The organism is Rheinheimera sediminis (genome assembly GCF_004005375.1).
Lineage (GTDB): Bacteria > Pseudomonadota > Gammaproteobacteria > Enterobacterales > Alteromonadaceae > Pararheinheimera.
On the sequence record NZ_RZUF01000026.1, the window covers coordinates 1 to 52,005 of the forward strand.

Here is a 52,005-nt window from a genome sequence, read left to right on the forward strand (position 1 = left end):
AAACGGGCGCCCACAAGGGACGCCCCTACAGACGGTTTGTCTAATACCCAACCCCAAAACACCCCCATTAACCGCATCCCTCTGGTAATACAGCTCGAACTAAACCTAGTATCTGCTCAACCCATAATTAGAATTACGAGGTCTAGGTGCATTTACTTATCAAAACAGCTGTTTTTACGGCGATTTCAGGTCTTAGTCTGACAGCAGTTGCAACACAGCAGCCACTGCAGTACGAAGATGTATTCCAGTTGGAGTTTGTGTCAGAGCCTCAGATCAGCAGTGATGGCGATCAGGTCGTTTTTGTGCGTAACCGCTTTGATCAGGTGCTGGATAAACGTATTGGCTCTTTATGGCTCAGTGAGACGAAAACTGGTCAGTTGCGGCCTTTAGTGTCAGAACAAGCGGATATCAGCTCGCCTTTATGGTCAGAAGATGGCAAAAAGCTGGCTTTTATTTCATCAGCTTCTGGTAAGCCACAAATCCATATTCGTTGGATGGACAATGGTCAAAGCGGTCAGGTCAGTCATTTACCAGCAACTCCTTCAGGCTTAAGCTGGTCACCAGATGGGAAGTGGCTGGCTTTTTCCATGTTTACGCCGAAAAAAGTCGCTAATCCCGTCACTTTACCTGGTAAGCCTGAACAAAATGACTGGGCTAAAGCTCCTGTCTATATAGACACTATGCAATACAGAGCCGATGGCAGGGGGTATTTACCTGCAGGCTATCGACACATTTATTTGATGGCTGCTGATGGTGGTACTCCCATACAGCTAACCAGCGGTGATTTTGATCATGGTGGTGAAATTAGCTGGCAAAACGACAGCAAAGCCTTTTATTTTTCAGCCAATCGTCAATCGGATAAAAGAGCTCAGGCTCAGAATAGTGAAGTCTATAAGTTAACTATTGCAGATAAAAGCCTGACTCAGGTAACAGACCGGTTTGGGCCTGATCACTCGCCCGCTTTATCCTCCGACGGCAAATGGCTGGCTTATTTGGGCTATGACGATAAAAAGCTGGCTCATCAGGCCAATCAGCTTTATGTCAAAAATCTGCAATCTGGTGAGATTAAAGCTCTTACGGCAGATTTAGATCGAGCTATCGATAGCTTTAGTTGGGATGGTGACAGCGACGCGCTTTATATTCAGTACGACGATCAGGCTCAGGGAAAAATTGCGGTACAACCTCTGAACGGTAAACGCAAAGTGCTGGTCGATCAGGTCGGTGGCAGCTCGTACAGCCGTCCTTATACAGGCGGCAGTTTTACAGTGTCAGAGGATGGTGACATAGCCTATACCCAGATGTCGACTCAGGCTCCGGCTGAACTTGGCTTATGGCAAGACGGTAAAAAGAAGCAACTGACCGAACTGAACAAAGATTTGCAGCTATCCCGTGATATAGGCGAAGTCGAAGAGTTTTGGGTAACGTCTTCGGTCGACCAGCGTAAGTTACAAAGCTGGCTGATTTTGCCGCCAAACTTCGATAAAACCAAAAAGTACCCACTGATACTGGAAATCCACGGTGGCCCACATACCGCTTATGGTCCTGTCTTTGCGATGGAATTACAGTTGATGGCGGCTCAGGGTTATGTGGTGTTGTATACCAACCCTCGTGGCAGCACTAGCTACGGTATGGAATTCGCCAATTTAATTCACCATAAGTTTCCAAGTGAAGATTATAACGATCTGATGGATGTAGTGGATGCCACTGTTGCTAAGGGTTTTATCAATCCGGAGCAGTTATTTGTAACGGGAGGCAGTGGAGGTGGCTTATTAACCAGCTGGATAGTAGGTCATACCGACAGATTTAAAGCTGCAGTGGCGGTAAATCCTGTGATTAACTGGTTTAGTTTTGTGCTGAATGCCGATATGTACAATTACTTCAGCCAGTACTGGTTCCCTGGCATGCCATGGGAAAAACCAGAGCATTATCTGAAGCATTCGCCTATCAGTTACGTCGGCAATGTCAAAACTCCGACTATGTTAATGACTGGAGAATCAGACCACAGAACGCCCATTTCTGAGACTGAGCAGTTTTATCAGGCGCTACAATTGCGGGGCGTTGAAACCGCTATGGTGCGGATCCCTGGCGCTTCGCATGGTATCCATATCAGACCCAGTAATTTGATGGCTAAGCCTGCCTATATCACCTACTGGTTTAATAAATACAAAAAATAGAGTCTTGTTGTCATAAATAAAAAGGGCTGCCTTTCACAAAGCTGCCCTTCTGTTTTTTATCAGAGGTTTACTTGATATAAGCAAAAGCATCAGCAAACATCTGCTCTCGTTTAGCACCTTGCTCCAGAAATGCGTCTCTTACAACTCCTACCATAGGGAAAGGACCTGCTATATAGATATCATAGGCTTCCAACGAGACAAAATCTTCCAGTACGGCTTGGTGCACTAAGCCTGAACGGCCTTGCCAGATATCGGATGGACTTTGTACTACTGGCACCAGTTTAAAGTCATGATGAGCAGAGGCCCACTGTTGCAGTTCAGGCATATGGTACAAGGATTCTTCGTGACGTACACCCCAGTATAAAAATACTGGTCTTTTTACGCCTGCAGCTGCTATCGCCTGTGCAATGCTGTACACATAAGAAAATCCGGTACCACCGGCCAGTAACAAAATAGGATTATGGCTGTCCTCGCGCCAGAACGCCTGACCTAAACCTACCTCTACTGTCACTTGATCATTACTTTGTAGGTGTGTCAGCGCCTGACCTGAATACTGGTCTGCTACTGCACCGCCAATTTGCAACTCCAGCTGTGCCTGTCCGGGAATAGACGCGACAGAAAAAGGCCGCTTGTCTTGCTCTGTTAAGCACAATTGCAAATATTGGCCTGGTTTAAACTCCACTTTTTGTTGTGGTGTCAGCAGAACCTGATGTACTCCAGAGGTTAACGGCTGAATTTTATCGACGGTACAAATCACTTTGGTCATGAATAATCCTGCGGCCTAGCCACGAATAAAAGGGTGGTGTAAGGTCAAATCTGACTCGGCATAAGCCAGACAACAATAAGTAAAGTTTTGCGCTTTATCCAGATCAGACAAAGGTTCTGGTGGCAGATAGGACACAGTACCAGAGCGCAGACGACAAACACAGGAGGTGCACACGCCCTGTTTGCAACGAAACGGAAAGTCGATGCCATGGCGCAGCGCTGCATCGAGTATTGTTTCATTAGTCTCTACCTGAAAGCTCAGGCCACTGGGTAATACTGTTACCTGATGACTCATTTTTGGCCCGGTACTTTTAATGTGGGAACCGTTTTGTCTGCCGGTAATATACCCAGTTCGGCCCAGATATTATCTACTTTAGCTTTGACTGCCGGATCCATCAGTATGGGTTCGCCCCATTCGCGAGTCGTTTCGCCTGGCCATTTATTCGTAGCATCTAAGCCCATTTTGGAGCCAAGCCCCGATACAGGCGAAGCAAAGTCCAGATAATCAATGGGTGTATTTTCTATCAAGGTCGTATCACGCGCCGGGTCCATTCGGGTGGTGATAGCCCAAATCACATCCTGCCAGTCGCGGGCATTGATATCGTCATCGCAGACAATAACGAATTTGGTGTACATAAACTGCCGCAGGAAAGACCAGACGCCCATCATCACGCGTTTAGCATGGCCAGGATATTGTTTCTTCATAGTGACTACGGCCATACGGTAGGAGCAGCCTTCAGGCGGTAAATAAAAATCGACAATTTCCGGAAATTGTTTTTGCAAAATAGGCACAAAAACTTCGTTTAATGCCACACCTAAAATCGCTGGTTCATCAGGTGGACGGCCAGTGTACGTACTATGATAAATCGGATTTTCTCTGTGGGTGATATGAGTCACAGTAAATACCGGAAAGGAATCCACTTCGTTGTAATAACCCGTGTGATCACCATAAGGACCTTCAGGCGCCATTTCGCCTGCTTCTATGTAACCTTCCAACACATACTCAGCGCTGGCTGGTACTTGTAAATCGTTGCTGATACAACGGGTTACTTCGGTATTGTCACCCCGCAATAAACCAGCAAAAGCGTATTCAGACAAGGTATCTGGCACAGGAGTGACTGCGCCTAAAATCGTGGCAGGGTCGGCGCCTAAGGCGACTGAGACCGGAAAACGCTGGCCTGGATTGGCTTTTTGCCATTCTAAAAAGTCCAAGGCGCCACCACGATGGGATAACCAGCGCATAATAACTTTATTTTTACCCAATACTTGCTGACGATAAATACCCAGATTTTGCCGCTCTTTATGTGGGCCTCGGGTTACTGTTAAACCCCAGGTAATCAAAGGCGCTGCATCGCCTGGCCAACAGGTCATCACAGGTATTTTGCTTAAATCAACTTTATCGCCAGAAAGTACTACTTGCTGACAAGGAGCTCGCTTCACTTCTTTGGCTGGCATATTCAGTACTTGTTTGAAAATAGAGAACTTGCTGAACGCGTCTTTTAAACCTTTTGGTGGTTCAGGCTCTTTCAAAAAAGCCAGCAACTTACCCACTTCACGTAAGGCGGCTACGTCAGTTTGACCCATGCCCAGAGCAACGCGCTCTGGGGTGCCGAATAAGTTAGCAAGCACCGGAACATCAAAACCTTTTGGCTTTTCAAATAACAAAGCAGGACCGCCAGCACGTAAAGTGCGGTCAGCTATTTCGGTCATTTCCAGATAAGGGTCGATTTCCATCGAAATTCGTTTGAGCAATCCACGTTGCTCAAGCTGACTGATAAAGTCACGCAGGTCTTTGTATTTCATAAGGCTCTGGCTCTGCTTAGTGTTGGGCTATTATACATGGCTGACTTAGGCAAGCCAGCCTGTCCGGCAAGACCATTACGGACTAAAAGGCAGATAAGACCAATAGGTATCGTCACGAGTCCTGTTCATCTGAACGCAGCTGACTTGCGTTTTACGCTCTACGTCATCTACTGTGGTACATAAAATAGGTTGCGGAGTAACTCTTATGGAATTTCCTGAACAAATTAAGCAACAAAGCTGCATGGACTGCTTAAGTGGTCAATCGCTTGGTTTTGAGATCCGTATGGCGTTTCAACCTATTATCGACTGGTCTTTACAAGACATTATCGGCTATGAAGCTTTAGTGCGTGGGCCAGAAGGCCAAGGTGCTGGTTGGGTCTTTGAGCAAATTAATGATAGCAATAAATACTATTTTGATCAGGCATGTCGGGTTAAAGCCATTGAGACAGCCTCTAAACTGGGTTTAAAGAAACTATTGAGTATCAACTTTTTGCCCAATGCTGTTTATAACCCAGAGACTTGTATCCGCGCCACTATTGAAGCCGGCGACTTGTTTGGTTTCGATATTACTCAAATTATGTTTGAAGTGACCGAAGGTGAGCAGATCACTGATCAGATTAAGTTAAAACGTATCTTCGAAAGTTACGCCAAGCGTGGTTTTATTACAGCCATCGATGACTTTGGTTCAGGCTATGCGGGCCTAGCCTGGTTGACGTCGCTAAGACCTGCGGTATTAAAGTTGGATATGGGGTTAATCCGGGATATTGATAAAGATTCAGTGAAACAGGCTGTATTGAAGGGGATTTTAACAGTCTGTTGTGAGCTTGGAACTAAAGTACTGGCTGAGGGCGTGGAAAGTAAGGCTGAATTGGATTATCTGGTTGCGTCAGGGATCCATTGGTATCAGGGCTATTATTTTGCTAAACCCCAACTAGAGAAACTATTGATTCACTCTGAAATCAATGGCTGGCGCTGAGCAAAAAAAAACTGTAGATTATCAGACATCTGGATGTCTAAGGTGTTCTTCATGAAAAAAGCAACTCAACTAATCCATGCCGGCCGTGGTAAAGAGTGGACGGGCTCAGCAGTTAATCCTCCTGTAGTGCGGGCCTCTACCATTGTGTTCGATACTATGGCTGAAATGAAATACGCTACGGCTCATCGTGGCGACCGAGTGCCTTATTATGGCCGTCGGGGCACCGCTACTCATTTTGCGTTGCAGGATGCTATTTGCGATCTTGAGGGTTCTGCTGGCTGTGCTTTATATCCTTGCGGTGCTGCAGCTATTAACGCTGCATTGTTAAGCTTCTTAAAACAAGGTGATCACCTTTTAATGGTGGATACGGCCTATGAACCAACCCGGGCTATTTGCGATAAGTTACTGGCTGGCTTAGGCATAGAAACAACCTATTACGATCCTTTAATTGGTGCTGGCATCAGTGCGTTAATTAAAGCCAATACCAAAGTGATTTTTCTGGAATCCCCAGGTTCGCTGACGATGGAACTGCAGGACATTCCTGCTATTAGCGCCATAGCCAAAGCACATCACATAGTGTTGATGCTGGACAATACCTGGGGCACTCCAGTGCTGCTGGATGCTTATGCGCTGGGTGTGGATATTTGTATCCAGTCAGCGACCAAATACATAGTAGGCCACTCCGATGCCATGTTAGGTATTGCTACTGCGAATGAAGAGTATTGGCCGCAACTACGAGAGTATAGTTACTTAATGGGCTATTGTGCTTCTGCGGACGATGCTTATCTGGCCAGCCGTGGTTTGAGAACCTTAAAAGTGCGTTTAGCTCAGCATGAAACCAATGCATTAAAAGTCGCGAAATGGCTGCAGCAACGACCTGAAGTAGAAACCGTACGTCACCCGGCGCTGCCTGAAAATCCGGGCCACGACATTTTCCAGCGAGACTTTTCCGGTAGTAATGGCTTGTTTTCTTTTGTGTTAAAACAAGGAGACGCCAAAGCTGTGGCGGCTTTTATTGAAGGCATGCAACATTTTAAAATGGGTTTTTCCTGGGGCGGCTACGAGAGTCTTATTATTCCAAACTTAAGTGTGCAGAAGCTCAGAACAGCGAGCAGTTGGCCGTACAGCGGGCCTTTAATTCGTTTGCATATTGGTTTGGAAGATACAGAGGATTTAATTGCCGATTTAGCTGCGGCCTTTGAGCGTTTTCATCAGGCGCAGTAATCACAGCACCTGATATGTTTATTTATACCCAAGTAACTTGAAGTTGCGGGGAGGCGACAAGCCAGTCAGACCCCGGGAGCATAGTAAACCTATGTGACCGGGGCGAAATGGCGCAGTCAACAAAGCTGCAGCTTTATGTACGAAGGGTATATTACTGTCGTAAAAAAGACTCGAGGCTTTCGCCTGTCACTTTGCCTATCTGGCTAAACAGGTAAAAAATCGCCACCATCAGCACTACAGTGACAGGCAATACAATCACCGGATAACTCATAGCCGTCATTTGCGCCAGTTCTTCATTAAACGCTGGAGTTCCCGGTGCGCTCACCAGCAAATATTTAGCCAGGCCATAGTTCAGTACCGACGACAAGGTAAAAGCGCCGGCGACCAAATAAGCACAGTTTTGCAGTTTAGCTGCAAACAATTGTTCTGCGCTGTTAGCCTTCAGGCATGCATCCAGTTTGGCCAAATCCAGCAACTCGTCATTCAGCAAAATTTTCTTCACTAATGGGTATTTACTGCGCTGACTCACCAGCACAATCACAGCAATAAGACCTGGCACAGCGGCTTCTTTAATAGCGATATAAGCCGGGTCCAACTGCAATAAGCTCATACCACCAGTCAGTAAGACACTGATCACCCCAAGCACAGATAAAAAATTAACTTTTTTACTTTGCTGCAATTCCCACAAGCCAAAACCCACAGGAAAAGCCAGGGCCGCCACTAAAGCCCAAACAGGCCCGAGCTGATGTTCTTCGCTGAGTTTACTTAAAATCAGCGTAGGGATAACAATATTAAAAAGCAGGTTGACTAAAAACCCGGATGACTTTTTCTTTTCTGTCTGACTCATAAATGCTACCGATGCTGCCTGTATTACTAAAACCGCTGCTGACTGTAGCCCGAGTATATCTGATTTAACCGCTGTTACGCAGTATCACGCTGAACAGCGCTGCAGGCTCGATAGAAAGGCTGGCGCAGTAGGCTACATTAGCAAAAGATCTAAACTACTGATTTGCTGAACATTGTAAAAACTTAGCAAGAACTCTGGCACTAAAGCGAAGCATTCTCAATGGCATATCATTGATTTTATTGGTTTTTTCTTGATTTAGTTGGCTTTTTGACTAGAATAAGCACAGTTTTTGAATTTGCAGGTATCCGCTATGAAAGGCCAACCCTTAGTGCTCGCTAAACTGAACGAGGTGCTGACCTCTGAGTTAACGTCCATTAACCAGTATTTTTTACATGCCCGTATCTATAAAAACTGGGGTTTGGCTCAGCTCAATTCGGTTTGTTACAAGAAATCGATCAAAGATATGAAGCAGGCAGACGAGCTGATTGAGCGTATTTTATTTCTGGAAGGCCTGCCCAACCTGCAAGCTTTAGGCAAACTACGTATTGGCGAAGACACTGAAGAGATGCTGCAGTGTGATTTGGATTTCCAGTACGATCAGCTGCCTTTGTTACGTGACGCTATCAAATTATGTGAACAGCACCAGGATTATGTCAGCCGCGAGTTGCTGCAGGATATTCTGGAGCACGAAGAAGAGCATGTCGACTGGATTGACACTCAGCAGCAACAAATTACTTTGATAGGTTTGGAAAATTACCTGCAAAGCCAAATGGGTTCTGGAGACTAATAATGAAAGGTAATACACAAGTTATAGCGGCTTTAAATGAGCTGCTGTCGAATGAACTCAGCGCCATGGATCAGTATTTTATCCATGCCCGCATGTACCATGACTGGGGTTTAAGCAAACTCTTTGAGCGCATTGATCACGAAGTGACAGACGAAAAAGCTCATGCGGCGGCGCTGATAGAACGTATTTTGTTTTTAGAGGGTACTCCGGATTTATCTAAACGTGATCCGCTGCAGGTCGGTACTGATGTGCCTTCCATGTTGCAAAACGATTTAAATGTGGAGTATTTAGTTGGCGCTTTACTGAAAAAGACCATAGCTCTGTGTGAATCTGTACAGGACTACGTTACCCGGGATTTGCTGATGACTTTGCTGGATGATACGGAGAACGATCATGCCCATTGGCTGGAACAACAGCTGCGCCTGATCAAGCTGATTGGTTTGCCCAACTATATTCAGTCGCAAATCTAAGGCTATTGTCTGTTGAAAAAAGCACCTTCGGGTGCTTTTTCTGTTTAAAGCGGCCTGAAGCTGGAGCGGGTGGCGGGAATCGAACCCGTATCTAAAGCTTGGGAAGCTTTCATTCTGCCATTGAACTACACCCGCATGCGGCTTAAAGTACAAAGCCCAATGGACGCTGTCAACAAAGCTTGAAGGATATACCGCGTGACTCCAGAACAAATTCAACACTCTGCGGCCTGGCTGGCGGATTATCGCCGCCGTGGTGAAGCCGCGCCTTTATTGCCGGCAGAATTGCGTCCTACGTCATTGGCTGAAGCTTTTGCTATACAGCAGTGGTTGTTTATTGAATTAGACTTGCCTGTTCTGGGTTGGAAAGCAGGATTGCCCGGGCCTGATAAATGGGTGTTGGCACCTATAGCTAGTGTGCAGCAGGGTGAACTTTGTCTGTTTGAGCAAAAGTCAGAGCAGTACAGTATTGAGCCTGAACTGGCATTTTTGCTGTCGACCGATTTACCTGCCCGCGCTGAAGCTTATAGCGAAGCTGAGATCAAAGCGGCCATTGCTGTTACCCATTTAGCACTGGAGTTAATAATCCGGCCTTATAGCGCTGATGCTGGCGCAGAATTTTTAGATCAGCTGGCGGCCGGTTTATTTAATCAGGGTTTATATATTGGCCCTGCGCTACCCTCCCAGTATTTTCCGCAAGATTTTGAGCTGGTGCTGGAATATTCCGGTCAGCAACAGAAGTTTGCTGCTAAACACCCCAACGATGATCCGCTATTGCCTTTGTATTGGCTGGTGAACCATTTAAGTCAGCAGGGTATTGGTTTACAACAAGGCCAATGGGTGATCACGGGGTCTTATGCTGGCGTGCTACAGGTACCAACTGATGCCTTAGTCAAACTGGAGTTTGGAACTCTTGGCCAAATCAATACTCAATGTAGTCACAATGCTGTGATAAGCTAATCGGCTGATTTGGTTTTTAATTTTGTCATGGAGAGTGATGGATGGAGTTTTTACCGGCTTGGCCACTGACTATTACGCCCTTGTCTTCTTTTGGCTTGCTGCTGTTGATTGGCAGTTTAGGTGGCTATCTGGCACATCGCATCTCCTGGCTGCCTAGCATCACAGGTTTTATGCTGGTAGGGTTTTTAGTGGGCCCCAGCGGTTTAGGCCTATTGACTGAATCAGTGTTAAAAGACTCTCGTATCCTGATTGATATTACGTTAGCGTTAATTTTGTATCGGCTGGGTTCCTCACTGGATTTGCGATTTTTACGCCAATCACCTCGCTTGGTGGTGATTGCTTTGGTGGAAAGCAGTCTAACTTTCAGTGCTGTGTTTACCGTATTGTGGCTATTCCAAATTCCATTGGCGTTGGCTGCTTTGATTGCCGCAATTTTAGTCTCGTCCTCCCCTGCAGTTTTATTGCATGTTGCTCATGAGGTTGGCGCTAAAGGACCTGTCACTGAATCTGCTAAGTCTCTCGTTGCACTCAACAATCTGCTCTCTTTCCTTGCCTTTGCCTTTGTAATACCTGTGTTATTAGTTGAGCAGGAGGCCCGCTGGCAGCAAGTCTTATTACAGCCTATGTATTTATTATTAGGTTCAGCTTTATTGGGCGGAATCATAGCTTACGGCTTGCATTTTTTAACCAGCAGAACTCAGACTGCAGCACAATACAAAATGGCTTTAGTGGTTGGTGCGCTCATGCTCTGTTTGGGCTTGGCTCAACAATTAAAACTATCTGCACTCTTTGCACCTCTGGTTGTTGGCATAGTAGTTCGCAGCATGGAACGTGAAGAAGTTGTTTCCGCGTTGGAATTTGGCAGCGCTTTTGAGTTGTTTTTTATCGTTTTGTTTGTGTTTGCTGGTGCTAATTTGCATTTTGCCGAGTTGGTTGCTTTTGCCCCTGTTATTATGGTGTTGGTGATTGCGCGTAGTATGGCCAAATGGTTTGGAGTCAGTGTCAGTTCTGTACTTTTAGGTCAAACAGTGCGAACAGGAGCGGCTTCAGGTCTGTTACTTATTCCGATGGCTGGCCTTGCCATAGGATTAGTACAAAGCTCCAGTCAGTTGGTGCCTGAGCATGCAGCAGTGATCAGCGCCATAGTGTTGGGAGCTGTGACAGTGTTTGAGACTATAGGACCACCTATTGCCTCTTATGCCTTCAGGTTAGCCGGGGAAACTGCAGTTCAGGCGTCAGCAATGAACAATACAGATAATAAACCTCAATACCCTTGGCAAGCGGATGGTACTGTGGAAGTGGATCTTTCGGCTTTGCACGCTCCTGAACCTGTAGATGCCGTAGCTCTGCAACAGGCCGAACCTAAGAGATTTAAATTCTGGCGCTGGTGATCACCAGTGCCAGCGGCCGCTTTGCATCAAGCCATAGATCAAACCAAATAAACCTGCACTAAAACCTGCAGTCATACCCAGTACACACCAGAGCGCATTTTTCCGCTTTATTCTGGCAAACTCTGTTTTATCAGGATACTGCCGTTGCAGGCGTGGACTGATGATTTGTTGTAACCGCAGCTGGCTATAGATCAGTCCTGCGAGCAAGAGTACAAAAGCTGCTACCGGCGCCCAGGCGCCGCTAGTCAGCTCGTAAGCTGCTGTTAAGAGCAACCCTGATAACAAGACCCAGAGAATAGTTTTGTTGCGTAAGGCTCTTAACGCGGTTTTTTCATCTTCACTCTCGGCCTTTTTTAGTACAGCTCGCATGCCGAAGACCACTCCGGCCACAGCGGCCAAAGCTCCTATCATGGCACCACCCAGCAGCACTGCAACTTTCGCTAGCCAGCCACTTTGTTGTGCAGCGACAGAAACTGAAGTCGCAGCTGCCACAGGAGGTGCGACGCTGGTCAGTGCAGCTGCTATCACAGTGCTGAAGCCCAAACCTGGTGCAGTACTTAGTACCAGCTGACCGTAACGTGCCAGTAAGCTATCTTTTAATTGCTCACGCACTCTGGATAGTTTTTTCCGTACATTCGCATCGCTTAACCCTAATAAATCCGCCACTTGCTGACTGGATTGCTCTTCACGGTAGTAAAGCAAGACGATTTCTCTGCTGTCTTCCGGTAACTGGCTGATAAAGTCCTGCATAATAATTTGCTGCTGTTCACGCTCAAGCAGCTCTTGCATTGAAGCTGCCGGGTCGGCGAAGTTTTCCAACAGGCTTTCCGCTTCTTCACCTAACACTTTTTGTTTTATTTTGTTATCCCGCAGGTAGTTATAACTGCGATGCCTGGTCATTTGCCGGACCCAGGGTAAAAAGCTGGCGGGTTCACGCAGCGTTGCTAACTGGTGCCAGATATAAATAAACACTTCTTGCGCTACTTCTTCGCTGGCATCTAAATCTTTCACTATCGCCAAAGCTATGCCTGTGACCGTATGACGACATTGACTAATCAGCCGTTCAAAGGCGATGTGATCGCCTGCTGTGGCTGCAATCACATCAGGTAATAATTTCTGTTCCACTGTAGTTAACATTTTTTATTATTCCTTTATAAAATCAGTGATTTGCGCTAACAGCCACTCCGGCTGATCCCACATGATAAAATGCCGTGCCTGCCAATTAAAGTCCAGCTTCGCCTGAGGAATAGTATTAATTTGTTGTTGATATAAAGCCTGAACCGCAGGACGCATAGCTTCCGAAGGTAAAGCTCCACCAGCTCCTAACAGCAACACAGGTTGTTGAATTTTATGCACTTCGCTGCGCAAGTCTGTGGTGAGTAGTTCAGCTATGACTGCACCTACTGTAGTTGGATCGGACTGCCTTGCCATTTCTGTGATGAGTGCGGCATGTTCTGCACTGCTGACCTGAACTGCTATGCCTTGTTTGGTGCTTTCAGCCAATTGCCCCGCTGTCATTTGCTGATAATACTGCTGCATCATTTTCGCCTGTGGCAGCATTTGCGCCACGCTGGTGTTGCTATCGCGGCTAAAAACCGGGGCCAGATAAGGTAAGCCATCTACAGCTATAATTTCTCCTGTTAGTTGCGGGTGAGAACTGGCGAGCTGAAATGCCAAGAAAGCTCCCATGCTATGGCCAATCAATACAGGTTTTTGTAACTGATGCTGCTGAATGTAAGCCGCCAGTTGCTGAGTGACTTGTGTTAGTTTCAGGGGGCTGGTCAAGGCCTTGGTTCCGGCAAAACCTGCGAGGTTGATTTGATGTAACTGGTGATCCGCTTTTAGCTCTGTAACCAGTTGCTGCCATACCCGCTGATCAGACATCAGGCCTGGGATCAAAATAATAGCCTTACCCTGGCCTTCCACCTGCACCTGAAAGCTTGGCTCAGGAATTTCATCTGCTTTAAGGTGTTGACTAGTGGTTATAAATGCTGCGGAACACAGCAGAATAAGTAGGTACTTTTTAAACATAAGGTCACTCCTGAAGTTTAGTGAAGTTGCGTATTTGTGCAGCACTTCTACCAAGTACCTTGAGCTTTGTAGTCTGTGACAGAGTTTTGTACAAATATTTTTAGACTTCTAAACTTCTGGCTTTCTGTTTTGTTGATCGTTTTGTAATCTGTCAGGCTTGAGCACCAAACAAATACCCGTTAGGGTGGATCAGAAGACTACATATATGGCCAAAGTAATTGGAGTTGCACAGAGGCGACAAGTGCGTGAGATCCCAGGAGCATAGTTAACCTATGTGACTGGGACGAGAGCATGCAGTCAACACAGCTGAAGCTTCAAGTACTAAGGGTATAGAAAGTGCAGAACAAACTGCAGGCAGTGCAACGAGGAGAGTGGGACATGTCGCAATATGCTGCCTTGAGGGCAAATGTCGGATTGCTGGGCACCCAGTTGGGTGACACCATACGCAATCAATTAGGTGACGCCGTATTAGAACGTATTGAACAAATTCGTGCTTTAGCCAAAGAAGCAAGGCAGGGGACAGAGCTGCAGGACCAACAACTGAAGCAAGTACTAGCCAGCTTAACGGATCAGGAAATTCTGCCTGTGGCCCGTGCTTTTGCCCAGTTTTTAAATCTGGCCAACTTAGCAGAACAGCACCATACCATCAGTAAAGCTGGCCGCGCTTCTATTGAAAAGCCAGAGCCAGTGGCCGAATTACTGCAACTGTTGCAGGATAAAGAGATCAGTAAAAACCGGATTGAACAGGCAGTTGCTGATCTGTCGATTGAGCTGGTGCTGACTGCACACCCGACTGAAGTGACCCGTCGTACTCTTATTCACAAGTTGACTGAAATTGCAGCCTGCTTGGCAGAGCTGGAGCAGGATTTAGCCCCTGTACAGCAGAAAAAAGTAGAAAACCGCTTGTATCAGCTGATCACTCAAGCCTGGCATACCAATGAAATCCGCGAACAGCGGCCAACTCCTGTCGATGAAGCCAAGTCGGGTTTTGCTGTGATTGAAACTTCATTATGGGAAGCAATTCCTGAGTTTATTCGTGAACTGGACACTGCCTTATTGCCTGTTTTGGGTCATGGTCTGGCCTTAGATGCAGCGCCTATCCGTTTTTCATCCTGGATGGGTGGCGACAGAGATGGCAATCCTTTTGTGACGGCTAAAGTCACACGCCAGGTACTGCTGTTAAGCCGTTGGAAGGCCGCTGACTTATTTAGCCGGGATTTAGATGTGCTGGCCAATGAGCTGTCGATGAATCAGGTCAACGATGCATTACGTGCTGTGGTAGGCGATGTGTCAGAACCTTATCGCAAGCTGCTAAAAGATTTCCGTTCTCAGCTGCTGCACACCAGAGACTGGCTGACTGAAGCCTTAAAACACGACAGATTACAACGGCCAGATGACTTAATTTGGCATAACCAGCAATTGCTGGAGCCTTTGCTGCTTTGTTACCAGTCGTTGCTTGATTGCAAAATGGAAGTGGTGGCTGAAGGTTTATTAAAAGATACTATCCGCCGTGCTTATGCTTTTGGTTTAACCTTGCTGAAGCTGGACGTCAGGCAGGAATCCGGTCGTCACACTGCAGTGTTTAGCGAGTTTACCCGTTATTTGGGTATTGGCGACTATGCCGAGTGGGATGAGGCTGCGCGTCAGGCATTTTTATTAAATGAGCTCAATAGCAAGCGACCTTTATTCCCCCGCAACTGGACTCCAAGCCCTGAAGTCAAAGAAGTTCTGGATACCTGTGACATAGTGGCCCGGCATGGTTCAGAAGCTTTATCTACATACGTGATATCTATGGCAGGTAAGCCCTCAGATGTGCTGGCTGTGCAGTTATTGCTCAAAGACGCTGGTATTACTTTCCCGATGCGGGTGGCTCCTTTGTTTGAAACCCTGGCGGATTTAACTAATGCACCGGAATGTATTAGCAAGTTGTTGGCCATTGACTGGTACAGAGGTTATATCAACGGTCGTCAGGAAGTGATGATTGGTTATTCAGACTCTGCCAAAGATGCTGGTGCTTTTGCCGCGGCCTGGGCTCAGTACAGTGCACAGGAAGCTTTAGTGGCTATCTGTAAGCAGGCGAAAGTACAACTGACTTTATTCCATGGCCGTGGCGGTACTATAGGTCGGGGCGGCGGTCCGGCTCATGCGGCTATTTTATCTCAGCCGCCAGGATCACTGGCTGGTGGTTTACGGGTGACTGAACAAGGCGAGATGATCCGCTTTAAATTTGGTTTAAACGGCTTGGCACAACGCAGCCTTGCCTTGTATGCCAGTGCTGTACTGGAAGGCGTGTTGTTGCCTCCGCCAGTGCCGGAGCAAAGCTGGCGTGAGCTGATGCAGCAACTGGCCACAGTGTCCTGTGAAGCTTATCGTGCTGTAGTGCGGCATCACCCGGACTTTGTGCCTTATTTCCGCGCTGCTACGCCAGAGCTGGAGTTGGGTCAGTTACCACTTGGTAGTCGCCCGCCGAAACGGAATCCTAATGGTGGTGTAGAGAGCTTGCGTGCTATTCCATGGATTTTTGCCTGGTCGCAAAACCGCCTGATGTTGCCGGCCTGGTTAGGTGCTGGCAGCGCGCTGGCTGTGGTGGTCGAGCAGGGTAAAACCGAACTTCTGACACAAATGCGCGCGCAGTGGCCGTTTTTCGCCACCCGCTTGTCTATGCTGGAAATGGTGTACTTAAAAGCAGATGCGGAAATAGCAGCTTATTACGATGAAAAACTGGTGCCAGCGCCTTTGTTGCCTTTGGGACAACAACTGCGTCAGCAACTGGCTGCAGATACAGCCTTGCTGTTACAGCTGATCCAAAGCGATACCCTGATGGCGAAAGAAGCCTGGATCCGCGAGTCGATTATGTTGCGTAACACCTACGTCGATCCGCTACATATTTTGCAAGTGGAGCTATTAAACAGAGTAAGGCACGCGCCTGAAACGGTTAACGACAGTATTAAAAGGGCTTTGATGGTAACTATTGCTGGTATTGCCGCCGGTATGCGTAACTCGGGTTAAGTCGCTTATCTGACGTGGACAAAAAAGAGGGCTCAAAGTAATGAGCCCTCTTTTTTCGAGAGTTAAAACTTAGAAAAAGTTCTTTTTAAACTCAACACCAATAATACGAGGTTCGTTAACGAAACCCGTCAGGTTGTTGAAATCGATAGCGCCTTTCAGATTATCTTCGTCTGTGATATTACGGCCAAATAAAGCCACTTCGTAGTCGTTATCGAAGTTCAGATAACCAATACGTAAGCCTGCTTCGAAGTTGCCGTTCGTGCGGTACTCCATAGACTCATAAAGGAACAGGTTGGTCTCACCCTGACGGGCTACGTCACCATACACATAAATCTCACCTGTGCTGACTGGAATATCGTAACGGGCATTGACCGTTAAAATAGTTTCAGGAGCTTGTGGGAAAGGGTTGCCATCAATAAATACCAAGCCGGCCCCGTTAGATGGGTCTGTTGGAGTACAGGCGCCCGAACCACAAGGAGCAACCAGTAAGTTTTTATCCTTGAGTTCAGTGTTGTTGTAGCTAAAACCACCACCTAACACCAGGCTCTTAGTCGCACGCCATTCAGCGTCCACTTCGAAACCATAACCTACACCTTTATCGGCATTGATTAACTGGTTACCCTGCGTTTCACCGCCTATGGCTGATAATTGAATATCGTCAATGGTGTAATAAAACAAAGCACCGTTCAGACGCAGTGAATCGTCCAGTAAATCTGATTTAGCACCCACTTCAACCGAAGTAATAGTTTCTGATTCGGCTACTGACGGCGCCTTTTCAAAAGCTACGTCACGACCCTGAATGGACTGGGCACGGAAACCGCTGGCAACACGACCAAAAACACTGGTTTTGTCGGTCAGGCGATAGTTGCTGCTTAATTCCCAGCTGACCTGGCCATCATCGACTTTGAGAGGATCGTAATCCTGGATGCTGGCTGAAGGGTTACCATTTGCATCAGGCACAACCAAAGCAACGCCGCCTACGTTTTGCTGTCCGACAGAGAACGTTTTTTCATCGTAGGTATATCGAATACCGCCTGTGATATCCAAGCGATCCGTCAGGTTGTAAGTCGATTGACCAAAAACAGCCCAGCTTTTATTGCCGTGGTAGACAGTCGTTGCGCCAAAGAAGCCGTCAATACTGGTTACACCAAAAGAAGAATCAAAATAGAAGGCTCCAACCTGCCATTCTAAGGCTTCAGTGGTATCGCTGGCTAAACGTATTTCCTGAGTAAACTGTTCCAGATCATTTAACTGATCTTCAGTAACAGCACCAAAAGGAATAAAACCTGGCCCCATCTGTTCAGGTACGTTGTCAAAATTTGCATCTATACGGTAACCGCCGTCTATATCTCCTTTACCTTTACCGTCTGCATTTTCCTGCGCTGTGATAGAAGTCAAAGTCATGCCGTTGATATCAAACTCAAGTGTCAGAGAGGCACCGAAGTTATCGTATTTCTGGAAGTTACCTTCACCGTCATCGTAATACACTGTCTCGCGGTCGTAATTTTCATTCAGTTCGTTACTGCCCGGAGTTAAGACGTTTGCTCTGAATAAAGAGGACGTACCATCCAGTTTGCGGCCATGTACGTTGAACAAGGCTGAGAAACTGTCAGTGTCATACAAGAATTGCAGACGTCCTGCTTTTTCGTCATGACCACCGGTAAAGTCTTTTTCGCCAGTAAAACCGTTATCCACATAATCGTCACGGTTCTGGTTCATCAAGGAGATGCGGGCTGATAATTCATCAGTTAACCCACCACCTGCCGCACCTTCCACGTTAATAGTACCGAAGCTGCCTACCGTTGCTTTGGTATAAGCTTCAAAGTCCTGAGTTGGCTTCACAGAGGTAAATTTAACTATACCAGCTGTGGTATTACGGCCGAACAAAGTACCTTGAGCGCCACGGATGACTTCAGCCTGAGCCATGTCAAATAACGGGAAGCTTTTAAGGATCACGTTTTCCATCACCACGTCATCCATCACCACAGAAACTGGCTGAGAAGCTGCCAGGTCAAAATCTGTGTTGCCTAAACCACGAATATAAAAACGTGGTGCAGCACGGCCGTTTGATGATTCAGCGTATAAACCCGGAATTTTTCCGGATAAAGCCTGAATGTCCTCGCCACCTGCAAACAAAGCGTCAAATTTTTCACCGCTTAAGGTTGCAACAGAGATAGGAACTTCCTGGGTGCTTTGCACGCGTTTTTGCGCAGTCACCATAATGCGTTCCAATTTTGTCTCTTCTGCAGCTTGGTCTTTGTCACTTTCCTGCGCTAATAAAGCAGGAGAAAGACCCATAGCTGCTGCGAGAAGACTGGCCTGAATACTCAATGCCAGAACAGACTTTTTGCATGTTTTCATCAATGTTTTACCTTAATTTTTAGGCTGTTATATATTCTGGTGCGTCCTGCAGATCTGTTATCACAGCGAACCCTACAAACTCTGGAGTGACCACAGTGTTTGCCCTGATAACTTATGGCTACTATAGCATTTTGCAGCTACTTTTGCCGATCATGCTGATAAAATGGCTAAAAAGTATCAGCTTGGCGAATTTTTATTGTGCAACATCTATTTAAGCAAAATCAGATTTACATGCTTCTAACTTTCGCCTATTTTTCTGCTAATTGTACCAGTGCTGTATAAATTGAGCAGTGTCCCTGATGTGAGGAGTAGTAGCTGATAAGTAAGCTGTTTTGTCGCAATACCATACCTGCATAACTACAGTCTCCGGCTGAGGGCAAGGTCAGTAATTCTGTCAGCAGGCCTGTATCTTGGTTGATACCAACCAGACTGGTGCGTACTTTTGTATCATAGAGTCTGACCACTGCCAGCATTTGGCCTGAGGGTGCAAATATGGCTTGTGGGCCTCCTATGCGACAGCCAATATCTAGCCAATTCCAATGATGGTAAGGAGCAAAGGCGTAACCTAGCTGACCATGGTCCGGATCTTTGCGCAACAGACACCAGGCGGTATCTTTATGATCAAACAATAAAGCGGCCTCATTGGCATAACCGTCCGAATATATGCGTGGAGCTACAACCTCAAACTGGCCCGCAGTATTTTGCTGATACAAACGGATATGTCGATCAGGCCCGCATTTATAAGCAACAGCATAAGCCAGATTGCGTAACCAGCTTAAACGCCATAACCAATAATCAGCTTCACCTACAGCCTGAGGTTCAGACCAGTTTTTCCCATCCGCTGAGAACCAGAGATAGGATTGATAGGCCTGATTCGTTTTGTCGTGAAAGGCTGCCGCTGCTAGTAATTGTAGCTTTGCACAGGGGGTCACACTGAGCTTACCGTCTCTCAAATCAGCAGCTGGGTTGCGCAGTACAGCCAGAGTGCGCCACTTTTTGCCTTGCACTGAACTCATAATCCGCAGCACACCGTCAGTAGAGTGGTGGGTGGATGCTTGCCGGAAAACCAGATAATAACGCTGGTTAAAATAACATAAGTCTGTAAAAGCATTATGCTTTCCAGCCTTCCATACTCGCTGCGACCAAAGCAGTTTTATAGCTGTTGTATTTTGTTCTGCTACGGGGTTAGACACATAGGAGGTCCTGCCTACGCTTTTTTGTTAATTATTTGTAATTAATTTGATCTTTGCTACACTTGTTTTTCAACCAGCAGCCCTTGTTTTTTATAGTGTCGGGTTTATGCCTGTCGACACAAGTAGAAAGTCTTTTCGCAGTCTACAAAACTGCATGGAGTTTCACTGTGACGACAGAGCAAAGTTTATTTAGAACCAAAGCATTGCAAGCGCAACAGCGACGCCTGGAAGGTCAGGTGAGTATTATTCAGCCGGTCAGCGGTTCAGTATTGTGTTTTTGTCTGGTTTTCATTCTGCTCAGTCTACTGGTGTTTCTGCATCAGGCTAGTTTTTCCCGCAAAGAAACAGTTTTTGGCTACCTGAAGCCGTCCAGTGGCATTGTTCGTATTCAGAGCCAGCGCCCGGCTGTACTGCAGCAATTGTATGTTCAGGATGGCACTCTGGTTCAGGCTGGGCAAAAACTAGCCTTGCTGAGCAGTGACGAATATCTGGCTGTCGGAGAAAGTCTGACCGATCACCTGCAAACCAGCCTGACACTTCAATTGGCAATAAACACTCAGAAACAACAAGAACTTGGGCAGAGTTTTGAACAGCAGCGTGAACAATTATCAGCACAAATTGATAACGTTAAACAGCAACTGACTGAGAATAAGCGCCAGCAGCATCTCATGTCTCAACGCATAGATCTGCAGAGTCAACGATTGTTATCTCAACACGAATTGGCGTTGAAAGGACATGTACCCAAGCAGCAACTGGAGCAGCAACAAGATCAGCATCTGATGTTACAACAGCAACTGGCGGAGGTACAAACTCTGGCTCAATCCATAGTGCAACAACAAATCCAGCGGGAAAATCAACTTCAGGCTTTGCCGCTTGAACTGCAGCGGCAATTGCAGCAGTTACAAGCGGAGCGGCTTAGTATTGAACAGCAAAAAACTGAACTTCTAGCTCGTAAAGAGGTAGTTGTCACAGCTCCTGTAGCGGGCAGAGTAACTAATTTAGTTGTGAACAAAGGCCAGTATTTACAGGGCAGTCAGGTTTTGATGCAATTAGTACCTGAATCAGGATTTTTATACGCTCAATTACTAGTGCCGACCAGAGCTTTTGGTTTCATTCAGCCAGGCCAGACCACCTGGCTGCGTTTTGATGCTTTTCCTTACCAGCGTTTTGGTTCATATCAAGGGGAAATCCTTCAACTTTCAAAAGCGATATTAATGGCGCAAGACCCCGACAGTCCAGTGCAAATTCAGGAACCCGTTTATCAAGTACAAGTTGAGCTAAATCAGCAGTTTATCGATGCCTATGGCGAAAAAATACCACTGCAGGCCGGTATGTTACTAAGTGCGGACATAGTACTGGAGCAGAGGTCAGTGCTGAACTGGCTGCTGGAACCATTGCTTAGTTTAAAAGGACGATTTCAGATTTAAATCAGGCTGTGTAGCTGCAAAGACACAGAATGATAGCTCAGGTGATGCTTGAGTTTAATCTAAGAGAGGAACTCGAAAAATGAGAGCCTTGACGGTTGAGCAAGTAAGTGTGGTGAGTGGTGCTGGTTGGGGCGCTGTTGCATCCTGCTTTGTTATAGGACGATTCGGATTCAAAGTTGGATCTGCATTTGGGCCCTGGGGCGCTGTTGGTGGTGCAGTGGGTGGATGCATGGCTGGTGTAGGACTGTACTATCTCCCTTGATATCCCGATACAAAGGTAGGGGTTGCTTCCCCTACCTTTAATTAAATGGAGCTGATTATGAAGGCGTCAAATAATGATTGTTTGCACGAAGCTAAGAGTCTTTCTGTTTGGCAGTTTACTTTCAAACATGGGGTGTTAAGACTTGGCAGCGAGGCTGTTGTGGCTATTTGGCTAATTTTGGCTTTACGCAAAGTCGATCTTAGCCTGTGGGAGTTTGTTATCCCTTTGGTGGTTTGTCCGTTGATATGTTTTTTATACGCAGCTGCGCTTTGGAGGTTTCAGCACAGTAAGAATGGAGATCTGGGCGTATGAAAAGAATTCGCGGGTCGTATGGGCTGAGTATGTTGTGTTGCGCTCCATGCTTGGCCTTGTGGATCAATTTTGATTGATCAATCTGCGCAATGTTCTGTCTGAACCTAAGCGCTGATATTTTTTACCTGAGTTTTTTTCACAGTGATTTGATGCCAACACCTGCGTGGTCAGATAGAGAGTCACCAGGACTCAGGCTTGAATTGGATGTTAATTATACCGAATGGCCATGGTTTCGAGATTCGCTGCAGATCAGAAGGCTGTTGGGTTTGATTTATTTTGTGTAAGCGAGAATGCTTTGATGCAAACCATCTATCAATCCGAAGCCGCTGAATGCGGACTTGCTTGTCTGGCCATGGTGGCTGGTGCTTATGGCTATAAAACTGATATGGCCAGTTTACGCCAACGCTATCCTTTGTCGCTGACAGGCTTAACTTTACAGCACCTGATGCAATTGGCTGACAATTTGGGCTTGGCTGGCCGTGCTTTACGGCTGGAGCTTGCAGAGTTAGGGCAACTGAAGTTGCCCTGCATTTTACATTGGCAAATGAATCATTTTGTCGTACTGGTCAAAGTAAAAAGGCAAAAGATTCAGATCCATGACCCTGCATTTGGCAAAAGAGAGCTTTGTTTTGTTGAGGTTGATCAGTGTTTCACTGGTATTGCTCTTGAGCTGGCCCCAACCTCAGAATTTAAACCACAGGATCAACGACAAAAGCTGAGTTTACGGCAGTTTTGGTCTTCGGCTTCAGGCTTGTGGTCTGCATTGTTCAGAATACTGTTGATGTCTCTGGTATTACAGTTTTTCTTACTGGTGGCGCCTTATTACATGCAGCTGGTCGTCGATGAGGTAGTGCTGAGTCGAGATCTGGCTTTATTGGATGTACTGGCAATAGGGTTTGCTTTGCTGCTGTTGATGCAAATTCTGACCAATATTCTAAGAAGCTGGTTAGTGCTGCATTTGGGGGCTGTCTTAAATCTTCAGTTGGCAACTAATCTGTTTCGGCATTTGCTGCATTTACCGATCAGTTTTTTTGAGAAACGCCATATGGGAGACATAGTGTCTCGTTTTGGCTCTTTACAGCAGTTGCGCGATTTATTGACCAATAGTCTGATTGAGGCGCTGATCGATGGCCTGATGGCGTGCACTGTAGTGGTGTTACTTTTTGTTTATCATCCTGTTTTAGCTAGCGTTGTGTTGGTTGCTGTATTAGCTTATGCCTTGTTACGGTGTCTTTTTTACTCAGCACTGAAACAATGTACCGAACAAGGCATAGTAGCTGAGGCTAAAGAACAATCTGGTTTTATGGAAAGCGTTCGGGCCATTCAGTGTTTGCAACTGTTTTCAAAGCAGAGCCAAAGACTAAGTTTGTGGCAGAATCAGTACTCGGATGCCGTGGACCAGCAATTCAGACTGGGCCGATGGCACTTATCTTTGCAGGCTATGCATCAGTTGTTATTTGGTATTGAACACATAGTGGTGGTTTATCTGGCGGCTTTGGCTGTGATAGATAATTCGTTTAGTGTTGGAATGTTATTTGCGTTCGCCAGCTACAAAAGTCAGTTCACCCAAAGAGCTGCAGCTTTTATTGACCGCTGGATCGAATTCCGCATGCTGGAGTTGCACTTGCAAAGGTTGGCAGATATTGCTCTGACAGATACAGAGAGTTTAGGAGAAAGCCAGATTTTTTTACCTTTGCAAGGTCATATTGAATTACGTGATTTGAGTTTTCAGCAGACAGCTCAGGATCCTTGGCTGTTTCATCAACTGAACTTCAAGTTATCTCCTGGTGAGAGTGTAGCTATTATTGGGCCATCCGGCTGTGGTAAAACCACGCTGTTAAAAATTATGCTCGGAATGAAAATGGTACAGCAAGGTAAAGTTTTGGTGGATGGCATGGAACTCAGCAGTTTTGGTGTACAACATTACCGGAGTCAAATTGCTGCTGTGATGCAGAATGATCAGCTTTTATCAGGTTCTGTGATGGACAATATCAGCTTTTTTAGCCCTAAACCTGATGTGCAGTATGTGATGCATTGTGCAGAACTTGCAGCTATCCATCAGGACATTATTGCTTTGCCAATGGGTTACAATACCTTAATTGGAGATATGGGATCAGCGTTATCCGGCGGCCAAAAGCAACGTGTACTGCTCGCCAGAGCTCTGTACCACAAGCCCAGAGTATTGCTGTTGGATGAAGCGACCAGTCATCTGGATGTGGCGCTTGAGGCACGAGTGAATCGGTCGATTCGTCAGCTACAGATCGCTCGCATTATAGTGGCGCACAGACCTGATAGTATTTTAACTGCAGATCGGATCCTGCTGCTGCAGCAAGGCCTTCTCACCGATATCACCACAGAATTCCGTTCCTTGAATCATTCGGCTTAGCCTTTGTACAACTCGAGAGCTGTAGAGCAAAGCAACAGGCTTTGCACCTGTTGCATTGTAGACTAACACTTTTATGCTGCGGCACAGCGTGCCAATAAATCCTGCAAGCTGATGCGCGTTCGGCTTTCGATGAGATAGCGACCTAAAGTTAGCAACCTTTGCTGAGTCTGCTGTTTAAAGTCGTCGTCTTTTAGCTGCTTAAATTTATCTGCGGGTGCCCAGCCTATAGTGCGGCGGATAAGCTCACAGCCTGCGTAACCCAGAGTATCTTGCCACACTTGCTGCAGGTACCATTCTTGGTATATGGCATTCTGAAAGCTCTGATCTGTGGTTTGTTTTTGCATCAGCTGGCTGAATACGGCTGAGAACTCTTGCCAAAACAGCTCAATTTGATCTGACAAATAGTCATGCAAGGCACGTGTTTCTGCATCTTCCTGAGTCAGCACATTTAAAATAAGACTGGCAAGAAAAGTTCCTGCATCAAAACCTATCGGACCATAACAGCTAAATTCTGCTCCTAGTATTTTGTGCTGTAGATGATTCAGCAGTATATTGCTGCACTGCAAATCGCCATGCAGCAAAGCCTGAGGTTTGGCGAGAAAACCAGCTTTTAGCTTAGCTACTTCAGCCTGTAGTGTTTCATTAAGCCATAACTCTTGAACTTGTGGCAGTTGCGCTAAACTCAGGCTATTACGCTCATGGTTGCAGTAGGGGTCAGTAAATACCAAATCCTCAATGACTAAACTGAGTTCTGGATTATTAAATTGCAGCTGTTTAGCTTTTTTAACCGGGCCGGCTAAAACAAAATCACTACTGTAAAAGCTAGTGGTAGCAAGATAGCGCGCCAGATGGATCGCTGTCTCCTTCACTAAAAGCCCAGTCGCGATAGCTGTTTGCAATGTCACGCAATCTGATAAGTCTTCCAGTAACAGTGCACACAAATCGGCATCATAAAACAGCACTTCAACCAGATAATCCGGGCATAGTTTGGCATGGTGTTTTAAGAAATCAGCCTCAACTTTTGCTCTGTTTAAGCTGATAGGCCAGTGCTGGCTATAAGCTGAGGACTCAGGTAAAGCCTGTTTCACAATAAGGCTGGTCCCCCTGTTATTTTTTACACGCACTACTTGATTCAAGCCATCGCTTTTCAATAGATCTGTGCTTAATTGGCTGTGGTCGCCAAATAAATCGCTGTGCTTGTCTGCAAATAATGCGGCTTCTTTTAGGCTTAATACTTGGTATGGCATCAGAAAACTGTTCCATAAAAAACAAAAGGTCATCATCGCAAACCACTTTAGGTCGCACAATCGTCTTTTTGTACTGTTGCAACGCCGTTTTGCGTTAAGGCTGCAGTTGTTTTGAGGTAAAACGTGCTAAAGCAGCTGTACGGGCTTTATAAAACGCCAAACCTGAGTCATTCAGAGTGTAATTGTCTATTCCATGAATTGTGCTGAGGAATTGTTCTTCCACAGAAGTATGCAGACAGGCTTTTGCTGTAGTCGCCAAGGGTTTGAAGCGCAAGCGCAAGCCCTCGGCCTCATAAGCACCGGTAAAGTGGTTACAGCCGGTAAAACCATCGACTCTATTGTCGATACTAAACTCCAGATAGGGAGTCGAATCAGGTTCTGTCGTTAGAACTTTTTGTCCCATCAACTCACTGAGCGTCCAGCGTACTCCGGTCAGCCTGGCTTGTGGTGGTTGATTTTGCTTTATCAGTTTGTAGTTGTCCGATAAATCACCAGTGATAATTTCACCTGCGATATCTAGTTGGAACAGCTGGTTTTCTCCCACCTTATACAAAGCCGCGCCATCTTTTAGGTGCAACAATTGAACGACTGAACCCGTATTATCCCATTCGAAGCTACCTTGTTGCTGGATCGTATCAGTCTCTTTGCCCAAATATGTGATACTGAGCAGGTAACTATTGTCCATGTTCAGTGTCAACAGAGTATCTATACCTTCACAGTCGGCACAAGGCAGCACGCCTCTGTAGGTCCCCGCCCAGTCCAGAGAGTTTTGGCTGTTGTGTTGCTCAACGACAGTTTCGACCTTTGTCGTCTCAGTGAAAACTGTTGCAGGTGGCTCAGCAGGCACTGGTTCACAAGCGGCTAAAACCAACCAGGCGGTCAGACTAAAGATCAGCGGTTTAGACATAAAAATCTCCTTGTTTCTGGTTCTGGAGAACATGAAGTTGCATTATAAAGCTACTGCGCTGTACCAGAACTGAATTGGGCGAGCAAAGTGAACTGCTAATGATCGGATTTTTTGGTGATTCAAAGCTTGAGTGCATTTTTGCCTGAATAGCCAGTATGAAAAGACCAGCAGGCTCTGAGAATAGAACTGCCGAACAGCGTCGATTGACCTGAGATATAGCTATTGCCTGACAGGATATAAGCTTTCGCAAGCCTGAAGCTATTTCAGCAAATGGCTAAGGCGACTTGCTGGTCGCAGCGTCTTGCCATGCCTCAGTTCCCCATAGGGGCACGCTTGTGAGCGAATGTTTGTAGCTGCCGGTACTTTCTTTGGTGGAATACGACAAGTACAACAAAGTTTGACTGCTGCTGTCCAAAATTCGGCGAATTTTTAAATTCTTAAATAAGATGCTCTTAGAGGTGCTAAAAATCACTTCGCCGTTTTTAGAACGATCAATATCTTTTAACATGGCTGCTGTGATTTGACCTGTTTGGCGACAGGCAATGGACATGTCGGATGGGTCAGCAAAATCCAGATTAGCTTCAACATGACTAATGTGGCATGTAACTCCTGGAATTTTCGGGTCATCAAAGGTCTGAATTTTAATGTCTTTGGTGGTGAATAAACCTAAGCTGACAGCTGCTACTTCTTTATCAGAGCAGGCCGCGAGCCCAAGAACTGTAAACACCAAAAGCCATTTTTTCATAGTTCAATCTCCCTTATTAGCTCAGTTCAGCAGAAAAAACGGAGCTATCGAGCCCCGTTTCTTTCTCAGCATTAATGTCCTGCGTGTCCATCTAAACCATGTACATGGCCATGTGCCAGTTCTTCGTCTGTGGCATCGCGGACTAAAATCACTTCCACGTCGAAGGTCAGGTCAATACCTGACAGTGGGTGATTACCGTCTACCACAACTTCGTCTTCTGTAACATCTAACACAATGACAGACTGCTCACGGCCGTCCGGACCTGCAGCGCGAAAACGCATGCCAACCTGCACGTCCATGCCTTCAAATAAGTTACGTGGTACGGCTTGAGTTAACTCATCATGGCGCTCGCCATAAGCTTCTGCGGCTGGTACTTCGGCTGTGAATTTATCGCCTACAGTTTTACCTAATAAAGCCTGTTCTAAACCGTGAATTAAAGCGCCTGTGCCAAAAATAAACACCAGCGGTTCTCCGCCAGCTGAACTATCTAATTCGTTGCCTGCTTTGTCTGCCACAGTGTAATGAATGGCGACTACTTTTTCTGCTTGTATGCTCATGCAAACCTCAGTTACGCGAGTGAATAGGGCAAAGGTGATATCACTAAAACCGATGCATCCGAAGTTGCTAATCGCAGTGGATCAGCTGGGTTAATATCGTTCGGTAATACCGCTAACACCCAAAGTTGCCCCTGAATATTCACCGCATTAATGACCTGGCCAACCCGACGCCAGTTTTCCGACCATTGTACTTCAATATCTGTACCACTGGCCGGAGTTTCCTCAGTTTGTCCTTTGAGGATATAAGCTGCCCTTTTATTTTTACCCAGATATTTCATTCGGGCTACAGTTTCCTGCCCAATGTAACAACCTTTGGTAAAACTAATGGCGTTGATACTTTGCAAATTCAGCATCTGTGGTACGTATTCGCCAATCACAGCTTGTTCTAAATAGGAAAACCCTTGTTGGATATGCTGAGCTAACCACAAGGTTGGAGCCGCAAGACTGCTGGATTGTTCCGCTAATAATTGCCTTGCATGGGCAAAATCTAACACTAGCAAATAATGCTCGTCAGCTAAACGCAGCAATTTACCGCCAGCAACAGAGCTTAATTGGCCGACAGCTGCAGGCTTGGTGTAACCCAATTTCTCCAGTAAAATCGCCGTGCCTGCACCACTGATACCTAAAATAGCCAGGCTGTCGTGGCCTGATTCAAAGCTGACTTTGGAAAACACACCAAACTTTTTCAACTGAGTGGCTGAGGCCTGCAGTTCGTCACGAAAGCCGATGTACCACAAGGCGTCGCCTTCGGCACATAAATGAAACTGGCCCCACATTTTGCCTTTGGCATCGCAGTGCGCGCCACGCAGGAAGTTGTCCGCGGTGAGTGTATTCAGGTCTGCAGTGACCTGCCCCTGCAGGTATTTGCGGCTGTCAGGCCCTGCAATAATCAGGCTTTCGAAGCCAGGTAAAGGACTGATGAAGGCGCCTTGCACCGAAGTTGATAAAGAAGCGAGTTGTTCTGCACTGATCCAGGATGCTTGCATAAGGGTAAGTCTCTTAGAATACTAAGTCGATCATTGGGGGATTGAGCCAAAAGCTCAACCCCTATGAGGTTTTTTTGTTAGAATCCGATCAATGCCAACAAAAGGAAAGCTGTAGATGAAAGAATTAATGGGTAAACCCCGCCTGCGTTGGGCCTGCCGTCGTGGCATGCTGGAGCTGGACGTTTTATTGGCACCTTTTGTTGAAGAAGGTTACGATGCTTTGACTGATGAACAAAAATATACTTTTGAGGCTTTGTTAGCCTGTGATGACCCGGATTTGTTCGCCTGGTTTATGGGCCATGGAAAATCCGCAGATCCAGAGCTGCAAGCTATGGTGAATATCATTGTTAACAGAGTACGAGTATAGCCTGGCTTTTGTTCCATCTCGTATGCGCCGGATTGTTTATCTGGCGCAATCTGTAGTGATCTTACTTATCTTTTTATTCCAGCCTTTTATTGCGTTGTGGTGGTTAGTACTCTGGCCTTGGCTATTTTTCTGCTTTTACCAGCTGATTTGGCAATGGCTGCAGCCCGTCAAAGCCCGGCTATTGTTCTTAAGCGAAAAAGGTCGGCTCAGGTGGTGGCAAGATGAATTGCCCGCAGGACAGTTATCTGCAGACGCTCTGGTGTCGCAGTTGGGCATTTTGTTGCGTTGGCAGGATTCCGAGCTGCAACATCATCAGCTCTGGGTTTACAGAGACAATGTATCCGAAGAGCATTTTCGAAGTCTGGCACGGGTGTGCCAGACGGTGAGATGGCAGCAACAAAGCAGCTTAACGGACCGGAGATAAAATAGTGGGAGTAGGTTGGGCTAATTGATCCGGATAATCTAGGTTGTAATGCAGACCACGACTTTCTTTTCGCGCTATGGCGCTGCGTATAATCAGCTCTGCCACCATAGTTAAGTTACGCAGTTCGAGCAGATTGTTACTGACACGAAAATTGCGGTAATACTCCTGAATTTCTCGCTGTAATAATTCCACTCTGTGCAAGGCCCGTTCTAAGCGTTTTTCAGTACGAACTATGCCAACATAATCCCACATAAACAGACGCAGCTCATGCCAATTGTGAGTAATCACTACCTCTTCATCCGAGTCAATAACACGGCTTTCGTCCCAGCACGGTAATTCTGTAATTAATCGGGTCGCGCCTAACTCTTGCTTTATATGCCGTGCTGCAGCCTGCGCAAAAACTATACATTCCAGCAAAGAATTGCTGGCCATGCGGTTCGCGCCGTGCAGGCCTGTGTAGGCTACTTCACCTACAGCATAGAGATTGTCAATATCAGTTTGACCATTCAGATTCGTCATCACACCGCCACAGGTATAATGCGCTGCCGGCACTACTGGTATAGGTTGTTTAGTGATGTCTATTCCTACACTTAAGCATTTGGCATATATAGTAGGGAAATGCTCAATAATAAAATCTTTTGGTTTGTGACTGATATCCAGATAGACACAATGAGCCCCTAACTTTTTCATTTCATAGTCGATGGCGCGGGCCACGATATCGCGTGGCGCTAATTCAGCTCTTTCATCAAAATCAGGCATAAAACGGCTGCCATCAGGCCGCTTTAAATAAGCGCCTTCACCACGCATAGCTTCAGTGATCAGATAATTTTGCGCTTCAGGATGGTACAAACTGGTCGGATGGAACTGATTAAATTCCATATTGGCTACGCTACAACCGGCTCGCCAGGCCATAGCTATACCATCACCGCTGGCCACATCAGGATTACTGGTGTACAGATAGACTTTGCTGGCACCGCCTGTCGCCAGCGCTACACATTTAGCGCCTATCACTTCGACATGTTCTTCATCTCGGTTCCAGACATAAGCGCCATGGCACTTTTGTTCTGCTAAACCTAACTTGCTGGAGGTGATTAAATCGATGGCGTTGTAGTTTTCCAACAACTGAATATTCGGATGACCTTTGACTTGCTCAACCAGGGTGATTTGCACTGCTCTGCCCGTCGCATCAGCGGCGTGCAAAATACGTCTATGACTATGGCCGCCTTCACGGGTCAGGTGGTATTTCAGTACGCCGTCTTCGTCTTTGTACTGATCAAAAGGCACGCCCTGAGCTATTAACCATTCCATTGCGTCTTTGGCATGCTCAGCAGTAAATTGCACCGCAGCTGCCTCACACAAACCAGCGCCTGCTATCAGGGTGTCATCAACATGAGAAGCAATACTGTCATTTTCATCAAAAACAGCTGCTATGCCGCCCTGAGCATACAAGGTTGAGCCTTCACGCAACGGGCCCTTACTCAGCACTATCACTTTGGCACTGTCGGCCAGATGCAAAGCCAGCGATAAACCCGCAGCGCCACTGCCGATAATTAATACGTCACAAAGATGTTTTTTTTGTTGTTGCATGGGATACACTTATTCAGTCAAAAGCACATAAATGTCTGTAATTTGGGTCTTTATACGCTACTTTCCGGCAACTGGCCGTGCGATCTGCGGCAAATCGTAAATTTTTTTACTTATTCGCAGAACTATTCATATAGCTTCCAGTCATAAGGGTACGCTTGACGAGCGCCAGTTGCAAAAAGAAAGTAGTATTTAGCATTAGGGGAAAGGCTCGGATGAGCGAGCAAGAATTGGATTGGCAGATTGTCCAGCGGGTACAACAAGGGGATAAGGCAGCCTTTAATGTGTTGGTAAAAAAATACCAGCACAGGATTGCGAACTTAATCTCACGTTATGTCTCTAACCATGGCGATGTAGCAGACGTGGCTCAGGAAGCATTTATTAAAGCTTACCGTGCTATTCCTGGTTTTCGTGGCGAGAGTGCATTTTACACCTGGTTGTACCGGATAGCTGTGAACAGTGCTAAAAATTACCTGGTAGCGACAGGACGCAAACCACCATCTACCGACGTAGATGCGGACGATGCCGAGTTTTATGACGGCAGCGATGCGTTAAAAGAGCAGGATTCGCCGGAAAAACTTTTGTTATCCGATGAAATCCGTAATGTTGTGTTCGGTACCATAGAAAAGTTGCCAGACGAATTACGCACAGCTATAACTTTGCGTGAACTGGATGGCTTAAGTTACGAAGAGATAGCGGAAGTGATGGGTTGTCCTATCGGGACAGTCAGAAGCCGGATTTTCCGTGCACGTGAAGCTATAGATGCGCAGTTAAAACCGCTCATTAGTTGAACCTCCATTAAACAGGAATCGGTATGTCGTCAGAAAAATCAGATTGGCTCTCGGCTGCTAGTGATAACCAAGCTATTAGCCCGGAACAATTAGACAGATTGCTGCAAGATGCTGAATTACAGCAAAGTTTTGGCCGTTATCATTTGATTGGCGCTGCCATTCGTAATGAGTTGCCTGCTCAGTTGGATATGCAATTTGCGGATAATTTTGCCAACCTGTTGGAACAGGAGCCTGTTTACCAGTTAGATGCCAGCTCTGTATCACACCAGCAAACGGCGACAGTGTCGTTTTGGAAAAAACTGGGTGAGGCTGCGAACACTGGCTGGTTTAAAACCGGCTTCCAGGGCGCTGTTGCTGCCAGCGTGGCACTCGTTGCTGTGTTAGGTGTGCAGCAGTTTCAGGGAGCTGGTCAGGATGCAGATTTGAACTCACCATTGCCAGTGTTGCAAACTCAGCCTGTAGCTGGCTTCGCCACTCCGGTTAGCTTGAGTCAGACTTCTGTCAATTCCCGTTTTGAACAAGAACAGCGTCAGGCTTTGCTTGAACAGCAACAACGCTTACAGCAATTGCTGCAAGCTCATCGTCAGCAAATTCGGGTCATGGACACTGCGCAGCAGAACACTCCGGAAACCCAGGCTGAGAAACCAAGACAAGAGCAATAAATATGGGTTGGAAAGGCTTAAGCAGTGCCTTGATCATCTTATGTTACTCCCACCTGAGCTTCGCTGAAGTCTCAGGGTGGGAATGGTTTGAACGAAGCCAGAGTTCAATCCGCCAATATAATTTTGAAGCTTCTTTTGTTGTGATAAAACCTAATCAGGTGGACAGCTACCGCTGGATCCATGGTGTTCATAGGGATTCAGAGATAGAACAACTGATGCCACTTGAGCAAAGCGGGGTTGAAATTCTGCGCCGCGATCAAATGGTCTATTACATTGCGCCAGAAAAAACACCGCTTGCAACAAAAAGTAGCACTATAAAAGAGCTACCTGCCTTGTTGTACCGCAATATTGAATCCATTAAAGCTCTTTATGATGCAGTGCCTGGTGGTGTGACTCAGTTATCGGGGCGTTCGGCCCAGCTACTAAGGTTAACACCGCTGCACAATGGCAGACCTGGCTACTGGATGTGGCTAGACAGCCAAACCGGTTTTCCGCTGAAAATAGATACCTTAACTGTTCAAAACGAAGTACTTGAACGCTGGGTCGTTACCCACATTTTACCTCATGCCACATTGCCTGAAACTTTAAGTATCGCAGCGGATGCTGAGTTACCCCTTGCCGCTGAGGCACTGCCAGCATCCGATTTGCCTGAAAGTCCGTTGGAACTGTCCTGGCTGCCAGAAGGTTACCAGCAAATTCCAGTGACCTCGGCTATGGTGCCAGCTCAGGTCCTTGAACAGTGGCTGTTGTCTGATGGTTTGCATCAGGTTTCAGTTTTTGTACAGCATAGTGCCAGCTTGCCGGCTCAGGCTTTCCGTGATGGCGCCACCACTATTTTTGTTATGCCAAAAAGTCAGTTTGACGTCACTGTGATAGGCCCTGTTTCTATTGAAACAGCCCGACAAATTGCCGAGGCTGTGCGTTAAATGCTGGAAGAAATTGCCACTGTAATGAAAAGCCAGAAGGATGGTGTTTGGCTGAAAACTCAAAGTGTCAGTAGCTGTAATGCCTGTCAGGCGAATAATGATTGTGGCACTGGTGTAGTGGCTAAGGCGTTAACCCCTCGCGAAAATTTGTTTTTTGTCAAAAGTCAGTTGCAGTTGCTGGAAGGACAAAAAGTGAAAATTGCCGTCAGCGAACAACACCTGTTGTCTGCTGCGGCTTTGTTGTATTTACTGCCTTTGTTTTGTCTGATCGCCGTCTCTGCTTTGTTGAGTCGCTTGCAACTGGCCGAAACGACCATAGTGCTGGGGTCTTTGGCCGCATTAGTGGCTGGTTTTGGTGTGGCACGATTATTCAGTGGCCCTTCAACTGAACAAGAGCAAATAGAAATCCTCGCAGTATTACCAGAATTGGCTGTGCAACATATCCGTATCACAGATTAATACTCTGCTGAAATCCGCCGTAACATCTGAACACATAGCAACCAATGCCGAGATCGAGTACAATTCGCGGCAAATTTATCTGAATCAACTTTGGTGTTCGTCCTGTCTTGCCCATAAGGGGCAAACTAGGCTCACCTGATAGCAGCTTTAGCGGAAAAAATGCCAAAAATTACTCATATTCGTAACTTTTCAGTCATAGCCCACATAGACCACGGCAAATCTACGTTGTCCGATCGTCTGATCCAACACTGTGGCGGTTTAACCGATCGTGAGATGCAGGCACAGGTTTTAGATTCGATGGATCTGGAACGTGAGCGTGGTATCACCATTAAAGCGCAAAGTGTGACTTTGCATTACAAAGCCAAAGACGGTGAGACTTATCAACTGAACTTTATTGATACACCAGGCCACGTTGACTTTACCTATGAGGTCAGTCGATCTCTTGCGGCCTGTGAAGGTGCTTTATTGGTAGTTGATGCGGGTCAGGGTGTAGAGGCTCAGACCGTAGCCAACTGTTATACAGCCTTGGAAATGAACCTCGAAGTCTTACCAATTCTGAATAAAATTGACTTACCACAAGCCGACCCGGACCGCGTTGCCGAAGAGATCGAAGACATTATTGGTATCGAAGCCATAGGTGCAGTGCAGTGTTCTGCTAAAACAGGTTTAGGTATTGAAGATGTATTGGAGACTATAGTCGCCAATATTCCTTGCCCTGAAGGCGATGTCGATGGACCTACTCAGGCGCTGATTATCGATTCCTGGTTTGATCCCTACCAGGGCGTCGTGTCACTGGTGCGTGTAAAACACGGCAAAATCCAGTTAAAAGACAAAATCAAAGTCATGTCGACTGGCATGGTCTATGAAGTGGATAAAGTCGGTGTATTTACCCCTAAAGCCAATAACACAGGTATTTTAAGTACAGGCGAAGTAGGTTTTGTCATCTGCGGTATTAAAGAAATTAAAGGCGCGCCAGTGGGCGATACTCTCACTCTGGCCAAAAACTCAGCCACTGAGCCTTTGCCTGGCTTTAAGCGTATTAAGCCACAGGTGTATGCGGGTGTATTCCCTGTTTCTTCAGACGATTACGAAGATTTCCGCGATGCATTGGAAAAACTTAGCTTAAACGACTCTTCACTGTTCTATGAACCAGAAAGCTCAGGCGCTCTGGGTTTTGGCTTCCGTATTGGTTTCCTGGGTATGTTACATATGGAAATCATTCAGGAACGTTTAGAGCGTGAATACGATCTGGATTTAATCACTACAGCTCCTACTGTAGTGTACGAAGTCATCACCAAAAATGGTGAAACTGTGATGGTGGATAACCCCAGTGCCTTACCGCCAGTGGGTAACATTGATGAAATACGTGAGCCTATAGTGGAAGCTCATATTCTGGTACCACAGGAATACTTAGGTAACGTGATTAACCTTTGTATTGAAAAACGTGGTGTGCAGATGAATATGACCTACCACGGCCGTCAGGTTGCAGTGGTGTACGAACTGCCTATGGCGGAAGTGGTGATGGATTTCTTCGACCGCTTAAAGTCGACCAGCCGTGGTTATGCCTCGCTGGACTACGCATTTAAACGTTTCCAGACCTCAGATATGTCAAGGGTTGATATTCTGATTAACGGTGAACGTGTTGATGCTCTGGCTATTATCAGTCATAAAGACTTTGCTCAGGGCCGTGGTCGTGAGCTGGCTGAAAAACTGAAAGAGCTGATCCCGCGTCAGATGTTTGATATCGCCATTCAGGCTGCTATAGGTGCACACGTGATTGCCCGTACCACGGTAAAACAATTGCGTAAAAACGTATTAGCCAAATGTTATGGCGGCGACATCAGCCGGAAGAAAAAGCTGTTGCAGAAGCAGAAAGACGGTAAAAAACGTATGAAGCAGGTAGGTAATGTGGAAGTTCCACAGGAAGCCTTCCTTGCCATTCTGAAAGTCGGTAAATAACAACAAGGGTAGTTATGGCAGGTTATTTTGCAATTTTCCTCGTAGTATTGACCTTAGTCAGTGGTTTGATCTGGCTGATTGATATACTGGTATTTGCACCAAAACGTAAAGTTAAAGTTGCGGCTGCTCAGGCGGCTGCATCCGGTGGCCTGCCGTTACATGCTATCGAGCAGCTGGAAAAACCTTCTTATCTGGCAGAAACTGCCAAAGAAATTTTCCCGCTGATTCTGGCTATTACCATTATCCGTTCGTTTTTATACGAACCGTTTCAGATCCCATCAGGTTCTATGATGCCCACCTTATTGGTCGGCGACTTTATTCTGGTGGAAAAGTACTCCTACGACGTGAAGGATCCAGTTTGGCGTAAGCCATTGATCACCACAGGTCGTCCAGAGCGGGGTGATGTGATCGTATTTAAATACCCGGAACAACCTACTATTGATTTCATCAAGCGTACCGTAGGTTTACCAGGTGATCGTATTATCTATAAAAACAAGCAACTGTTTATCCAGCCAGCTTGTACTGCCGCCGACAAAAGCACATGCCCTGGTTTAGAAGCTGTGCCTTTAACTTTAGTCGCGGAAGGGGAGTTTTTGGATGGTGAATTGCCAACCAAACGCTACTCTGAGCAGTTTGGCGAACGCAAACACGACATATTGCAGCATCCATTTAAAGCCGAAGATTTAATGCAGTATTACAAACAACCTGGTACTGCTATCGAAGAATTTATTGTGCCTGAAGGCCACTATTTTGCGATGGGTGACAACCGCGATAACAGCCGTGATAGTCGTGCCTGGGGGTTCGTACCTGAAGAAAATCTGGTCGGTAAAGCTGTATTTATCTGGATGAGTTTTGAATTTAGCGAAGACCCGGACAACTGGTTGCCCTCATGGGTGCCTGTTGGCGTGCGTTTTGAACGTTTAGGCAAAATTAATTAATGCAAAAACCTGTTAGCGGCCTTATGAAAAAGCTGGGTTACCAGTTTCAGCGGGTCGCGTTACTCGAACAAGCCCTGACTCACCGCAGTTGCAAAGGTGAACACAATGAGCGGCTGGAATTTTTAGGTGATGCTCTGCTTAGCATGGTGATTGCCGAAGCTCTGTATATTCATTTCCCGAAAGCCCGCGAAGGCGACTTAACCCGTATGCGTTCTTCTTTGGTTAAAGGTATTACTTTGGCTGAAATAGCCAAAGAACTGGAGCTGGCCGAATACCTGCGGCTTGGCCCTGGCGAAATGAAAAGCGGTGGTTTACGTCGTGAATCTATTCAGGCTGATGCCGTTGAGGCGATTTTAGGTGCTATCTTCTTAGATGCAGGCATTGAAGCCTGCAAAGACCGTATATTAAGTTGGTATGGCAGTCGTTTAACTGTGATTCAGCCCGGGGTGCAAAAGGACAGCAAAACCCAACTGCAGGAATACCTGCAAGGTCGTCGCATGCCCTTACCTTTATACGAAGTCATAGATACGCAAGGTGACGACCACGATCAAATATTTACCGTGCGTTGCACTATGCAGGGCAGAGCCCCTGTGATCGCGTCTGGTAATTCCAGACGTAAAGCTGAGCAGGATTCAGCACGAATTTTATTGGAACAAGTTAAACATGACCTCTGAGACTTTTGCCGGACTGGTTGCCATAGTTGGCCGTCCGAACGTGGGTAAATCCACTTTATTAAACCAGCTGGTGGGTCAGAAGGTCAGTATTACATCACGTAAACCACAGACCACCCGCCACCGTATTGTCGGTATAGACACACAAGACAATTACCAGACTGTGTATGTCGACACACCAGGTTTACATATCGAAGAAAAACGCGCCATTAACCGCCTGATGAACAAAGCGGCTGCCAGCACCATTTTGGATGTAGAGCTGATTATATTTGTGGTGGAAGGTACCCGCTGGACGGATGACGATCAGATGGTATTAAATCGTCTGATCGCGGCAAAAAAACCAGTGCTGCTGGTTGTGAATAAAGTCGACTTATACAAAGACAAAGAAGAGTTATTACCACATTTGCAATGGCTGAGCAGCCAGTTGGATTTTCAGCAGATCATCCCTTTGTCTGCGGAAAAAGGCACCAATGTGCAGTCGTTACGTGAACTGGTGCAAAAACAATTACCGCCTTGTGAATTCTTCTTCCCGGAAGAATATGTCACTGACCGCAGCAGCCGCTTTATGGCGTCGGAAATAGTGCGGGAAAAGCTGATGCGTTTCCTTGGTGACGAACTGCCTTACGCAGTGACGGTTGAAATTGAACGCTTTAAGTGGGAAGAAAAACACTACCATATCGCCGCTTTAGTGCTGGTTGAACGCGACACACAAAAGCAGATGGTGATAGGTAAAAAAGGCGAACGCATTAAAACCATAGCCACTGAAGCCCGTAAAGATATGGAAACCTTATTTGAGCAGCCGGTGTTTTTACAGGTTTGGGTCAAAGTGAAATCAGGTTGGGCTGATGACGAGCGTGCACTTCGTAGCTTAGGCTACGGCGAAGACTAAAATGGACAATCGCAGCTGGCCAGCTTTTATTCTGCACAGCCGCGCTTTTAAGGAACAGCAGTTGTTATTGCAGCTGCTGGTGCCTGAACTGGGCAGGGTCAGCGCTGTGATCCGTAAATCCAGCAGTAAAAAACAACAACGCTTGTCTTTGCAGCCTTTTCAGTTATTGCAGCTGGAACTGGTGGGCCGTTCTGATTTGAAAACCGTAAGTAAAGCGGAAGAAGCAGGCCCTGCCTTTTTGCTACAAGGTGAAAAGCTGTTTGGTGCCATGTACTTAAATGAGCTGATTTGCCGGTTATGGCCGGAAAACGTCGGCTCAGATGCTTTATTTGAGTTGTATCAACAGAGCTTACATCAACTGCTCACTGAAGAGCTTGAACCCTGTCTACGTCAGTTTGAATTTTCCCTGTTGACCGAGTTAGGCCAGCCGGTGGACTGGGCTTACGACTCACAAGGTGACTTGCTGCAAGACGGCGCTTTGTATCAGTGGTGGCCCGAGCAAGGCTGGCAAATTGCCGGCAAAGGTTGGAAGGGCGAAGTGCTCAAAGCCATAGGCCAGCAGCACTGGCAGCATCAGGACGTATTAAAAACCGCCAAGCAGTTAAGCCGTTTATTATTAGCTCCTTTGCTTGGCAGCAAACCTTTAACCAGCAGAGCATTATTTCAACCTGTCAGGAATTAGCTATGAGCGCCATTTATTTAGGTATCAATATCGATCACGTTGCCACTTTACGTCAGGCCCGTGGCACTTATTACCCTGAACCTGTGCATGCCGCCTTATTGGCCGAGCAATTTGGCGCCGATGGTATTACGGTGCATTTGCGTGAAGACCGCCGCCATATTCAGGACCGCGATTTATTTGTATTGCGCCAAACCATAGCCACCCGCTTAAATTTCGAAATGGCTGTGACTGAAGAAATGTTAGGCATTGCCGCTCAGTTGAAGCCTGAATTCTGCTGTTTAGTGCCGGAAAAACGTCAGGAACTGACCACCGAAGGTGGTTTAGAAGTCGCAGGCCAATTCGATAAAATTCAGGATGCTGTGCTCCGCTTGCAGCAAGACAATATTTTAGTCTCGTTGTTTATCGACGCTGATGAAAAACAAATAGCGGCAGCGGCCAAAGCCGGTGCGCCTTATATTGAAATTCATACCGGCCAGTACGCAGAAGCGACCGACCCTAAAAAGCAAAAGGCAGAACTTGCGCGTATCGCTGAAGCTGCTGCTTATGCCGCTTCGTTAGGCTTAACAGTCAATGCTGGCCACGGCTTGCATTACCACAATGTGCAGCCAATAGCCGCTATTCCACAAATGTACGAGCTGAATATTGGCCACGCCATCATTGCCCGCGCCATCTTCTCTGGCTTAGGCCCGGCAGTGGCTGAAATGAAACGCCTGATGGTGGAGGCGCGCCGTTAATGGCCATTGTTGGTTTAGGCACCGACATTATTGAAATAGCGCGCATAGAGCAAAGTCTGGCGCGCTCGCCCCGTTTAGTGCAAAGGGTACTGACTGAAACCGAGCAGCAAATCTTAGCTGCTCATGGCCAGCCAGCCCGTTATTTTGCCAAACGTTTTGCGGCTAAAGAAGCCGCCGCCAAAGCCCTTGGCACCGGCATAGGCCGCGGTATTTCCTTTCAACATTTTAGTATCAGCAACGACCCTTCTGGTCGCCCTCAACTTGAACTGATAGGTCCGGCCAAAGAGCTGGCCGATTCGATGCAAGTACGTTCAGTCTGGCTTTCGATAAGCGACGAGCAGGCCTATGCCTGTGCTACCGTTATTTTAGAATCTTAACCTGTGCGGGCGGGGATAAACCCGCGACCCTACCAATTTCCTGCCTAATTAGGGTATAAGTACTTCACTTACGGCAGGAGTTGAAGTAAATGCAAAAAGGCAGTTTAGTTTGTGTAGGCACTGGTATGACTTTGGGTTCTCATATCAGTCCTTTATGCCGCAGTTATATTGAACAAGCCGATGTGGTTTTTGTACTGGTCGCCGATGGCACTACTGAGCTGTGGATCCAAGGCATGAATGCCGATGTGCGTAGCTTGCAGCCTTATTATTCTGAAGGCCAGTCCCGTATGATCACCTATAAACAAATGGTGGCGGCTATGCTGGCTGAAGTGCGGCTAGGCAAAAAAGTCTGTGGTGCTTTTTATGGCCATCCCGGCGTCTTTGCCTGGGTGCCGCATCAGGCTATTAAAGAAGCGGTAGCTGAAGGTTATATGGCTCATATGGAACCCGGTATTTCAGCCGAAGATTGTTTGTATGCTGATTTGGGTTTAGACCCAGGAACCTATGGTTGCCAGCATTATGAAGCCAGCAATCTGATGTTTTATCAGCGCACTATAGACACTACTGCTTATTTAATTTTATGGCAAATAGGAGTAGCTGGTGATAAGTCGCTGGCTAAATTTACTACAGGCAGTGCCTATCGCGACGTCCTGGTAGAGCTGTTAAGCCAATGGTATCCGCTGGATCATCAGGTGATTTTATACGAAGCCGTTACTTTACCTATTCAACAACCCCGTATCGAGCGTATCCCTTTGTCTGACTTACCTCAAGCACAAATGGATTTAAAAACGACCTTAGTTATACCGCCGGCCACTGTAGCTAAAGCCAATCAGCTGGTTTTGGACAAATTAAAAGCTGTAGTGGCGCAAGAAGGTCTGGTATGACAGCGGGCTGGGCTAAAGCTGCTGTTGCAGATAACTTTGTGATCCAAACACCGCGCTTATTGATCCGGCCTTTAGCTGCAGAAGATCAACAGCTGTATCTGGATTTATATACAGACCCGGCCACTATGCGTTTTATCAGCCCGGCGTTTGCAAATCAAAAAGCTCTGGAGAGTTTCCGGATTGCCGTAAGGCTCAACCAAAAAGCACCTTTTAAGCGGTTGTTTCTGGCCATACTGGAACAAGGCGAGGCTGCTGGTATTTGCGCTATTAGCCAATGGCAGGCAGAAGATGCCACAGTCGAACTTGGATTGATGTTAAAGCAGCCATGGCATGCCAATGGGTACGCAGTGGAATCTTTTTCTGCCTTAATCCAAAGGGTTGGTCACTGTTTTGATGGCGCTAACATTTGGGTGGACATAGACCCTGCCAACATAGCTGCTGTGAAGGTGGCTATCAAAACCGGTTTCAGGCCAGATGCCGCTCATCCCAGAGTGTTTTGGCTTAATGCGTAACGTACATTCTTAAATTGAAACTTTGCGTCGATACTGCCGCCCTTGTGCTTTTATTTTTATCGTTTTAAAGTGGGTTTAACGTGCTTACGTTATCTGCATCAGGTTGCTGATGTTTTTATACAATTCAGGGGGTCTTGTGTCAGTGATTATCAGTTTATTAGAAAAGATGGGCCAGAATGCCGGTTTACGTTATGCCAATGCTGAACAATTAGTGGAGCTGATGGCGGAGACTGATCCTGCATTGATTTCAGCTGTTATCTGTGGAGACCAAGCAAAACTCGAAGCAATTTTAGGAGCCAGAACTAACGTAGTTTGTGGGGTACATCCAGCAGAAGAACCACAAGAAAACGAACCTGAAGATGAATCTGAAGACGCTCAAGAAAAGATAAAAATAGCATGATTATCGAACCATAATGAATGTTCTTGTGATGTTTGGATTAAAGAAACAAAGACGATACGCTATGTTTTTGTTTCTTTTACTTTATGGCTTTTCGCTAAACGCGCAGAGTGTGGTGTCCGATCTCTCTTATTTAGATTCCATCAAAAGTACAAATTTTGAAAAATTTGAGTCTGAATTGGCTCGTTTAGAAGAAATTCATCATAAATTTCAAAAAGAAGAGTTAGATTATTTTTTATTTTTGAAAGCCTATTCGTTGACATTTAAAGGTCAAAATCAGGAAGCTCTTTCGTTAATCATTCCACTTTTGGAATCGAAAAGTGAAACTGTCATTGGATTTCGCGCCAAGTCACTGGCCGTCAATACATTGCTATTGTCACGGCGATATCTAGAGGCGTTTACCTACCTTGAACAGTTAATCGTAACACTACCTCTGATTGAGCAGCCTATGGCCAGAGAGCATGGGTTACGTGTCATAGCTATGATGTATAACCTGATTGGCAGATACGATCTGGCATTAAGTTATCTTGATCAGTTAATAAATGAACGGCCAAGTATTAATGCTGTGTGTGCAGCGCATCAGTTAAGAAGTGAAGCTCTTTTTCATTCTGGCCAAAGTGAAGATTTTGAACAAAAATCAGCCGAGGGTCTGAAGTATTGCATCAAACATGAACAGCTTTTGTGGGTAAATATTATCGTGTCTTTTCAGGCAAGAAACATGATTGCCAAAGAAGATTACACTCAAGCGATTAACGTATTAACAGCACATTATTCCCAGGTTGAACAAACTCGTTATGCAACCTTGGTACGCGAATTTGACAGCCTTCTGGCTCAGTCTTATCACAAATCCGGACAAACAGCTACGGCAAAGCAGTATGTGGTTAAGGCAGAAAATAGTCTCCATACAGCTACATCAAATCTTACTCAGGTTGAAATACTTTTACTTTTGTCTCAAATTGCTAAAACCGAAAAAAATTACCAACAAGCTTTGGATTATCACGAACAATATACCGCAGCTTTCACTGCTTATATGGATGATAAGTCGGCACAACAAATGGCTTACCATACAGCTCATTCGGAAATTCTGGCGCAGAATCAAAAAATTGCGCTGCTGGATAAAGACAATCAATTGCTGCAGTACGAGCAGACAGCGCTTAAGCATCAGGCCGCTTTTAACAAGTTGCTGATTATCGCTTTAGCTATTCTGGTGTTGGGTCTTGCCTTTATGGCTTACCGCAGTTTTGTAGCCAGGCAAAGGTTTAAAGCTCTGGCCGAATACGATGATTTAACCGCTATTAGTAACAGATATCACTTTTCTGCTTCAGCCAAAGAAGCGCTGGCTTTGTGTGAAAAGGGCCAGTTACCCGCCGCGCTTATCGTGTTTGATTTAGACCATTTTAAACAAATAAACGACCAGCATGGCCATGCGGCAGGCGATTGGGCTTTGCGGCAGACGGTCGATACCTGCCGTAACTTTATGCGCAATAATGATGTGTTTGGCCGTATTGGTGGTGAAGAGTTTGCCATCTTATTACCTGGTTGCCAAAGTGATAAGGCGCACTTATTGGCAGATATTTGTCGTGATGCCATTCACACTATAGATACTGCAGCTTCGGGTTATGAGTTTAAATTAAGCGCCAGTTTTGGCGTCACTTCTGCAGAAATTTCTGGCTATCATTTAACCAAGTTGATTGAAGACGCCGACACAGCCATGTATCAGGCAAAACAACAAGGACGGAACAAAGTCCAATTCTTTCGGGGGTGATCTGGTAGCACTATTGAATCTTTGAATTGTTTCGATGTCAGAAACTCCGGTTTTACATCGGAGTTTTGCTGTGAAGATATGGATATTTTCTGTTGTAGTTCATCTGCTGTTGCTGTGGGCGCTGTCCTTTGTTGTGATCTCAACGCCTGAAAAGCCCGCAGCATCAGTTGTGATTCAGAGTTACAGCTACAGCCCGATCCGCGCTAAACCAGAGCCCGCAGTTATTCCAGAGCCGCGCTCTGTCATTGAAACTAAAACGCCAGAGTCGGCACTATCGGCTAAAAAGCAGATATCTAAAAAAGCCAGAGTCTTAGAAACCACTGTGGCTATTGGGGCAATTGAAACAACCTCAAAGGTGAAGAGTAAATCAGACACTAAGGTAGCTGATACAAAACCAGCCCAAGTCACAGCTTCATTGCCGCTGGCAGAGCGCGCTTTAGCTTCTGTGACAGCTAAAGCCTCAGAGCCAATGACAGAGTGGAACCAACAACGCGAGGTGGTGGTCAGATCCATCAATCCGGTCGATACTGCTCTTGCGCCTGATATGTTTAAACCAGTAAAAGCCTTTACCGACGGTAGTTCGTTGGTTAAGGCGCATGGGGTCTGTTGGAGAGTTCCGCCTCCTGCAGCAGGTAAAAATGCAATCTGGTTATTTGCAGGTGTATCCTGCAATGACGACACCAAGGTCGACCAAATCAACGACATTTTGCAGAAACGTCGCACTTACGCTAAAGATTAGCCTGGTACTTTTGTTGCTGCTGGCTCTGTGACCAATGGTGGCCAATCTTTCGCATCCTGCAATAAAGATTGGATCCTGTCCTGCAGTTCAAACAACTCAGGCTCCAGTTGTTCAGCTTGTTTACCTTTTTTCAGTTCAGTTTCAATCAGTTCTGTCAGTTGCTTCAGTACTGGCAGGCCAGTGTAGCAGCTGGCTCCATGCAGTTTATGGATATGTTGCAGCAGTTGTTCGGCGTCCTGTTGTTGCATTGCTTGCTGAATAAGCGCCAGACTGTCAGGCAAAGACTGTACCAGCATCCATAACATTTCTTTGGCTAAATCCAGTTTACCGCCGGCTCTTTGCAAAGCCAGAGTCCAGTCCAATTGTTTGCTCTGTGGCAGCTGGTTTTCACCAACAGAAGCTGCTGTTGCTTGCTGAAAGTCCGGGCAGCATTCGCGCAAGGTATAATGCAGTAATTTTTCATCCAGAGGTTTGGTTAAAAACTCACAAAATCCCAGAGCTAACAGCCTGTCTCTTTCACCCTCCAGAGCATGAGCCGTCACCGCAATGATCGGAGTGGCTTCATTCAGTGAGCTTTGCTGAATACGTTGGCAGGCCTGAATGCCGTCCATCACCGGCATATTAATATCCATAAAAATCAGGTCGTAATGCTGCTGGTTAGCCTTTTGCCAAGCCTCAGCACCATTGTGGGCTGAATCGACCTGTTCTACCATTTCAGACAGCAGGGTATTAATGAGTTTTAAGTTGGCTTCGTTATCGTCCACTGATAGCACCCGCAAGCGGGCTTTAGGTTTGTCCTGCAATTGGTTTTGCTCAGGGAAGTCCAAATAAGGCTGCGCCAAAGTCATCGCCAGTTTGCGGTAATGCGCAGGTTTGGATAACACAGCTTTTGCACCTGAGGCTTGTAATACCTCACGTAAGTTTGGCGACAAGGTATTGACCAGTAAATACAATTGCTCGCTGTGAAGCTGCAACTGCTGCAGTAACTCGATCACCTGATTCACCTGGTTCAATGAAATTGAACGACCAATCAAGGCCATATCAATTCTTGGCTGCAAAACCAGAGTCTGGCTTAACTGACTCATATTGCTGCAACTTATTATATTCATACCCCAGTGATCGAGCTGCGCCAGCATAGCCTCACGAGAATACTGCTGAGGTTCAAAGTACAATACTGTTTTTTGCTTCAGCTCTGTCAAAGGCAAAGGCTCTGCTATAGATAAATGATGGCGTTTGCACAGCAAAGTAAACCAGAAGGTCGACCCTTCGCCTGCTTTACTCTCAAAGCCAATCTTGCCACCCATAGCTGTCACTAAGCGCTGCGAAATGACTAAACCTAAACCTGTGCCGCCATAACGACGGCCTATGCTGTTGTCGGCCTGAGCAAAACCACCAAACAAGCTTTTCTGTTGGTCTTCCTGAATACCAATGCCGGTATCCTGCACTGAGAATCTTAGTTGCCATTGTTCATCTGGCATGGGGCGGCAACTGACGCGGATCACCACACTGCCTTGCTCGGTAAACTTAATGGCATTGCCGGCTATATTGGTCAAAATTTGGTTGATCCGCATGGGGTCGGCAATTAAATCGTCCGGACAGCTATTTTCTATCAACAAGACCAGTTCAAGTTGTTTATCAAAGGCATTAGACGCCAGCAATTCAACGCAATCGTTTAATAAATCACGCAACGAAAAAGGTTCGGGGTTAATCGGCATCCGGCCTTCTTCCAGTTTGGCGTAATCCAACACGTCGTTGACCAAGCTGAGTAAACTATTGGCTGACTTTTGAATAGTAGCCAGATAATCCTGCTGGTTATGGGTCAGGTTAGTTTTTAACAATTGCCTGGCGAAACCAATAACAGCGTTGAGAGGTGTGCGTAATTCATGACTCATTTTAGCGAGGAAATCGGATTTGCTGCGGTTATCTTCCATCGCCTTTTTGCGGGATAGGTCCAGCTCGATGTTTTGCATCTCCAGCTGTTCCATACTTTGTTGTAAGTCGCTGGTTGCCTGCTCAATACTTTGCTGCATTTCTTCGTCATGGGTTTTCAGTGCAGTGGCCAATGCATTAATACCAGAGCGTAACTGTTCCAGTTCGCCTAAAAAGGGCTGTTGCAACTGACTTTGGTACTGGCCCTCCCGCAGTTGGTCTATGACATCACCCATCTGTCGCAGGGGCTGACTGACTTTTTTGATTAGACGTAAACTGAAATACAGGCAAGCGGCAAGGCCGAATAAAATCATCATCAAACTGCTAAGCAAAGAGGTTTGTTGTGCCAACATCACTTTGTCTTTGGCTACTTGTACTGCTATGTAACCTAAAGGCTGATCAGCAGGTGCAGTGCTGAAGTCTGCTTGTTCAGGTAAAATAGGCGTGCGGATCACCAGCCAGTTGCCCATGTCTGTAATGGTACTTTGCTGCGGAATAGCGCTGTCTGGCGCATATTTCAGCATGGCAAAGTCTTTATGATAATTGGTCGTGACAAAGAGCTCGTGGTCGGCATTAAAAATAGCGATACTTTTTACCAGCGCTGAGTTTTTTCTGTGGCTGACATCCAGCAGACGTTTGACGTCTTGTCTACTGTTGTGTAATAAAGCATGCTCGCTGGCAATAGCTAATGGGACAGCAATGTTTTCAGCCTGATCTTCCAGATACTGGGCTAAATCATGATGGCGGGCATAGCTAAAATAACCCCCAAGGCATAAACTGACCAGTAAGGTCGGCACCAGGGTAGTCAATAAGACCCAATCTCTTAAACCAATTTTCGTCATCTGTAGCACTGCTTGATAGAATAGTCCGGAGCGAATTTATAATGACACAAGGCTTACCAAAAGCCCACCACAGGTACTAAGTCCAGATGGTCAAAATTTATCAGGCTGCCAAAGGCAGCAGAGATAAACCTCAACAGTTAAAACAAATCGAAGTGCAGATTGAACGTCTGGATCACGAAGCTCAAGGCATAGGCTTCGATCAACAACGTATTGTATTCGTCAGTGGTGCTTTGCCCGGAGAGCGGGTGAAAGTGCAGTTGACTGAACAAAAAGACAAATCTGCCAAAGGCAAAGTGGTGAAAGTGCTGCAGGCGTCAGCTTTACGCCAGGCCGCGCCGTGCAAACATTTTGCCGAGTGTGGTGGTTGTCAGCTGCAGTATCTGTCGGCAGAACATCAGTTGGATTTGAAACAACAGGGTGTGGATCAGTTGATTCGCCATCAAACCGGCCTAACGGCCTTGCCATGGCAAACACCACTGAAAAGTGCGGGTGAAGGTTATCGCCGTAAAGCCCGTATTGGTGTGTGGTTTGACAAAAAAACGCAGCAGTTTACCGTAGGTTTTCGCAAAGCCAATGATAAGGTTATTACCTCGATTGACCAGTGTTTGGTGTTGAGTCCGGCTTTAGCTTCAGTATTTAGTGTATTGCAACAACAACTGCCAAAACTGCAACAAGGCTCTGCTATTACTCATATCGAAGCTCTGGATGCTGATGGTCAGGTCTATTTAATAGTGCGGCATATCCGGCCTTTGCCGGACTCTGATCAACAAGCTTTGATTAAGGCCTGGCCAGAAGCGCTATGGATAGGCGAAGCAGAGCCTGAACTTTATCAGTATTGGCAAGTCGGAACAGCAGAACCTTGTTATCAGTTGCCTGCTTTAGGTTTGAAACTGATGTTTTCCGCTGCTGATTTTATTCAGGTCAATCAGAGTATGAATCAGCAAATGGTGCAGCAGGCATTGGATTGGCTCAATCCGCAACCGCAAGACCAGGTGCTGGAGCTTTATTCCGGGATAGGTAATTTCAGTCTGGCTTTAGCGCAGCGCGCTAAATGGGTGCATGGTCTGGAAGGTGTCACCACTATGGTGCAACGCGCAGAGAGCAATGCTGAGCTGAATAGCCTGACAAATTTGAGTTTTAGCCAGGCTGACTTGCACTTGCCCTGGCCAAAAGCCGACTGGAATAAGCCGAAGTACCAAAAAGTACTGCTCGATCCAGCCCGCGCTGGTGCTGTGGGTGCAGTAGAACAAATAGCGGCTTTAAGTCCGGCACAGATATTGTACGTGTCCTGTAATCCGCTTACTTTTGCTCGTGATGCAAAAGTTTTACTGGCTTGTGGCTATCAGCTGGATAAAATCAGTGTGATGGACATGTTTCCACAAACCAGTCATCTGGAGTTGATGGCGTTGTTTCAAAGGAGAAAGTAACGAATGGTGACGGTAAGGCAATCACATAGCGCCGAATACCACCCAGGCGGCACTCAAAGCTGGTTAACTGCATTGGGTTTACCCGAAGCAAAAATCAACGCCTTGCTGGATGCTGAACTCTGGTTACATCAACAGAACTTAACCGACCAGGAACCCGAAGTACAAACGGGCTGGGAGATGGTTGAAATTCTGGCTGATTTGCGTATGGACAAAGATGCCTTAACTGCTGCCTTGTTATTTCCTTTGGTGGAAGCAAAGCTGTTGGAGTTGGAACAAATACAAACACAGTTTTGCCCTGCAGTGCTGACCATGTTAAACGCAGTGCGTCAGATGGAAGCCATTCGTTCTATTCCTGTTGGGCCCAATCAAAGCAGTAACCCACAACAAGCAGACAACCTGCGCCGTATGTTATTGGCCATGGTGGAAGATGTTCGTGCTGTGGTGTTAAAGCTGGCGTCGCAAATTTGTTATTTGCGTGGCGTAAAAAACGCTGATGAAGAAACCCGGGTACTGGCAGCCAAAGAAACTAACGCTATTTTTGGCCCACTGGCTAACCGTTTAGGCATAGGCCAGATCAAATGGGAGCTGGAAGACTTAGCCTTTCGTTACCTGCACCCACAAACCTACAAACAAATTGCCAGTTTGCTGGAAGAAAAACGCTTAGACCGTGAGCAGTATATGCAGGATTTTGTCGCCTCAGTGCGGCAAAAAATGCAGGAGGCTGCTATTTCGGTCGAAGTGTACGGCCGGCCTAAACATATTTTCAGTATCTGGAAAAAGATGCAGAAAAAGCAGCTGGCTTTTGATCAGCTGTACGATATTCGCGCTGTGCGTATAGTCACCACCAAGGTGCAGGATTGCTACGCCGCTTTGGGTATAGTACATACCTCGTGGCGGCACCTACCGAAAGAATTCGACGACTACATAGCCACGCCAAAACAAAACGGCTATCAGTCTATTCATACCGTAGTGCTTGGTCCTGCGGGTCGTCCGGTTGAAATTCAAATTCGTACTCACCAGATGCATGACGATGCCGAACTGGGAGTGGCTGCGCATTGGCGTTACAAAGAAGGCACAGGCCAAACGGCACGCGAAGGCCAGCTGGACGAAAAAATTGGCTGGCTGCGTAAACTTTTGGCCTGGCAGGAAGAGCTGGTCGATGGCTCGGATTTAGCCGAAGAGCTGAAAAACCAGGTCACCGAAGACAGGGTTTATGTCTTTACCCCTAAAGGCGATATTGTCGATTTACCTGTAGGCTCTACGCCACTGGATTTTGCTTATTACGTGCATTCCAATGTGGGCCACCGCTGCATAGGCGCGAAAATTTCCGGCCGTATTGTGCCTTTTACCTATCAGCTGAAAACCGGCGATCAAATTGAAATTTTAACAGGCCGCGAGCCCAACCCAAGCCGCGACTGGTTAAACCCAAACTCTGGCTATTTAAAATCCAGCCGCGCCCGCTCCAAGGTGCAGTACTGGTTCCGCCTGCAGGACAGAGATAAAAACATAGCCGCCGGTAAAGAGCTGCTGGATACCGAATTAAACCGCCTGAACCTGAGTATCGACAATATTCCTAAAGTGCTGGCGCGTTTTAACGTCAACAGCATGGAAGAGATACTGGCTGGTATTGGCGGCGGCGAAATTAAAGTCACCCAAGTGGTGCATTACGTACAAAGTCAGTCGGGCAAAATTCAACAGCCTGAAATTGATCCGCGCCTGATCAGTAAACCTATTTCCACTCAGCCAAAAAGCCACGTGGTGGTGCAGGGTGTAGGTAACTTATTGACCCATATGGCCGGTTGCTGTCAGCCGCTGCCTGGTGATGCCATTGTCGGTTATATCACGCAAGGCCGGGGTATAGCTGTGCACCGTGATGACTGTGACCAGTTTAAAACCTTGCAGGAAACTCATCGTGAACGGGTGGTGGAAGCCACCTGGGGCGATAAATACGCTTCAGGTTATGAAGTGACCATTCGTATTGTGGCGCACGACCGCAATGGCTTATTGCGGGATATCACCAGCATTCTGGCCAATGAAAAAGCCAACGTGCTGCGGATGAGCAGTAACTCGGATGTCTCGCAGCAAACTGCCACTATTATTATGACGATGGAGCTGTATAACCTGGATTCACTGAACAAACTGTTGACCAAAGTCAGCCAGATTGATGATGTGATCGAAGCGAAACGGTTTCATTAATTTGCGAACTTAACAACTTATAGCGCCGGAGCTTTATGCTCCGGCGCCTTTTCTGCAGGATCTGCCGTGTCACAACCTCTTCAGCAATTATTAGCCATTATGGCCAGACTACGCGACCCACAAAACGGCTGCCCGTGGGACAAAGAACAAACCTACCAGACCATAGTGCCTTATACGCTGGAAGAAGCTTACGAAGTGGCGGACGCCATAGCACGCGAAGACTATGCTGAGCTTAAAGACGAGCTGGGCGATTTGTTATTTCAGGTGGTGTTTTACGCTCAGATCGCCAAAGAAGAAGGCCGTTTTGAGTTTGACGACTGCGCTGCCGCGATCAAAGACAAGCTCATCCGCCGCCATCCTCATGTATTTGCTGATATGAATTTGGATAGCAGCAAAGCCGTACTGCAAAACTGGGAAGCCATCAAAACCACAGAACGCACTGCTTCCGGTAAAACCTCTGTGCTGGATAATATTCCACTCGCCATGCCAGCCTTAAGCCGCGCCTACAAACTGCAAAAACGTTGTGCTCAGGTCGGGTTTGACTGGCCTGACGTAGAAGGCGCCTGGGATAAAGTGCAGGAAGAAATTCAGGAAGTGGCAGAACTACCAGCTGGCGCTGCTGAACTGGAAGAAGAGTTAGGCGATTTGATGTTTGCGCTAGTGAATGTAGTGCGTAAACAGGGTTTTGACCCGGAAAAAGTCATGCGCCAGGCCAATCAAAAGTTTGAACGACGTTTCCGGCAGGTGGAACAAGCTTTAGTCGATCAAGGCTCTAGTCCGGCACAGAGTGATTTGGCTGAAATGGATAAGCTTTGGGATATGGTGAAGAGGCAGGAGAAGTTGGGGAAAGCATAGATGCTTGTCCTGTAGGTTGTACTCGCCTCGAAGCTGTAGGTTGTACTCGACGCGAAGTTGTAGGTTGTACTCGACGCGAAGCGGCAGTACAACAATGAGGCGGTCGATAGTAAATACAATAAGACTTTGAATTCACAGCGTTTCGCCTCTGGCGAGATACTTTCTTTTGCTTCGCCAAA

47 protein-coding genes and 1 tRNA gene are annotated in these 52,005 nt (G+C 46.5%); 32 read left to right on the top strand and 16 right to left on the bottom strand.

Annotation, left to right across the window (positions count from 1 at the left end; translation table 11 throughout):
* Window positions 1-146 precede the first annotated feature (146 nt).
* A complete protein-coding gene (locus EMM73_RS16475) occupies window positions 147-2,174 on the top strand; it encodes a S9 family peptidase (protein ID WP_127687902.1) in 2,028 nt (675 codons plus the stop codon).
* 67 nt (window positions 2,175-2,241) lie between these two features.
* Here the strand turns inward: EMM73_RS16475 and fre are convergent, their stop codons facing one another.
* Genes fre through ubiD form a run of 3 tightly spaced genes read right to left on the bottom strand, consistent with a single transcriptional unit; the run spans window position 2,242 to window position 4,742 of the window.
* Window positions 2,242-2,940 carry an NAD(P)H-flavin reductase gene (fre, locus tag EMM73_RS16480; protein ID WP_127687903.1) on the bottom strand — a complete coding sequence of 233 codons (699 nt, stop codon included), beginning with the start codon at window positions 2,938-2,940 and terminating at the stop codon, window positions 2,242-2,244.
* 15 nt (window positions 2,941-2,955) lie between these two features.
* Window positions 2,956-3,234 (bottom strand): 2Fe-2S iron-sulfur cluster-binding protein, encoded by a 279-nt coding sequence (locus EMM73_RS16485; protein ID WP_127687904.1) that lies wholly within the window; start codon window positions 3,232-3,234, stop codon window positions 2,956-2,958.
* Window positions 3,231-4,742, bottom strand: coding sequence for a 4-hydroxy-3-polyprenylbenzoate decarboxylase (ubiD, locus tag EMM73_RS16490; protein WP_127687905.1), 1,512 nt, complete (start codon window positions 4,740-4,742; stop codon window positions 3,231-3,233). Before ubiD ends, EMM73_RS16485 begins: the two co-directional genes overlap by 4 nt.
* 205 nt (window positions 4,743-4,947) lie before the next feature.
* On the opposite strand from ubiD, the gene EMM73_RS16495 reads away from it, so the two are divergent.
* Both EMM73_RS16495 and EMM73_RS16500 read left to right on the top strand, forming a co-directional pair.
* Window positions 4,948-5,718: an EAL domain-containing protein gene (locus EMM73_RS16495; protein WP_127687906.1), complete on the top strand. Its 771-nt coding sequence runs from the start codon at window positions 4,948-4,950 to the stop codon at window positions 5,716-5,718.
* Between the two features lie 51 nt (window positions 5,719-5,769).
* Window positions 5,770-6,942: a cystathionine beta-lyase gene (locus EMM73_RS16500; RefSeq protein ID WP_127687907.1), complete on the top strand. Its 1,173-nt coding sequence runs from the start codon at window positions 5,770-5,772 to the stop codon at window positions 6,940-6,942.
* A 151-nt stretch (window positions 6,943-7,093) separates the two neighbouring features.
* On the opposite strand, the gene EMM73_RS16505 is transcribed toward EMM73_RS16500, so the two are convergent.
* Window positions 7,094-7,789, bottom strand: a complete 696-nt coding sequence (locus EMM73_RS16505; protein ID WP_127687908.1) for a VC0807 family protein — start codon at window positions 7,787-7,789, stop codon at window positions 7,094-7,096.
* 310 nt (window positions 7,790-8,099) lie between these two features.
* On the opposite strand from EMM73_RS16505, the gene bfr (EMM73_RS16510) reads away from it, so the two are divergent.
* Together bfr (EMM73_RS16510) and bfr (EMM73_RS16515) are read left to right on the top strand one after the other, a co-directional pair.
* Window positions 8,100-8,576 (top strand): bacterioferritin, encoded by a 477-nt coding sequence (gene bfr, locus EMM73_RS16510; protein ID WP_127687909.1) that lies wholly within the window; start codon window positions 8,100-8,102, stop codon window positions 8,574-8,576.
* 2 nt (window positions 8,577-8,578) lie between these two features.
* On the top strand, window positions 8,579-9,046 hold the full coding sequence (gene bfr / locus EMM73_RS16515) for a bacterioferritin (RefSeq protein ID WP_127687910.1): 468 nt from the start codon (window positions 8,579-8,581) through the stop codon (window positions 9,044-9,046).
* Window positions 9,047-9,107: 61 nt separating this feature from the next.
* On the opposite strand, the gene EMM73_RS16520 is transcribed toward bfr (EMM73_RS16515), so the two are convergent.
* Window positions 9,108-9,181 (bottom strand) — tRNA-Gly (locus EMM73_RS16520).
* A 60-nt stretch (window positions 9,182-9,241) separates the two neighbouring features.
* Between EMM73_RS16520 and EMM73_RS16525 the strand changes: the two genes are divergently transcribed.
* Together EMM73_RS16525 and EMM73_RS16530 are read left to right on the top strand one after the other, a co-directional pair.
* Complete coding sequence (locus EMM73_RS16525) at window positions 9,242-10,003, top strand: fumarylacetoacetate hydrolase family protein (protein ID WP_222422690.1); 762 nt, start codon at window positions 9,242-9,244, stop codon at window positions 10,001-10,003.
* 41 nt (window positions 10,004-10,044) lie between these two features.
* Window positions 10,045-11,394: a cation:proton antiporter gene (locus EMM73_RS16530; protein ID WP_127687912.1), complete on the top strand. Its 1,350-nt coding sequence runs from the start codon at window positions 10,045-10,047 to the stop codon at window positions 11,392-11,394.
* Here EMM73_RS16530 and EMM73_RS16535 read toward each other — a convergent pair whose 3' ends face one another.
* On the bottom strand, window positions 11,395-12,531 hold the full coding sequence (locus tag EMM73_RS16535; RefSeq protein ID WP_127687913.1) for an RNA polymerase sigma factor: 1,137 nt from the start codon (window positions 12,529-12,531) through the stop codon (window positions 11,395-11,397).
* 6 nt (window positions 12,532-12,537) lie between these two features.
* On the bottom strand, window positions 12,538-13,425 hold the full coding sequence (locus EMM73_RS16540) for an alpha/beta fold hydrolase (protein WP_127687914.1): 888 nt from the start codon (window positions 13,423-13,425) through the stop codon (window positions 12,538-12,540).
* Between the two features lie 378 nt (window positions 13,426-13,803).
* Here EMM73_RS16540 and ppc point away from each other — a divergent pair, with 378 nt between their 5' ends.
* A complete protein-coding gene (ppc, locus tag EMM73_RS16545) occupies window positions 13,804-16,434 on the top strand; it encodes a phosphoenolpyruvate carboxylase (protein ID WP_127687915.1) in 2,631 nt (876 codons plus the stop codon).
* Window positions 16,435-16,503: 69 nt separating this feature from the next.
* Here ppc and EMM73_RS16550 read toward each other — a convergent pair whose 3' ends face one another.
* Window positions 16,504-18,795 carry a TonB-dependent receptor gene (locus EMM73_RS16550; protein WP_127687916.1) on the bottom strand — a complete coding sequence of 764 codons (2,292 nt, stop codon included), beginning with the start codon at window positions 18,793-18,795 and terminating at the stop codon, window positions 16,504-16,506.
* Window positions 18,796-19,043: 248 nt separating this feature from the next.
* Window positions 19,044-19,988, bottom strand: a complete 945-nt coding sequence (locus EMM73_RS16555; RefSeq protein ID WP_127687917.1) for an exo-alpha-sialidase — start codon at window positions 19,986-19,988, stop codon at window positions 19,044-19,046.
* 167 nt (window positions 19,989-20,155) lie between these two features.
* Between EMM73_RS16555 and EMM73_RS16560 the strand changes: the two genes are divergently transcribed.
* From EMM73_RS16560 to EMM73_RS16570, 3 genes are all read left to right on the top strand, one after another.
* On the top strand, window positions 20,156-21,415 hold the full coding sequence (locus EMM73_RS16560) for an HlyD family secretion protein (RefSeq protein ID WP_186435266.1): 1,260 nt from the start codon (window positions 20,156-20,158) through the stop codon (window positions 21,413-21,415).
* A gap of 319 nt (window positions 21,416-21,734) precedes the next feature.
* Window positions 21,735-21,989 (top strand): hypothetical protein, encoded by a 255-nt coding sequence (locus EMM73_RS16565; RefSeq protein ID WP_127687919.1) that lies wholly within the window; start codon window positions 21,735-21,737, stop codon window positions 21,987-21,989.
* A 298-nt stretch (window positions 21,990-22,287) separates the two neighbouring features.
* Window positions 22,288-24,375, top strand: coding sequence for a peptidase domain-containing ABC transporter (locus EMM73_RS16570; protein ID WP_127687920.1), 2,088 nt, complete (start codon window positions 22,288-22,290; stop codon window positions 24,373-24,375).
* Between the two features lie 71 nt (window positions 24,376-24,446).
* Here EMM73_RS16570 and mtnK read toward each other — a convergent pair whose 3' ends face one another.
* From mtnK to ygfZ, 5 genes are all read right to left on the bottom strand, one after another.
* Window positions 24,447-25,622: an S-methyl-5-thioribose kinase gene (gene mtnK / locus EMM73_RS16575; RefSeq protein WP_127687921.1), complete on the bottom strand. Its 1,176-nt coding sequence runs from the start codon at window positions 25,620-25,622 to the stop codon at window positions 24,447-24,449.
* 94 nt (window positions 25,623-25,716) lie between these two features.
* A complete protein-coding gene (locus EMM73_RS16580; protein ID WP_186435267.1) occupies window positions 25,717-26,529 on the bottom strand; it encodes a copper resistance protein NlpE N-terminal domain-containing protein in 813 nt (270 codons plus the stop codon).
* Window positions 26,530-26,803: 274 nt separating this feature from the next.
* Entirely contained in the window at window positions 26,804-27,274 is a 471-nt protein-coding gene (locus EMM73_RS16585) for a CreA family protein (protein ID WP_127687923.1), read from the bottom strand.
* A gap of 71 nt (window positions 27,275-27,345) precedes the next feature.
* Window positions 27,346-27,831: an FKBP-type peptidyl-prolyl cis-trans isomerase gene (locus EMM73_RS16590; protein ID WP_127687924.1), complete on the bottom strand. Its 486-nt coding sequence runs from the start codon at window positions 27,829-27,831 to the stop codon at window positions 27,346-27,348.
* Between the two features lie 11 nt (window positions 27,832-27,842).
* Window positions 27,843-28,817, bottom strand: coding sequence for a tRNA-modifying protein YgfZ (gene ygfZ / locus EMM73_RS16595; RefSeq protein WP_127687925.1), 975 nt, complete (start codon window positions 28,815-28,817; stop codon window positions 27,843-27,845).
* 115 nt (window positions 28,818-28,932) lie between these two features.
* Between ygfZ and EMM73_RS16600 the strand changes: the two genes are divergently transcribed.
* Both EMM73_RS16600 and EMM73_RS16605 read left to right on the top strand, forming a co-directional pair.
* Complete coding sequence (locus tag EMM73_RS16600; RefSeq protein WP_127687926.1) at window positions 28,933-29,184, top strand: FAD assembly factor SdhE; 252 nt, start codon at window positions 28,933-28,935, stop codon at window positions 29,182-29,184.
* Complete coding sequence (locus EMM73_RS16605) at window positions 29,162-29,608, top strand: protein YgfX (protein ID WP_127687927.1); 447 nt, start codon at window positions 29,162-29,164, stop codon at window positions 29,606-29,608. The genes EMM73_RS16600 and EMM73_RS16605 overlap by 23 nt, the downstream gene beginning before the upstream one ends.
* Here the strand turns inward: EMM73_RS16605 and nadB are convergent.
* Window positions 29,591-31,195 carry an L-aspartate oxidase gene (gene nadB, locus EMM73_RS16610; protein WP_127687928.1) on the bottom strand — a complete coding sequence of 535 codons (1,605 nt, stop codon included), beginning with the start codon at window positions 31,193-31,195 and terminating at the stop codon, window positions 29,591-29,593. The genes EMM73_RS16605 and nadB overlap by 18 nt on opposite strands.
* A gap of 212 nt (window positions 31,196-31,407) precedes the next feature.
* On the opposite strand from nadB, the gene rpoE reads away from it, so the two are divergent.
* The 16 genes from rpoE (at window position 31,408) to EMM73_RS16690 (ending at window position 44,577) form a co-directional block, all read left to right on the top strand.
* Window positions 31,408-31,983 (top strand): RNA polymerase sigma factor RpoE, encoded by a 576-nt coding sequence (rpoE, locus tag EMM73_RS16615; RefSeq protein ID WP_127687929.1) that lies wholly within the window; start codon window positions 31,408-31,410, stop codon window positions 31,981-31,983.
* 23 nt (window positions 31,984-32,006) lie between these two features.
* Complete coding sequence (locus EMM73_RS16620; protein ID WP_127687930.1) at window positions 32,007-32,645, top strand: sigma-E factor negative regulatory protein; 639 nt, start codon at window positions 32,007-32,009, stop codon at window positions 32,643-32,645.
* A 2-nt stretch (window positions 32,646-32,647) separates the two neighbouring features.
* Entirely contained in the window at window positions 32,648-33,571 is a 924-nt protein-coding gene (locus tag EMM73_RS16625; RefSeq protein WP_127687931.1) for a MucB/RseB C-terminal domain-containing protein, read from the top strand.
* On the top strand, window positions 33,572-34,030 hold the full coding sequence (locus EMM73_RS16630; protein WP_127687932.1) for a SoxR reducing system RseC family protein: 459 nt from the start codon (window positions 33,572-33,574) through the stop codon (window positions 34,028-34,030).
* A gap of 159 nt (window positions 34,031-34,189) precedes the next feature.
* Entirely contained in the window at window positions 34,190-35,989 is a 1,800-nt protein-coding gene (gene lepA, locus EMM73_RS16635; protein WP_127687933.1) for a translation elongation factor 4, read from the top strand.
* A 14-nt stretch (window positions 35,990-36,003) separates the two neighbouring features.
* Window positions 36,004-36,927 carry a signal peptidase I gene (lepB, locus tag EMM73_RS16640; RefSeq protein ID WP_127687934.1) on the top strand — a complete coding sequence of 308 codons (924 nt, stop codon included), beginning with the start codon at window positions 36,004-36,006 and terminating at the stop codon, window positions 36,925-36,927.
* Complete coding sequence (gene rnc / locus EMM73_RS16645; RefSeq protein ID WP_127687935.1) at window positions 36,927-37,601, top strand: ribonuclease III; 675 nt, start codon at window positions 36,927-36,929, stop codon at window positions 37,599-37,601. The genes lepB and rnc overlap by 1 nt, the downstream gene beginning before the upstream one ends.
* Complete coding sequence (gene era, locus EMM73_RS16650; protein WP_127687936.1) at window positions 37,591-38,487, top strand: GTPase Era; 897 nt, start codon at window positions 37,591-37,593, stop codon at window positions 38,485-38,487. Before rnc ends, era begins: the two co-directional genes overlap by 11 nt.
* 1 nt (window position 38,488) lies before the next feature.
* Window positions 38,489-39,169, top strand: a complete 681-nt coding sequence (gene recO / locus EMM73_RS16655) for a DNA repair protein RecO (protein WP_127687937.1) — start codon at window positions 38,489-38,491, stop codon at window positions 39,167-39,169.
* Window positions 39,170-39,171: 2 nt separating this feature from the next.
* Window positions 39,172-39,903 (top strand): pyridoxine 5'-phosphate synthase, encoded by a 732-nt coding sequence (pdxJ, locus tag EMM73_RS16660; RefSeq protein ID WP_127687938.1) that lies wholly within the window; start codon window positions 39,172-39,174, stop codon window positions 39,901-39,903.
* Window positions 39,903-40,280, top strand: a complete 378-nt coding sequence (gene acpS, locus EMM73_RS16665) for a holo-ACP synthase (protein ID WP_127687939.1) — start codon at window positions 39,903-39,905, stop codon at window positions 40,278-40,280. The genes pdxJ and acpS overlap by 1 nt, the downstream gene beginning before the upstream one ends.
* Window positions 40,281-40,369: 89 nt before the next feature.
* Window positions 40,370-41,164: an SAM-dependent methyltransferase gene (locus EMM73_RS16670; RefSeq protein WP_127687940.1), complete on the top strand. Its 795-nt coding sequence runs from the start codon at window positions 40,370-40,372 to the stop codon at window positions 41,162-41,164.
* Entirely contained in the window at window positions 41,161-41,676 is a 516-nt protein-coding gene (locus tag EMM73_RS16675) for a GNAT family N-acetyltransferase (RefSeq protein ID WP_127687941.1), read from the top strand. Before EMM73_RS16670 ends, EMM73_RS16675 begins: the two co-directional genes overlap by 4 nt.
* 136 nt (window positions 41,677-41,812) lie before the next feature.
* A complete protein-coding gene (locus EMM73_RS16680) occupies window positions 41,813-42,076 on the top strand; it encodes a hypothetical protein (RefSeq protein ID WP_127687942.1) in 264 nt (87 codons plus the stop codon).
* A gap of 61 nt (window positions 42,077-42,137) precedes the next feature.
* Complete coding sequence (locus EMM73_RS16685) at window positions 42,138-43,838, top strand: GGDEF domain-containing protein (protein WP_186435268.1); 1,701 nt, start codon at window positions 42,138-42,140, stop codon at window positions 43,836-43,838.
* Between the two features lie 70 nt (window positions 43,839-43,908).
* Entirely contained in the window at window positions 43,909-44,577 is a 669-nt protein-coding gene (locus tag EMM73_RS16690) for a hypothetical protein (protein ID WP_127687944.1), read from the top strand.
* On the opposite strand, the gene barA is transcribed toward EMM73_RS16690, so the two are convergent.
* Entirely contained in the window at window positions 44,574-47,348 is a 2,775-nt protein-coding gene (gene barA / locus EMM73_RS16695) for a two-component sensor histidine kinase BarA (RefSeq protein WP_127687945.1), read from the bottom strand. The genes EMM73_RS16690 and barA overlap by 4 nt on opposite strands.
* An 86-nt stretch (window positions 47,349-47,434) precedes the next feature.
* On the opposite strand from barA, the gene rlmD reads away from it, so the two are divergent.
* From rlmD to mazG, 3 genes are all read left to right on the top strand, one after another.
* Window positions 47,435-48,775 carry a 23S rRNA (uracil(1939)-C(5))-methyltransferase RlmD gene (gene rlmD / locus EMM73_RS16700; protein ID WP_127687946.1) on the top strand — a complete coding sequence of 447 codons (1,341 nt, stop codon included), beginning with the start codon at window positions 47,435-47,437 and terminating at the stop codon, window positions 48,773-48,775.
* 3 nt (window positions 48,776-48,778) lie between these two features.
* On the top strand, window positions 48,779-50,971 hold the full coding sequence (gene relA, locus EMM73_RS16705) for a GTP diphosphokinase (RefSeq protein ID WP_127687947.1): 2,193 nt from the start codon (window positions 48,779-48,781) through the stop codon (window positions 50,969-50,971).
* A gap of 66 nt (window positions 50,972-51,037) precedes the next feature.
* The gene (gene mazG, locus EMM73_RS16710; protein ID WP_127687948.1) at window positions 51,038-51,826 is read left to right on the top strand and encodes a nucleoside triphosphate pyrophosphohydrolase; all 789 of its coding nucleotides are present in this window, start codon (window positions 51,038-51,040) and stop codon (window positions 51,824-51,826) included.
* Window positions 51,827-52,005 lie beyond the last annotated feature (179 nt).

What these genes read in the sequence shown, in the direction of transcription:
- ppc (WP_127687915.1), top strand. Translation starts at nt 13,804, where the DNA reads ATGTCGCAATATGCTGCCTTGAGGGCAAATGTCGGATTGCTGGGCACC.
- EMM73_RS16485 (WP_127687904.1), bottom strand. Translation starts at nt 3,234, where the DNA reads ATGAGTCATCAGGTAACAGTATTACCCAGTGGCCTGAGCTTTCAGGTA.
- bfr (WP_127687910.1), top strand. Translation starts at nt 8,579, where the DNA reads ATGAAAGGTAATACACAAGTTATAGCGGCTTTAAATGAGCTGCTGTCG.
- relA (WP_127687947.1), top strand. Translation starts at nt 48,779, where the DNA reads ATGGTGACGGTAAGGCAATCACATAGCGCCGAATACCACCCAGGCGGC.
- EMM73_RS16530 (WP_127687912.1), top strand. Translation starts at nt 10,045, where the DNA reads ATGGAGTTTTTACCGGCTTGGCCACTGACTATTACGCCCTTGTCTTCT.
- lepB (WP_127687934.1), top strand. Translation starts at nt 36,004, where the DNA reads ATGGCAGGTTATTTTGCAATTTTCCTCGTAGTATTGACCTTAGTCAGT.
- EMM73_RS16565 (WP_127687919.1), top strand. Translation starts at nt 21,735, where the DNA reads ATGAAGGCGTCAAATAATGATTGTTTGCACGAAGCTAAGAGTCTTTCT.
- EMM73_RS16685 (WP_186435268.1), top strand. Translation starts at nt 42,138, where the DNA reads ATGTTTTTGTTTCTTTTACTTTATGGCTTTTCGCTAAACGCGCAGAGT.
- era (WP_127687936.1), top strand. Translation starts at nt 37,591, where the DNA reads ATGACCTCTGAGACTTTTGCCGGACTGGTTGCCATAGTTGGCCGTCCG.
- EMM73_RS16495 (WP_127687906.1), top strand. Translation starts at nt 4,948, where the DNA reads ATGGAATTTCCTGAACAAATTAAGCAACAAAGCTGCATGGACTGCTTA.
- bfr (WP_127687909.1), top strand. Translation starts at nt 8,100, where the DNA reads ATGAAAGGCCAACCCTTAGTGCTCGCTAAACTGAACGAGGTGCTGACC.
- EMM73_RS16675 (WP_127687941.1), top strand. Translation starts at nt 41,161, where the DNA reads ATGACAGCGGGCTGGGCTAAAGCTGCTGTTGCAGATAACTTTGTGATC.
- EMM73_RS16620 (WP_127687930.1), top strand. Translation starts at nt 32,007, where the DNA reads ATGTCGTCAGAAAAATCAGATTGGCTCTCGGCTGCTAGTGATAACCAA.
- ygfZ (WP_127687925.1), bottom strand. Translation starts at nt 28,817, where the DNA reads ATGCAAGCATCCTGGATCAGTGCAGAACAACTCGCTTCTTTATCAACT.
- EMM73_RS16500 (WP_127687907.1), top strand. Translation starts at nt 5,770, where the DNA reads ATGAAAAAAGCAACTCAACTAATCCATGCCGGCCGTGGTAAAGAGTGG.
- EMM73_RS16590 (WP_127687924.1), bottom strand. Translation starts at nt 27,831, where the DNA reads ATGAGCATACAAGCAGAAAAAGTAGTCGCCATTCATTACACTGTGGCA.
- pdxJ (WP_127687938.1), top strand. Translation starts at nt 39,172, where the DNA reads ATGAGCGCCATTTATTTAGGTATCAATATCGATCACGTTGCCACTTTA.
- rnc (WP_127687935.1), top strand. Translation starts at nt 36,927, where the DNA reads ATGCAAAAACCTGTTAGCGGCCTTATGAAAAAGCTGGGTTACCAGTTT.
- EMM73_RS16570 (WP_127687920.1), top strand. Translation starts at nt 22,288, where the DNA reads ATGCAAACCATCTATCAATCCGAAGCCGCTGAATGCGGACTTGCTTGT.
- lepA (WP_127687933.1), top strand. Translation starts at nt 34,190, where the DNA reads ATGCCAAAAATTACTCATATTCGTAACTTTTCAGTCATAGCCCACATA.
- mtnK (WP_127687921.1), bottom strand. Translation starts at nt 25,622, where the DNA reads ATGCCATACCAAGTATTAAGCCTAAAAGAAGCCGCATTATTTGCAGAC.
- acpS (WP_127687939.1), top strand. Translation starts at nt 39,903, where the DNA reads ATGGCCATTGTTGGTTTAGGCACCGACATTATTGAAATAGCGCGCATA.
- EMM73_RS16625 (WP_127687931.1), top strand. Translation starts at nt 32,648, where the DNA reads ATGGGTTGGAAAGGCTTAAGCAGTGCCTTGATCATCTTATGTTACTCC.
- EMM73_RS16505 (WP_127687908.1), bottom strand. Translation starts at nt 7,789, where the DNA reads ATGAGTCAGACAGAAAAGAAAAAGTCATCCGGGTTTTTAGTCAACCTG.
- fre (WP_127687903.1), bottom strand. Translation starts at nt 2,940, where the DNA reads ATGACCAAAGTGATTTGTACCGTCGATAAAATTCAGCCGTTAACCTCT.
- EMM73_RS16535 (WP_127687913.1), bottom strand. Translation starts at nt 12,531, where the DNA reads ATGTTAACTACAGTGGAACAGAAATTATTACCTGATGTGATTGCAGCC.
- EMM73_RS16540 (WP_127687914.1), bottom strand. Translation starts at nt 13,425, where the DNA reads ATGTTTAAAAAGTACCTACTTATTCTGCTGTGTTCCGCAGCATTTATA.
- rpoE (WP_127687929.1), top strand. Translation starts at nt 31,408, where the DNA reads ATGAGCGAGCAAGAATTGGATTGGCAGATTGTCCAGCGGGTACAACAA.
- rlmD (WP_127687946.1), top strand. Translation starts at nt 47,435, where the DNA reads ATGGTCAAAATTTATCAGGCTGCCAAAGGCAGCAGAGATAAACCTCAA.
- EMM73_RS16670 (WP_127687940.1), top strand. Translation starts at nt 40,370, where the DNA reads ATGCAAAAAGGCAGTTTAGTTTGTGTAGGCACTGGTATGACTTTGGGT.
- EMM73_RS16600 (WP_127687926.1), top strand. Translation starts at nt 28,933, where the DNA reads ATGAAAGAATTAATGGGTAAACCCCGCCTGCGTTGGGCCTGCCGTCGT.
- barA (WP_127687945.1), bottom strand. Translation starts at nt 47,348, where the DNA reads ATGACGAAAATTGGTTTAAGAGATTGGGTCTTATTGACTACCCTGGTG.
- ubiD (WP_127687905.1), bottom strand. Translation starts at nt 4,742, where the DNA reads ATGAAATACAAAGACCTGCGTGACTTTATCAGTCAGCTTGAGCAACGT.
- recO (WP_127687937.1), top strand. Translation starts at nt 38,489, where the DNA reads ATGGACAATCGCAGCTGGCCAGCTTTTATTCTGCACAGCCGCGCTTTT.
- EMM73_RS16580 (WP_186435267.1), bottom strand. Translation starts at nt 26,529, where the DNA reads ATGTCTAAACCGCTGATCTTTAGTCTGACCGCCTGGTTGGTTTTAGCC.
- EMM73_RS16630 (WP_127687932.1), top strand. Translation starts at nt 33,572, where the DNA reads ATGCTGGAAGAAATTGCCACTGTAATGAAAAGCCAGAAGGATGGTGTT.
- EMM73_RS16585 (WP_127687923.1), bottom strand. Translation starts at nt 27,274, where the DNA reads ATGAAAAAATGGCTTTTGGTGTTTACAGTTCTTGGGCTCGCGGCCTGC.
- nadB (WP_127687928.1), bottom strand. Translation starts at nt 31,195, where the DNA reads ATGCAACAACAAAAAAAACATCTTTGTGACGTATTAATTATCGGCAGT.
- EMM73_RS16550 (WP_127687916.1), bottom strand. Translation starts at nt 18,795, where the DNA reads ATGAAAACATGCAAAAAGTCTGTTCTGGCATTGAGTATTCAGGCCAGT.